Consider the following 57671-nt stretch of genomic DNA (forward strand, 5'->3'; position numbering starts at 1 on the left):
ACCCCAAAAGTGAGCCTTGTCATGCTTGTGGATGACAATGACACCGACAACTTTCTCAGTAAGAAGATAATGGAGCATGTCAATTTTTCCGAAAGTATCCTGATAAAGAATACCGGGAAGAGTGCCCTTGAGTACTTACATCAAAACCAAAACGACCCCCACAAAATCCCGGATATTATTTTCCTTGACATCAACATGCCCATTGTGGATGGTTTCGTGTTCCTCTACGAATACGAAAACTTTCCTCCTCAGCTACACGAAAAAATTAAAGTTGTCGTGTTGTCAAGTTCTAACAACAAACGAGACATCAACCAGTTTCTGAACAACAGGTTTGTTCACCAGTTTATTTCCAAGCCTCTGAGCGAAAAAGCCCTGATGGAACTGTCAGCAGCAGAAGCCTAAAAATCGGTATCTAAATAAAGCTTTTCTTTCAGCTTGAGCAGCAAGGGCTGCTTCTCGGCCAGGTAGTTGAACTTCTCCTTGTCGGTGTAAAGTCTTTGTTTTAGTTCTGCCTCTTTGATGGTTATCCGCAGTGTGACCGTTGGGTTCGAAAGCTCCCTTCTCAAAAACTGAACTAGCTCAGTTTCCTCTACCTTCAAAAATTTACGCTCAATGTCGGTAGACAGCTCTATCTCAACGACCGACTCCTCTCTCTTGAGCAATAGCTTTTTGAAAATCATCTTCAGCGAGTCGGAAATTTTGCCCGCTGATTTCTGCTGCGCAAATTTCTGCCAGGCTTCGGTGAGCTGGTCTTGTGTGTAATCGGACGAAGGAAGCTGACTAACGGCCTCTGCCTCATCGGTGTCATCCGGCTTCGCTTCCTGTACTGCTTCCTTCTTTTCCGCCTTGACGGGAAAAATGCTCGGGGTTTCCTTTTTCTCTGTGCCGCTCTTATAAGTGGTTACAACCGGTCGGGGCGCACTTGTGCCATTTGCTGCACTGGTGTCCTCGGGTTTTTCAGCTATTAGCTCACTTTTTTTTTTGCCCCATTTTCAGGGGCGGGCAAGCTGGCTAAAGAAAACGCTGCGTTCAAATGAGTCAGCTTCATAAGCGCCAGCTCCACGTGAAGGCGTTGATTTTTGCTGGCCTTGTACTGTATGTCGCACTGGCTCAAAATGTTCAACCCGGAGAGAAGGAAAGAAAGAGAGGTTTTTGACGATTGGTCGCTATACTTTGTTTTGATGCTTTGGGCGACCTGCAAGAGCGAAATCGTTTCCTTGTCTTTGCAAACCATCAAATTGCGAAGGTGCTCGCTAAGCCCATTGATGAAGTTGTGGCCGTCGAAGCCGCTTCTGATGATTTCATCAAAAATGAGCAGTACGCCTGACAGGTTTTCTTCCAAAAAGAAATCTATGACCTTAAAATAGTAGTCGTAGTCAAGAATGTGGAGGTTCTTGATGGTGTCCTGATAGGTGATTTTGTTGCCAGACGAAAAGGTAACAATCAGGTCAAAAATAGAAAGCGCATCCCTTAAAGCACCATCGGCTTTCTGCGAAATCAGGTGAAGTGCTTCTTCCTCTGCTTCTATACCCTCGTTGGCAGCTATCTTCTGAAGCTGAGTGGTGATGTCCGAAATCTCGATCCTGTTGAAATCGTAAATCTGACAACGGGAAAGGATAGTGGGGATCACTTTGTGCTTCTCCGTCGTAGCCAAAATGAAAATGGCATAGGAAGGCGGCTCCTCCAGCGTCTTCAAAAAGGCATTGAAGGCCTGGGTGGAGAGCATGTGCACCTCATCGATGATATACACTTTATAGTTGCCCTGCTGGGGTGGGTACCGCACCTGATCGATCAGGTTCCTGATGTCGTCTACTGAGTTATTGGAAGCGGCATCAAGCTCGTAAATATTCAGGTTATTGCCGGTAGCCAGCGGATTGGCGTTATCGAAACCGTTGATCATACGGGCGACAATACGGGCGCAGGTAGTTTTGCCTACTCCTCTGGGCCCGCAAAACAGCAATGCCTGGGCCAGGTGGTTCTGGTCAATGGCATTTTTGAGGGTAGTGGTGATATGCTCCTGACCTACAACCTCATCAAAACCAAGTGGGCGATATTTTCTTGCTGATACTACAAAGCTTTCCATGGGGGCGCTCTCTATCAAGCAGGCAATTTATCCTGAATCGGAAATTAAATGAAATGAAAGAGGAGTTAATATGAGGGAGGAGGAGAAAAGTTATCCACACGCTGCTTTTACTCATGCTGGAGACTTGCTGACATGCTTGTTGAAGCTCCTTTTTTTGAAGGAATCTCTGGAGAAAGAACGTTGATTTGGGTAGGTATAAAGCAGAGTTGTCTGAGCAGCAGTTTGCTCAGAAATTTGTAAGGAACAGATTTATCAGTATTTGTCTGGGAAACAGGAGTCAACGGCTTAAACTTTACTTTACAGCTTAAGGAGGCTTTAGAGAATGATCCTGGAAGCTTCTGGTATTTGAATTGAATAAAAGAGCCTGTTAGAAATGATAGGCTCTTTTCCCTGAACCTTCACATTGACGGATATAGAAGAAAGTCTCTACAATGGGGAGATTCAGGTGACTTTATCATAAAGCGGAGTTCTATTGTGAGCCACTTATAGGACTTATTGCCATTAATCTATTGAAGCAAAATATGATTTTTTCAACTTTAAACCCGTAATTTTAACAAAGCAGGAAAATTTGCATGACTCAAAGAAAGGAAATGTTAGAGAAAACTAGTTATAGAAGCGAAAACGAAAAAATTTTGGCTGAAGGCTTTATTGATCTAGGAACTGCCTTAGTATTAGCGCCCGTCAAAAAGCTATTAACGGAGCTTTCTGAATATAAAAACCAAGACCTTCTGGAAGACACAAAAAAATTCGACAGACTTATAAGAGATATTACGACAAAACTTCCTGAGGAGTATGCCGCCAAGATAAGATTATTGACCTTCTATTCGAGGATACCCTCCTTAGATGATGACATAGATGACTTGCCATTTTGAATTTGACAGATAGCAAATGAACTTTCAAATTGATAAGGAGGCAGTATCTCAAGGCGTCGCAATTATCCAAGATTACATTTTTAAGCGTGAGGCAAAAAAATCAGATCCCACCGACCTCAAACTTCTCAAGTTACTTCAGTGTCGAGAGAGTAATCCTGACTTTGAAATTGAACTAGCAGAGTTAATCTGTGGAGAGGAAGGCAATTCGTTCCCATATAGGACTTCCTATCAGTTAGATGCCTTTTTTAGTAGGTTAAACCTAAACTTCAAACATGACGGAAGTACAAGAAGATATTGGGTTGAGAATGTTTTGAAGCAATTGGATATTAAACAGATAGGAAATGTCATAACCAGAGGGCTTTTCTACAAAAAGGATTTTAAAAGACTGGCCAAGGATGATAGTAACTTCGAAGAGAGCTACCAGAGAGCCCTAACGGAGTTCCAGTCCTTTATAAGAGAATCTATTGACGCCGGAAAAGAATTGGATTTGGGACATGTCCTTGATATGAATGTCAATACTGATCTCCTTTTCAATCAAGAAGCTACTACAAATGACTCAGAGCTTAATGCGTTAATTAATGAAGCAAAAAGTCGTTTTCTAAAGCCTGGAGATAAACAGGTAGCGCTTGAAAAAATCTGGGACGCTTTTGAAAGAATAAAGACCTACTATGGTCAAAATAAAAAGGAATCCTCGACTAAACTAATATCAAAAATTGCTTCAAACCTGGGAGAGGAGGAGTTTAACAATGAATTTGTGACATTGACAAAAATTGGCAATAATTTCAGAATAAGGCACCATGAAACAGATAAAATTGAGTTGACAGATATAAGTCAAATAGACTACCTTTTTTTTAGAGTCTTATCACTTATTGACCTATGCCTATCCAAAATTGCTGAAGACAGTAATAATTACCCTTCAGATAAAGTTGTGTCTCAATAAGGGTATATAGCCGATGAAAAAAGGAACCATTAAAATTAGTAACTACAGAAGCATACCCTATGACAATCCTATTTCTTTTGAGATCGGTGAGGGAATCACATTCATTTTAGGTGTCAACAATATTGGAAAGTCCAACTTACTGAAATTCTTTTATGAATTTCACTCAATAGTGGTCAATGAAAACAACCTTGCAGGGAACAACCTATTAATAAGAGATAGTATACCTCTATCTTCTGTTGTAAATCAAAGTTCGCCTCGAGCCGATATCAAATTGGAATTTGAAACTGAAGATCAGAAGCTAAATATTTTAATCAAGCCGAGATCGCGTAATAATTTAGATTCCGCAGAATTCATTTTTAATGTTAATGCAGAGGGTAAGACCGGCCTTCCACCTGAACCAGGCCACCTTAAGGTTTTCTTTGAAATTTTTAGGCGATCAACTTATATAGGCTCATTTAGGACTCCATCTTGGCAATCTAACGGAACTTACTACGACATCTCCATTGGTGAGTCATTTATTCACGATTGGGATCAATGGGCAAATGGTACAAGTCTTAGCAAGAGAACTGATATTTTAAATCTAGAAGAAGAACTGCGAGAGCTTTTTCAGTTTAAAAGATTTAAGATTTCTGTTACACCAGACAAGAAGAATTTATTAGTAGTCACTGATGATGGATCATTTCTATTGAATGACCTTGGTGGCGGAATTGGTCACTTTATTTTAGTTTTAGGGAATGCTCTAATTCGAAAACCAGGATTTATCCTAATAGACGAACCAGAGAATGCTCTACACCCTAGACTTCAAGAGACATTTATCAGAACACTAGCTTCAAAAGCGAAGTACGGACTCATTGCAACATCCCACTCAATTGGATTGGCACGTAGTACCGCAGATAAGATCTATTACCTTGGGAAGAACAATGAAGGTAAACTGAAACTGTCCGATTTTGGAGAAAGCTATAATCCCTCTCTTTCAAATACCATAAGTGAACTTGGGTTCAGTCAGTTTGTTGAACTCGGCGGAAATAATATCCTACTGGTAGAAGGACGGACTGACATCAAGTGCTTCAAGGAAATTCTTCGAAAATATAAGATCGAGCACCACTTCATTATAATGGACTTAGGGGGTGCGGGCTTTATCAATGAAAATAGCTTAGAAGAGTTAAGTGAATTGAAAAGGTTGAATGCAAAATCTTATTCAGTAATTTTTGATAGTGAAGCCGAAAATGAAGGAGCGGAACTCAAAGAAAATTTCAAAGGATTTGTTAAGAATTGCGAAAGTCTTGGTTTCAATGTTTTTGTCACAGACTATCATTCCACTGAAAACTACCTATCTCAAAGGGTAATAAGCTTGGAGCTTGGAGAAACGTATACTGCTTTGTCAAAGTATGAAAACTTCAGTGCAAGACCCAAGGAAAAAAAATGGGGTAAAACTTTAAATTGGAAAATGTTTAGGGCTATGGAGATTTCTGAACTTGAGGGGACAGGACTTGATTCATTTATTAAGGAAACTTTGAAGCCTCTAACTCAACACTGAAATTTTAATCTTTCTATCTTTAGTAAATAAATGTTTAACCAAGGTAAAGCCACCGCATTGCCACCAGGTTAAAATCCTAAAAAAGAAAAACCCTGTAAATGAAACACTTACAGGGTTAATTCTCTTAGTGAAGTGGAGCCGGAGGGAGTCGAACCCTCGTCCAGATAAGGGAAAAATGTACCGTCTACATGCATAGTTACCGATTGAATTTTCGACTGCTTGCCGGTAGGCAACATACCAACGCACAGCTTAGCCACTTAATTTCGCAGGTGCTTAGTAGCCTCGCACCCACTAGTTCAACCATGTCGACACCCAAAATCAGCACCGGAAGAACGAGGCACTGGTGGATGTGGCTGGGGAATCTCGCTAGAGACTCAACCCTTTAAGCCTTCACCTCAACGTTAAGTTAAGATTAAGCAGCCATGGCGTAATTAGATTCGCCAATTGTTGTTTGAGTGAATTGCTCACGGATGTACACTCATCACCCGGCACGCAAGCACAAAATCCGTCCTTACTGTCAAAACCAGTCGGCCCCGGAGTCTACGATTTGCAAATAAGGGTACAAATATAGCGTATTAAAAGTTCGCTATACGCCAGCGCCTCTAATTGTTTTTGATAACGAAACACAATTGCTTTTCGCCAATTTAAATGGCCTGGGCGTTGTCTCCCACTCCTGCGTGCCGCACACCTGTCATCCCTTTTTGCTTGATACTGAACAAATATTTGCTCACTATTCTCAGGGAAATACAAACAACACCATGCCACATAAATCCATCAACCGCAGAAATTTTCTTCAGCAGGGCGCTATTATCACCGGAGGCGTAGCTCTTACCCCACTTGTTGGCTACGCCACCCCTAAATCCGTTTCAACAAAAAGCGCCCTGGCTGATGAGCCCATGTGGTACCAAAAGCCTCTTCGAATGCTTCAAACGGTACTCCGGGAGCCTGATGCCACCAACTACAATGCGCAGGCAGTGGTGGACTATATGCTCAAAACTGACTGCAACACCCTGGTGGTAAACGCCGGTGGCATCGTCGATTTCTTCCAGAACCCACTGCCCGCCGCCAACATTAACACATTCATGGCTAAGAACGACATCCTGAAAGACATCACAAATGCCTGCCACAGCGTCGGAATCAAAGTAATAGGTCGTGTTGACTTTCGTGGAGTAGAAGAAAAGATATTCCGGCAATTTCCCGACTGGTTCAGCTATGACGAAACAGGCAAACCTATACAGCTTGGCTACACAAGGCCGCAGCTTTATGCCTCCTGCTACACCAGCTACCACCGGAACGAACATGCCGAAGAATTTATCCAATACATCATCAGAGAATATGATATTGACGGCATTTGGCACAACAGCATTGGCGTGGGTGGCATCTGCCATTGCTCCCGCTGCAAGGCGTCGTACAAAACAAAAATGGGAGATGATTTACCTGTTTACGCTACCGCCACTGACGAGACACTGAAACAGTATATGGTTTGGAAGTCGGACGTGGCTGACCAGCATATGCGGCGGATGAAGGACACAGTGAAGGCTTTTGGAGCCGATAAAGCATATTCAGCGGAGGTATTTAGCATGTTTGAGTCGGGTGGCAAGGTCGACTCCGGCATTGACCTTTACAATGCCAGGGAGCATTTTGACTACCTGGTAAGTGTGGCCTTTCTTACAGAAAATTCAGAGCACATTCACTACGAAGACCTGAACTATGCCAATACGATTGTCAGGTTCCTCAAATCGATGGCGCCGGAAAAAGAAGCTGTGATTCTATACGGTGGCAATGGCACTGCCCACCGCTATGTGATGGATCCGCCGCAGGATCTGAAAATTTGGCTTTGGGAGGGATTGTCAGCAGGGGGCAGGTTTTGGAACTGCAGTTTCACGGGTCAGTACCCTGACGCCACGCACGACAGAAGGAATGCTTATAACCACCAGGATACTTACAGCTTCATAAAAAAGTACGAACACTTGCTCGCACACCATGTGCCTGTTGCCAATGTGGGCATCTACTACTCCAGGCCGACCAGGCTTTTCTACAGAAACAAGCCCACTGAAGGGGACAGTTTTGATGAAGCCATCAAAGGGGTAGAACGAGTGCTCGCCGAAAACCACATCCCCTATCACTTCATTCCTGACGACCAGGTAAGCACGAACCGACTCAATAAATACCAGGTCATTATATTACCCGACGTCAAATGTCTTTCTGAAAGAGAAATCGAACTGCTTCGAAATTTTGTTGGCGAGGGAGGGAAGCTACTCGCCACCTACGAAACCAGCCTTTACGATGAGGACGGACTACCAAAGCAAAACTTTGGTCTGGCTAACGTTTTTGGGTGCCGCTTTACCGGCGATAAAGTGAACACCCGAAAAGACTGCTATCAATTCATCAACGACCCCGCACACCCGCTCGTTAGACCCGATAGTGCGAAAACCGAACTATTTATCAACGCTGGGTTTACACTACTGTGCGAAGCGGCACCCGAAGCCAGGATGGTTTGTACATACAGTCCGCTAGTCCATAACCAACCTCCCGAGAAGGCCTGGATCGATCAATGGGGGAAAAAGCACCCCACCGTGCTGGAGCACAGTTATGGCAAGGGAAGGGTCATCTATTTTGCCAATCAGCCAGACAAGGTCACCTACACCATGGGGCATCCCGACATGAGCAACCTTATACTGAGGGGCATTCAATACCTTGCCGGAGAAGCGAACCTGCCAGTGAGCACAAATGCCCCTGAGAGTGTTCATCTGGGGCTCACAAAGTCGACAAAAACGGAAGGTGAGTATATACTCTCGCTAGTAAACACTACTTCCGGCCAGGGTAGGCCGGTCAGGCGACTGGTGGCTGTAAATGAAATTAAAGTTGTTCTCAACCTCCCCGGAAGCTCTTTGAAAAAATTCGAGGTGATGAAATCGCAGGGAGAATGCAAAGTGGAAGTAAGGAATGGCAAAGTGGAAGTGGCCGTTGAAAAACTGGAGGATTATTTCAGCCTATTTGTGAAAATGGGTATATGATGCAATTTGTTTTAGCATATTTATTTTAGTTAGCGGAATTTTATTGGCCTATATTTATCCTCCATTAATTAAATTGGGAGTAAAACTTAACAACGCCTGCTTTGTACCAAGTAAAAGGAATAATTCTGGTTTTATATTTACTGGTGAATTTCCTCATTTCATCAGCTCAAAGCATTTCGGGAGCGGTGACAGACAACGCTACAGGAGAACCCCTCCCCTTTGCGAATGTATTTGTCGACAACACTACCATAGGAACAGTAACCGACGCCGACGGCAAGTACGTTTTGAAAGGAGTCAGTCCAGGCAAAATGATTTTGGCTGCTTCCTTCGTTGGCTATATTACAAAGTCGGTATCGATTGACCTTAAAGAAGGGGAGCCACTGCAAAAAGACTTCTCTCTGGCTCCTCAGGAAAAACAGCTTGATGAGGTGGAGCTTACATCGAGAAGGGACAGAAAGTGGGAAAAACAGCTCGAAAGATTTGAAGAGGTTTTTATTGGCAGCAGATATGACCCATTGGTGAATAAAACCAAAATTCTCAATCCATGGGCCATCGACTTTGAGGAAGGGAAGACCAGCAATGGGATGCGCTATTTTTCTGCCACCTTTAACCAGCCTTTGGAAATTGAAAACATGGCGCTCGGTTACAAGCTGATTTATCATTTGAATGTGTTTAGCCAAACCCGAAATGGCACCTTGTATCAAGGCCCGGTGCAGTTTATTGAAATGGACACCCTTTTTGAAGATGTGTCCAAAAAATGGATGGAAAACAGGCAAAAAGCCTATCAGTCTTCATTGCGGCATCTCTTCAAGTCGATGATCAGAGGAGACTTAGCGGCTCAGCATTTCGAGGTTTTTCAGTCGAAAAGCTTCCAACTTAACCATATCAGAACCAATAGCTTCTATTATGAAAAAGACAACTCTATAGAACCTTTCTCTTTGGACAGGGCCGTCAGGCCTGGGCAACAAATTGGTGATTTTAAGGTCGTTTCCTCCAAACGACTGGAGGTGCACTACTCTGGCATGTCGTGGCCAAACACCTATTATCACGACGTTTACCATCCCATTAGCTGGATTAGCCTTAAAGGAGGCTCCACTGAAGTGACGAGCAAAGGCGTGCCTCTCGATCCCTCAGATATTGTCATCTCGGGGCACATGGCCAGGGCCAGGGTGGCGCATCTGCTTCCTCACAACTACACCCCGGGCGACACGGTGTCGGCTTTCAGTTCGACGGAGGAAATCATGATCGCCCAGCAACAATATAAACAGAACAGCCTTCGGGAGAAACCGCATTTGATTACAGACAAGCCCTACTATTACCCGGGAGAGACCATTTGGTTCAGTGGCCAAATGCTGTACCAGAACCCCCTGATGGCCGACACTCTGAGCCGGGTGCTTTATGTTGATGTGATCAACCCATTCCGCCAGATAGTAAAAACAGAAGTATTTCCGATTAAAAATGGTAAAATCACCGGACAATTAACTCTTCCGACATATTTACAAGCCGGCGATTACAATCTCAGGGCCTACACACAATGGATGCAGAACTTCCTTTCAAACGACATCACTTACCAACCTTTGCCAATCATTAATCTGTACGAGAAGGTAGTGAACACAACAGTGACCAGCGACAATGTGACCGACCCTGATTTACTGATCACGATTAACACTGAAAAGGAACATTACCAACCCCGCGACAAAGTGCAAGTGTCCCTGAGCGTAATGGATGCAGACGGAGGAGCCATTTCCTCCAATCTGACTGTGTCAGTTACCGACACCCTTCGGGTAGCCTCGGTTCCAACAAGCCCAACACTACAGCAAGCCTATAACTGGGTGCTCAACGGAAAACCTAGCCCCTACTTCACCCAGCCGCAACATCAAATCGAATACGGCATTAGTGTGAGCGGACAGTTTCTGAACAAAAAAGGAGAGCCAGAAGCTGCCAACATTACGATAGTGCAGGGCGAGTATGAAGACTATGGGGTGGTAGCAGCCGACTCGACCGGTAAGTTTTGGGCAAGTGGTTTACAGTTCAACGACAGCTCGGCCATTGCTATGGCTGCAATCAATGAAAAAGGGAAACCATACGGATCGGTGCAGTTGGCAAAGCAAACTGCACCTGAAGTAAAAGCAAAGCTTACCAACCTGAACCTAAATATAAAAGAACAAGAGTTACCGCAGCCCATCTTTTCTCTTCCCAGTGATATCGATTATACCTTGCTCAATGAAGTGGTGGTGGAAAGCTCCAAGATTGAACCCTTGTCAGAAAGGAACTATGGCTTTGGCCCTGCGGATAAGACATTCAGTCAGGAAGATATTCAGAGATCCTCGGGTCAGAGCGTAATGGAAGTTATAAAAAGGGGTATGCCAGGCTTTAATGAGCGTGGAATGTACCGAAAAAATTGGGGGCTTAGCTCAGGTATCGACCCCACCACAAGATACATTCCCACTCCACTGGTTATAGTAGACGGCCAGAAGTTTATAGAGAGTTCTCCGCCAACTCCCGGAGCAACAGGCGTCGATTACCTAGCTACGCTCAATCCGGCTGATATAAAAAGTATTTCCGTTTACACCTACAACGCCGGAGTTTTTGGACTGCAGGGATTTGACGGTGTTATTATGGTAGAAACGAACCTTGGCGGAGAAAGACAAGCAGACGAAAAACCCACCATTTTCAATAAAGACGGCTTTAGCCTTTACACGGTCAAAGGTTACACCCCAGCCCAGGAATTCAGAACACCCAATTATTCTCAGCGAAAGGAAAGCCATAGCGAGCCCGACACCCGCACGACCATTTACTGGAATCCTTCACTCATCACCGATAGCGAAACAGGTAAAGCTGAGTTTTCTTTCTATGCTGCCGACGCTCCCACGGTTTACAGGATAGTGGTGGAGGGAATGACGGAGGACAATACGCCGGTGAGGGAGGTGAGGTATGTACAAGTCAGCAAATAGTGGCATAAAATATGCTCCGAAGCAGTAATTAATGGTACCCTCATCACTTTTGAAAACCCTATCAAAATTAGCTCCGCTTCTGCTTTTCGGGCTTGCTCTGTCATTAAATTCTGTAGCCCAGAGCTTCGTCTTATACGGCACTGTGTATGACAAATCCACCAATAAACCCCTTCCTTTTGCCAATGTGTTTATCAACAACACCACAAGTGGTGCTGTCAGTAACGGCGAAGGGAAGTTTAGCATCCCCATTCCTGGCCCGGGATACATTGAAGTAGTTGCTTCCTTTGTCGGCTATGTCACCAGTTACGAGAAGGTAATGGTTAGCGGCAATCAACATGTAAAAATATCCTTTGCGCTTGAGCCGCTTGAAAAACAACTCAATGAAGTAGAACTCAAGTCAAAAAGAGACAAGAAGTGGGAGAGGCAGTTAAAAAGGTTCGAAGAGGTCTTCATTGGCTCCTACAACGACCCTTTGTCTTCGCAAACAAAAATACTAAATCCATGGGTGCTGGATTTTGATGAGGGTAAACTGAAAGGCGGGCAAAGATACCTCGCCGCTACCTGCTATCTACCCCTCGAAATTGAAAACACTGGCCTGGGCTACAAAATCATCTATCACCTGGAAGGTTTTCAGCAAACAAGAAGCGGTTTTAACTATGAGGGGCCGATACAGTTTATAGAAATGGATTCCACTGAAGCTATGTCAAAGACATGGGATACGAACAGGCAAGAGGTGTACCTCGGTTCGGTGAGGCATATGTTCAAAGCACTTATAAACGACCGGCTGAAGCATGAAGGCTTCGAGGTTTACACAGTGAAACCCGAGGGCAAGCATCATGTGAGAACAAAGCGGCTGGAAGTTGATAAGGAGTTTATGCTCGACACCATTTCGAGGTCCAAAATGCTTAAGCCCGGTGACCGGATAGGAGACTATAAGGTTCGGTCACAAGCCCCTCTGGAAGTTCATTATTTCAAAAAAATATGGCCCAACCTTGTCTATGCCGATGCCTACTATCCGGTAAGCTGGCTCACTTTCAAAGACTCTACGGTTGCAGTAAGCATCAAAGGTGTGCCGTATGACCCGAGTGAGTTGATAATTGCGGGCTATATGGCCAGAGACCGGGTGGCCCGAATGTTGCCTTACAATTTCACCCCCGATAAAAGTTATACGTCATTCGACCCCGAGCCTTCTGAGATTGCCGTCAGGGGGATTAAATACAATGCGCTAAGGGAACGCCCATATGTTCAAACTGATAAACCTTACTACTATCCGGGGGAAACCATCTGGTTCAAAACCCAGATGCTTTTTCAAAACCCTCTTATGACCGACACTTTGAGCAGAGTCGTTTACGTCGACCTGTTGAACTCAGACAAAGCCATTATTCAAAGCAGTGCCCTGCCGATCAAGGATGGGGTTAGTCATGGACAACTACAACTCCCCGGTAATCTGACTCCCGGCCAGTACACCCTTCGATCCTACACGAACTGGATGCGAAATTTTGATGACAAGGACATTTTTTATCGATCAATCCCTGTGCTCAACCTTTATGAACAGGTGCAAAACACTGAAGCAAGGCCTTCAAGAATAAAGAACCCTGATCTAATGGTTTCTTTAAAACTGGAGAAGGAGGTTTACAAACCAAGAGAAAAAATCGATGTACAAGTTGTTGTCGCCAACTCTGATGGAGTCCCATTGATGGCGAATTTGTCTGTTGCCGTAACTGACACCTTGCACGTGGCTTCAGTGCCGTCCTCCACTACCCTGGAAGACGCATATGAATGGACCTATCAGGTCTCCAGTGCTCAGCTAAAAAGCCCACCCGGCTATCAAATAGAATATGGCATTAGTGTAAGCGGAGAATTCAGAAACAAAAAGAAACTACCAGAGCAGGCATCGGTTACCATTGTGCAGGGAGAGTATGAGGACTATGGCATTGTTGAAACAGACAGCGCCGGTAGGTTTTGGGCCAGCGGGCTGCAGTTTGAAGATAGCGCTCAGGTTGCCTTCGGGGTAATAGATGCCAAGGGACGTCCTTTCGGCTCGGTAACAATCGATGAAAAAGTCCCGCTTGAGGCACCAGACTCTCTGCCTGTGCTACACCTGAACATAAAAGAAACTGCGATGCCTCAACGCATTTTCGTTTTGCAAGACGAAGATGAGTACACGCTGTTGCAGGAGATAGTGGTAGAGGATACACCTATTGAACCGCTGTCAGAAAGTCAATACGGCTACGGCGCTGGCGACAAGACTTTTACGGAAAAAGATTTTGAAAAAAATCCCCAACTCACCGTATTTGAATTCCTTGGAAGAAATGGCACTGGGCGAACTAGCTTCCAACGGCACAATTGGGGCATCAAGGCAGCACCGCCTCTTATTATCATTGATGGGTCGAGATATGGTGGAATCTACGGGGAAACGCCATGGCAATACCTGGAGTCGCTAACAGTTGACATGATCAAAAGCATCAATGTGTATACTTATGGCGCAACCATTTTTGGTATGACAGGATCAGGCGGCGTGATCATGATTGAAACAAAGCGCACAGAAAGACAGGCAGACGAAAAGCCCACCATTTTCAATAAAGACGGCTTTAGTCTTTACACGATAAAAGGTTACACCCCGGCACAGGAATTCAGAGCACCCAATTATTCTCAGCGAAAGGAAAGCCATAGCGAGCCCGACACCCGGTCGACCATTTACTGGAATCCTTCACTCATCACCGATAGCGAAACAGGTAAAGCCGGGTTTTCCTTTTATGCCGCAGACTCTCCAACGGTTTACCGAATTGTAGTAGAAGGAATGACAGAGGACAATACGCCGGTGAGGGTGGTGAGGTATATTGAAGTGAGAAAATAGCCTGAAACAGAAAGCCCTTCAGACCAATGTGGATGAAGGGCTTTCGATCAGGTTTAAGTCCCTTTACAGGTTTTCTACTTCTTCCTGCAAGTTGTTCCGCACAAGTAGCCCGGTTGCCAGGCTCGATAATAATAGCCTGTCTCTTTCACTTAACGACGTGTCGAACCACACCCTTCCCTTGTTGAGGGTTTCGACGGCCCCTACCACTTTGTCGCCCTGGAGGAATTCATAGCCAAACACCTGTGTTTGCGGAATTTTTGACCCTTGCAGTTTGGTTATTCCTTTTATGGTAAAGTACTCATCGCCTTTTTCATCCAAAACTACTCCCTGGCATTTGACGGTCAGTTGCTGGTTGTTTGGGTTGAGCAAAAGAAAGTCAAAGCGCTGAAGCTCTGGCTGCGAAAAATAGACGGCACCCGCAAAGACATCCTTTTGCTTGAGCGGAATCTGAAAATAGCCTTTGGCCAGTGAAAGGTGGTTATCCTTCAGGCGGCTGTCTCCCAGAAAGTTTACCCCAGCGCCAGCCTCTTTGTTTACTATGTTAAAAGCAAGGCTTTCCTTTCCGCCGGAAAAGTCAACAAGGAAGGGAACATGATAACTAAAGGTCATGCTGCGGTCAATCTTGCTCGTCTCGTAAGGGCCAAACTTAATGACCTGGTTGACCTGCCAGCCATTTTTGCCCTGAACCTCATACGACTCTGCCTTGGCGGCGAAGTCTTGCTGAAGTGATACCTGAGCAGTTTTGCATGAAACTGCTGCTAAAAAAATAAACGCTAGTCTTTTCATATTGAGTTTTAAAATGAAAAAGACATAGCAACTCCAATGCCAGATTTATCGTTTCCGACCAGCCAAAAACAAAAAAAGGCCGCACCGGGCGACCTTTTGTATTACAAATCAATTTTAGCGATTTACCTCGTCACCACCCCTCCCTTTTCGCTATCTACTTTCACCGTGTACTTGCCGGAGCCGCTCACAATCCAGCGAACGGTTACCGCTTCCATACCCGGTATGTTTTCTACAGCGATTTTGGCAGGAGCTACCTTCTGCTCGGTGGTTTTATTCATGTCCACATCTGTCACCACCATGCCAGCCACCACATTGGCTCCTTCAAGGGAAATATAGTCGGGGCGGATGATTTTGTTCTTGGTGTCGTGACTGGAGTGGGTTGGGATCAGCCTTTTGTTGGCAATGGTAGCTGTTACCTGCTTCAATCCGCCGCCAAGGTCTTTTTCTTCGACCTTTTCAATCACTAGCTTGGGCGTGTGGTAAGCATGGAAGATCAGGAACGCCATGTTCCGGTGGGCATCATTTTCCAGCAGGAAGCCAGGATTGTCTCTGCCAAAATTCTTTCTAAAGCCACCTATCTCGATCTTGCCAAGCTCGGGATGGTCAAATTCCTTCCAGTCGACAAAAGCATCAGTCATCAGCAAGTTCTTCTCAAACTTGTACATGTCCTTCTGCACTTCATCTCCTCTTCTGCCCCCTTTGTAGTCTTTGCCAAACATGAAGTAAGGATGGTACAGCTCGTTGGTGAACGTGAAAATGCCACGGCAGCCATGAAACCAGTCGAGCTCGCCACCAAAGGCTGTGTATAAGTCCTTCCACACCACCATGTAAGTGTAGCCAGGCATGATGCTCTCTCCCAGCTCCCCAATGGCATCGTACACCTTGTCGTCGGTAGCGTTGTAAGTTCCCCGGTCTTCTTCAGCCCCAGGCCCTCTCAGGATCATGCCACCTGAGTTGTGGAAACTTTGGGCGCCGCCAATATTGGGGTGCTTCATCACAAACTCCATCACGTTCCTGTTTTCAGGCACTGAGAACGGATACTTGTGCGCCCCTCTCTGGATGTACTCCGGCTGCCAGTTCCAGCCCCAGTCACGGTTGGGGTCGTAGTAGCCACCCACCCGGTCTTCGTTCACTTCACCGTCTCCATCGTTGTCTTTGCCTTCGTAGCCCAGCATTTCGTATTCACCGGGCTCTCCTGCTTCTACTTCGATCATTTGCCGAGGGTCGGTGGGATCAATGATGTATCGACCATTAGGGTTCTTGCGGCGCATCATGGTCACCTCGCCATCGCCATTCAGGTCGTCGTAGCCATCTTCGTCTACCAGCCCGTCTCTGTCATCATCGATAGGCATCATACCAGACCGTGGGGTATTGGCCGTGTTAACGCCTTTCATATAGTCGTTCCTGGCATCAGGGTTAATGGTCGGAACAATGTAGAAAACTTTGTCGGCCAGCAAATCCTTGATGAAATCGTTGTAGTACCAGCTTTCAGCCAGGTACCAGGCGGTGTACATAGCAAACTCACCACCCTGAATCTCATTGGAGTGAATATTGCCGTCGACGTACATGCCTGGCTTGCGATCCACGTTGCCTTTGGAAAAATCTGTGATGGTCAGGGCAATCATGTCACGCCCTTCATAGGTTTTGCCGATAGTCTCCACCTTTACAAGGTTAGGATGCGCCTCCGACAATTTTTTGGCAATAGCCCACAGCCCTTCGGAGGTATAATACCTGTTCCAGCTAACCTGCACCTTTGGATTTGGCGGGCTACCCGCCGCTTTAAATATCTGATCTGGCGATTGGGCCGAAACACTCAACCCCGCCAAAAGAATGATGAAAGTGTATAGTATTCTCTTCATGACTGTTCTTATTTGAGATTGATTGTTTTCGTATCTATTCCAGTCTGTGCTGAGCCTGCAGAAAGCTTCACACTGCCTGAGCCCTTCACAAGCCACGACATCGTCACTTTGTCGCCCCCTTCAATGGACGAAATAAGCTTCACCTTGTCGCCTGAAATGATCTGCTGACTACCCGATAATACCATTTCAACTTTGGTCATTCGCACCCATCTTGTCTTTTGAGCCAGTTCAGTCATGGTAGCCAGCGTGCCTGCATTGAAAATGTCGGCAGTAATACGTGTCATTCCCTTGCCAACTGTTTCAGTTGTGAGGTTCTCAATTTTTACCTGTGGCTTCATGGTGGCCAGCTTGGCTATGAACTTGTTCTGCTTGGCCGAGATGTCGGCTACCAAACTGAAAGGCGGATTATAGGGAGCAAAGGGCTTCCAGCTTCCTACTTCCACTTTTTTGCCTGGAAAATCAGGGTGGTTCACTGCCTTCCATTCTACAAACAAATCGTGATTGTTGGCTTCAGCCCAACGCAGGTAGTCCACTTCTTTGTTTTTATCTTTGTTGGGCGTGTATTTGGCCTTGGCAGCACTGTCCTCCGGCATTTTGAACTCCGGCCAGCTCCAGGCTGGAGTACCAAACGAATAGCGGGCATAGTGGAAATAACCCCACTCCATAAAGCCACCTCCCTGCACTACCGACTGCGCTCCTTCTTTTTTGCCAACGATGTCAGCATAGCTTTTCGATGCCAATGCATTGGCGTCAGCATCAGTTTTCAGCATGCCTTTAAGTACTCTTTTGGAGGCCTCACCAGCGTTGTATTTTATCGGTGCATTCAAGTTGTCAGAAGAACCAAAAGTAACCAGGGCAAACACATTCCAGCGCTCAAAAAGAAAATCGAGCACTGCACGGTTTTCCTTGTCGGCGACAGGGAAGTCTCCCGCTCCGGGCTGAAAATAAGGGAAATCCCATGTGAGGGAACTATTGAAATTGATGCCACCAGCGCCGTCTTCATTGAAGGCACCGTCTTTATCGTTATCTGTGCCCTCTGCGAAATAGAGGTAGCCACCTGTTTCGCCGTCCGCTGCCTTTACCATGATGCGGTCATCGGCTTCGCTTTTTTTCCATTCCCCGGTAGTATCTTCCACCCGAATCATGGTCACAAGGCCGTCTCCGTTAAGGTCCTCGTAACCATCCTCACCATTTTGGCCGTCACGGTCATCGTCGGTTGCACGGCCGTTGCCAGTTCTGGCGTACTTGAGCGAGGCAAAAAACTGATCCGACGCTTCGGGGTTTACATTGGGCAGCACATAGAAAGTAGTTGTCGCCAGCAGATTCTTCACGGAGTCCGTCTGCGACGAAGCCATCAGCTGCTCGGCAAACCTGAGTGCCAACTCCGTGCTTACAATATATCGCCCGTCAACCCCACCGGCTACTACAATGGCCGGGTGATTGTCGATATCGCCCGATCCAAGTGTCAGCACCCAAATGTCTTTGCCGCCGTCGGTTTTTCCGATGGACTGTAGTTTGGCCACTGAGGCGTACTGCCTTGAGAGTGATTGTAGCTGAGTAGTTATCTGCTGGCTCGACCGGTAGTCGTCCTGGGCCTGCGAAAATCCATAGGCCAGCGTTACCAAAAGTGTTGTTATTAGGAGCCTCGCCCCTGCTTTTTTAGACATAATCGATTGATTTGATCAGGAGTAAAGTAAAGCAGAGTGCATGAGTCGGCACATAACATTTTTATAAGGTGCACTCAGGTCATTTGGGAGGCCATTGGGTTATGTATGGTTATTCCTGTGATGGTTCCATGTTGGTTCCTTTTGCCATTTCAAAAACAACTTTGGTACCCTTGCCCACTTCACTTTCAATGGTGAGTTGGCCATTACACTGACTGGCAAACTGCCTGACAATAAGCAAACCAAGGCCTGACCCCTTTTCTCCTGAGGTTCCTGCGGTGGTGCGTCTGTCATTCCAGTTAAAAAGGGCTTTAATGGCCTCCTGCGACATTCCCTGACCAGTGTCCTCCACAATAATCCTATCCAGGCCTTCACTCTCCTCCAGGGTTACCGAAATAGCGCCTTCTGAAGTAAACTTGTTAGCATTTGCAATCAGGTTTCTAATCACAAACCTAATGATGTCCCGATCAGCGGTTATTACGGAACCTTTCTTTACTTTATTCAACAAGCTATTCCCCTTGTCAACAGCACTCCTCTTAATTCTGTGAAGTTGTTCCTCAGCAATATCGTGCAAGTCAAACTTGTCTGAATGTAAAGATGCATCGTTGAGCTGGCTCGTAGCCCAGCTAAGCAGGTTTCCGAGCAAATCGGAGGTGCTTTCCAGGCGCTCATTCAAATCAGCTCCCAGGTTGTCTATCTCTTCTTTAGAAAGTCTGCCATCTACGAAAAGATTGAAAAGCTGCTTCAAGTTCTCAACTGGCCCCTTTAAGTCGTGGCCAATAATCGACAACAGCCTGGTGAGTGTCTTATTGTGGGAGGAAAGCTCTTCTTTTTGTTTGTCAACGGTTTTGAGTGCTTCAGTCAGGTGACGGTTATTCTTCCGAAGCTCGAAATAGGTGACCACCTGCTTAGCCAATATCTTTAGCGCCCGTTGCTGAACCTCGGTAAGGGTGGTCGGCTCGGTTCCAATAACGCACAAAGTTCCGAGGCTATATCCCTTTGCCGACTTGAGAGGAACACCGGCGTAGAACCTTATGTGAGGGGCCCCTTCCACAAGCGGGTTGTCGTGAAACCGCTCGTCTTGTTTGGCATCCGGCACCATCATTAGATCATCGCCATGGATGGCATGGGCGCAGAAAGCGAAATCCCGCTCTCCTTCTCTGCCGTCAATTCCCTTTCTGGCTTTGTGCCATTGCCTTTTCTCGTCAATCAAGGTAATTGTTGAGATGGGCTTATTGCAGATTTCGGAAGCTAACTGCACAATTTCATCGAGCTCCTCTTCTTCAGGTGTGTCTAAAATGTTGTAGGAAAGTAAATCGGCCAAACGAGCCTTCTCATCCTTCGAAATCGGGGGTGTTACCATTTTTTATTTATTACTCGATAAATACTTAACAGGTTAACGGCGGTAACATGTCTCTACAACATACGAAAGCCTGGTATAGTTTGGATTTAAAATACACAATAGGAAGCAAACAGCAAGATGCGACGCCTGCTCTCTTTAATGGCGACAAAACAAAAAAGGGGCTGGTTGGCCCCTTTTTATTCAATTTTGAGAAAGCTTATTCTTGCTTCAGTGCGTTAACAGGGTTGCCAGTAGCTGTTTTCAGCGACTGATAAATAACCGTGAGCCAGGCTAACAGCGTAATGGATAAAACAGGTATAAGAAACACTAAAACGCCCAATTCCATTCGGTAGGCAAACTCTTGCAGCCATTGCTCCATCACATAGAACGCAAAAGGCACGGCTATCGCAGAGCCTAAGAGAATAAGCTTCGTGAAGTCAGACAACACCAGCGTAGTAATGGAAAATACGCTGGCCCCCAGCACCTTCCTGATAGCAATCTCCTTGAACCTTTTTTCAAGCGTGTAAGCTGCCATGGCAAACAGTCCCAAACAAGCGATAAGAATAGCCAGGGCAGAGAAAACAGTAAATATCTTTCCAAACTTGGCCTCCGACTCGTAGAGCTTCGCAAAGGCCTGATCCACAAAGTCGTAGTCGAACGGCTCCTCGGGAGCAGTGGTGCCCCAAAGCTCGTTCACGTAGTTGACAGTCTCCTGGTAGTTGCCATTAACCCTCGCCAGGTAAAAGGCAGAGCCCCAGTTGGTCTTGTGAATTTCAGGGTCGTACCTGATCGCCAGGCCTCCTATTTTTCTTTTAAGAGAGGAAAAATTAAAGTCCTTCACCACACCAATTACCGTCCATACCCCCTCCGATCTTTCCAGCCGCTGACCGATCGGGTCGTCCCAGCCCAGTTCTCTTACCGCAGCCTCATTCAGCACAATTGAGGCAGTGTCGCTCGCCAGCTCTTTTGAAAAGAACCTACCCTGAGCCAGCTCCACTCCCATGGTTTCCAAATAGTAGCTATCAGCAAACATCGTGTAAAGACTATAGTTGTCCTTCACATCGCCCACGGTGCTATAACCCCAGTCGCCAATAAACTGTGATGGGTAGGTAGTGCTTGTAGCCACGCTCTCGATGTTTGGACTTTCAAGGAGCTTCGATCTGAAAAACGGGCCGCTGTCTTTTAATGCTGACCCGGCCTTGATCACCATTGTGTTGCTCGAATTGAAGCCCAACTTCTGATCGGTCATATGGTTGATCTGCTGGTACACGATTGAGGTGGCAATCACCAGAAAAATGGATATCGCAAACTGGAAACTCACTAAGGCCTTTCTCAAAAACGACCCGGATTTACCCGCCTTGAGCTCCCCTTTTAATGCAGCCACTGGCTTAAATGAAGAAAGGTACAATGCAGGATAGCTACCAGCAATGATGCCAACGGCAGTAAGTAGCAGCGTCAACCATAGCATATTTTCAACGGTGATAAGATCTGTTGACAGGAACTGCTTTCCCGAAAGGTCGTTGAAATATGGCAGCGCTACGAGCGAGAGCAAAATAGCCAAACCGAGCGAAAAAATGCTGATGAGAAATGACTCTACCATGAACTGCCGGATCAACTCACCCCTCACCGATCCAAGTACCTTTCGTATGCCCACTTCCTTCGATCTACTGCCTGATCGGGCCGTACTCAGGTTGATAAAATTGATGCAGGCGATAAGTAAAATAAAGAAGGCTACCGCCGAAAAAATATAAACGTTGTCCATGGAGCCAGCGCTTTCGGCCAGCGTTAACCTGGGATAGTTCAGGTGGATTCTTTGGATGGGCACCAATGTAAATCTATAGGAATCATCTGATGCGAGATAGTCATCAAAGTTCTCATAGTGGTAGGTTTCCATCAGGTCTTTAGCCATATGCTTGCGCATAAAATCAAGCATCTTAGCCTCAAAGGCCTCTTCCGAAGCACCTTCCACCAACTTTACATAAGTAAAAAAATTGTTGCCAGTCCACCAGCCAGTTGTGGCCCAATACTCATGGGGCATGGCCACCAGGTATTTGAACGGCATGTGGCTATTGATCGGCGGATCTTCCACCACAGCAGTAATTTTCACTGCGTCACCTGACGACTTGATTATCTTTCCAACAGCAGTTTCATGGGGAAAATACTTATCGGCTACACTTTTCGTCAAAACGACTGTGTTCGGTTCGGAGAGTGCTCCCTGCGGCGTTCCCTCAATGAACTTGACATCAAACACCTCAAACACTGTGGAGTCGGCCAGGCTGCCTCCCGGCTCCGAGAAGACATTATCCCCAATCGCAAACGAAAAATCATAAAGGCCATTGAGCCTCGTGTATGACTCTACCTCTGGATAGTCGCTTTTCAGCAATGCACCCAGCCGTGTGGGTGTGTAAGGCCCACGATCATTGATCGCAATTCTGTAAATACGGTCACAGTCCTTCCAAAACCTATCATAGCTCAGGTCGTGCTTGATGTAAATGATGATAAGCAAGCAACATGCTATGCCAACCGAAAGGCCCATTATATTGATGGAGGAGTAAAACTTTTGTCTCCAAAGGCTCCTTAGTGAGATTTTAAAGTAGTTTTTCCACATGTCGAATTGATTTAGTCGTTTTGAGTTTTCCAGTCCTTTTATGTATTTCCACCTGAAGAACCTTAGCACATCCCAGGCGAACCCTCGTCTTGCAGCTTTCTCGCCTGCACTTTGGCAACGCAGGTCAAAAAGCTCGTAGAGGTCGCCTTCGATAGCTTCCAGGCACCTTGGTTTGCAGTACCAATGCAATAATTTCAAAGCCCAGCCGGGTGGCTCCGGTAAGTGCTGTTCGGTCATACAAAATTTAGATCCAACGTTACCTTCGGAATTTGATTGTAGAGCGTGTTGCGCATTTCCTTCACGTCCGAAAGCGCTTTTGCTCCGCTTGCCGTCACAGAAAAAAGCCTTTTTCTCCGCCCACCTCTTTCGTTCGTAGCACCGCCCAGGTATGATTTCAGGTACCCCTTTTGTTCAAGCCTGTCGAGTGCCGAATGTACTGCACTAATATTGATCTGCCGCCCGGTTTGAGCTTCTATTTCCTGTAGCACACTAATGCCATAGGCGTTGTCGTGCAGCACTGCCGTTATCAGCAATACAAGCTCTTCAAACTCGCCGAGGTTGATTCTTTGCATACTTATTGAGGTTCAGGGTTGTCTGCAAATAATTTGATTTACTAACGTGAAAGTAATACCTATGTTTCACAATTGTAAACTAAATAGACTGATATAAAATAAAAGGGTTGCACTAAGCCATAAGCAATGCTACAAGATGACTGATGGTTAAGTTTTACGTAGGGAAATTAAAAAGAAGGTCGTCGAATCAGTTTAAGGAGTCGACGGTAAGGTTTATTATTAGCGGTTAAAATTTGAAGTCGACGGTAAAAAGGGTTACTTTCGAAGTTAAAATTGTATTCAATTGTGAATTCTTTATGGAAAAGTGCCAGCAATGATGTTGTTTCAATTTTTGGTACATACCTAATTTATACCTCAAGTGTCTTATATCTGTAGAGCTTTTTTTATTTTTTTCTTGCTTGCGTTTTCAACAGAAGTCTTTTCCCAGACTGAAGGGTTTGGCTATGGCAAGCGAATTACTATCGATGCATCTGAAGTAATGGGTGCAAGCCCATTAACTGACTTCCCCGTCATGATCAGGTTCATGGGAGCCACCGCCGATTTGGATTTAAGATCGGTAGGCAACGGAGGACACGTTGAAGATGCTACTGGCTACGACATCATTTTTGGCGCTGACCAGGCAGGTGCAACCCTGCTGGATCACCAAATTGAGTCGTATGATCCTGCGACAGGCGAATATGTGGCATGGGTGAGAATCCCCACGCTGAGCAATACAGTTGATACAGATATCTACATGTTCTATGGAAATTGTTCAGTGTCAGCAGACCCCTCTGTTACCAGTGTATGGAACTCAGATTTTGACGCTGTGTATTTTCTCAACGACGACTTCAGTGATGCTACTGGCGGAACTGCGGGAACAAATACAGGAAGCACCGACACATCGCCAGCTTTAATTGCTGATGGGCAAAATTTTGGTGTAAATGACTATGTTCAAATCCCCTCATCTTCTATTGCTACTGGGCAGGGCACGATTTCAATTTGGGCCTATACATCGACTTTCACAGGAACAGAACAGTATATGTATGGCCATACTTCCAACCCGTCAGGCTTTGCAGATAGGATCCAGCTATATACCGACGATGGAGCGGGTGGCCTGGATCTGGGGTTTGGCAATAATCACAACCTGGAGCAGGGGATTGTCACTTTAGCGGTCGATGTATGGAATTATGTAGCCCTTACCTGGAATGGCACCACGTGTTCTGTGTATGTTAATGGTCAATTGGAGCACACCGAGGCCTATGGTGGATTAGGTACACTGGAAAGCTACCTTGACATTGGCAACGATGGTAGAGCAAATGCAGCCCGGAACGAGGGTTGGAATGGCGACCTTGATCACGCCCGGCTGTCGAATGAGGTATTCAGCGCCAGCTGGATCGAAACTGAGTACAACAATCAACGTGAAAACGCAACATTTTACAGCACTAGTGGGGAGTTCAATGCGTCACGCACATTCTATTCTTTTGCTTCCGGAGCATGGGAATCCAATTCCAGCTGGTCGTTTACTCCCGATGGGTCAAGCGGTGCTGTGGGAGCGGGCGTGTTTCCGAAAAGAACCGACAACGCAGTTATCCAAAATGGCCACACTATTACTATTGACAATGTTGACGACAATGGTGGGTGTTCTCAATCTCCGGCCAACCTGGCCAGAGCTAATGTTGGTGCATTTACCGGCTCTACCGATCAAATGTTTTATCATACAGGAGATATTGTCGTTGCCAACGGAGGAACGCTCACCTCAAGTGAAGAGGTAATGGTTGAAGGCTATACACTGGTTGAAAACGGGGGCACTTTAACAGTAACAGAAGATATCGTTAACCTGGGTTACTTCGAATTAGCTGCAACTGCCAATTTCACCAATACAGACGACTTGATCCTCTCCGGAAATAGTGTTACCATCATCGATAATACTTCCTTTGGTGCAGATGATATTTACATCGACTGGACAGATGCTACACTTTGTGGCAGCGGTATCGTAAACCTTGGCAACGGGGGTGCTGACCCCACCATTCAATTCTTTAATGGTGGGAGCCTTGATCAGGTATGTGCCGATTTTAGTTTCACATGCTCCAGTAATTGCGGTGCCTTCCCTATTACACCAACGGGAAGTTTTATCACGGGAAATGCCGGGCCTGGTGGAGTTGGCAATCAAAACAATAACCAATTGTGGCTCAGAGCAAATGATTTGAGCCTGTCTGATGGTGTGGCGGTCACAAGTTGGCCCGATGTGTCGGGAAACGGCCTGACCGCAGTGTCAAGCGGTGTGGGAACAGAGGAACCGACATTTAATGCCAATGCAGTAAACACCTCGCTCCCATCGGTAAGTTTCGATGGTGGAGACTTTTTAAACCTTGGCACCCCAGCCGGCCTCAACCTGATTCCTGGCACGGATAGCTGGTCTTTTTTTGCAGTTTACAATGTCCCCTCGGGCAATAACGGCACTATTTTTTCTAAGGCAACGGCGACTGCCGGCACCAGACAGTATCAATATACAATGGATGCCAACACCTTTACCTCTTTCATCGGTGGCAACTATGGGCTCGGCACAATCAATACCGCCGATTCCTGGGCTATCGGAGCTCACATCAACAATACGACAGCAAAAAACTCCTGGTCTGATGAAGCTGTCAACGTATCAGGGGGCGGAGTTGGCACAGGAACCGTAACCACCACTGACGTGCTCCTTGGCGCCCGGCGGGGAACAGCCACAACAACTGGATTTCTCCTGACCGGAGACATTGCCGAAATAGCGATGTACGACGGCGAGGTAAATACTGCACAAAGAATAATTATCGACAATTACTTATCCGCAAAATATGATATTGATATTTCTGCTTCCGGAAATGATGTATACACCATGGATGATCCGGGAAATGGAGACTACGACTTTGAGGTAGCCGGCATTGGAAGGGCAGCCGACGGTTCAGTACACACAGATGCCCGTGGATCAGGCATACTTCGTGTGTGGAACCCCAGTGACCTGGATGACGGAGAATTCATGTTTTGGGGCCACGATAATGCCTCCATTAGCTCAACAACCAAAACAGTTGGCACTGACGTTGACGGAACCGTTATCGAAGAAAAGCTGTCAAGAAACTGGATAGTGGCTAAAACAGGTGACGTAGGTACCGTTTCCATCTCCTTCGACTTCAGCGGAGTAGGCGGAAGTCCGCTCGGCTCTAATTTAAGATTACTTGTTGACAGAGACGGGGATTTTTCTACAAATGACGTAACACCGCTAGCGGGAACCGTCTCTAATAAAATCGCCGTTTTTTCCGGCGTGTCGCTTCAAGATGGGGACAGGTTCAGCTTAGGCAACACCGATGTTTCGGTGCCGCTGCCCGTTGAGTTGCTAAGCTTTTCCGCAACAGCAGCAAATAGCCAGGTTACTTTAGAGTGGGCCACCGGATCTGAGCTAAATAATGACTTCTTTTCGGTCGAAAGCTCAATTGATGCCCAAATTTGGCAGGAGATCCTTCAGGTAAAGGGAGCTGGAACTACTTCTGAAAAGCAAACCTACCGGACTGTTGATCATCAACCCTACCCGGGAAAATCGTTCTACAGACTAAAGCAAACTGACTTTGACGGTACAGTTTCATATTCCCAGGTTGAAAAGGTTGACTTTACGCTATCCAGCGGCCTGACAATCTACCCCAACCCCTCAGACAAGAGTTTCAGGTTAAAAGGTTCGCACGATTTCGATCCCTCGCATGTGAAAATTTACAACACCGCCGGACAGGAGATAAATCCAAAGATAACTGTTGCTTCGGGTGAGCTCATGATTGACCTGGTTTCGTATCCTTCAGGGGTATACATCCTGCACTTCCCTACAAATGGCTCTCTACAGTCTTTCAGGCTGGTTAAGTTATGAACACCCGTCGGCACTACGGAAAACTTCATTAATTGTCGTATTTCGCCAGATGCGGCTGTGTCTCTGACAAATAGGTTGTGGCTGCCTCTGTAATTTCTCCCAACTCGGCGGAGCTCACACAACAAGTTCAACTGCAATGCCAGATTCAAAACGAGAATAATTGATCACATCAACCGGCGACATCAGGCAACTATAAAGCCTGAACATCAATCTCTGGCGGCCCCGGCAAGCAATTTTTATAAGATTTCGAAGAATAGTTATATAACCAACTTTTCAAACGATTGCTTTGATAAAATTTCAGAAAAAGAGTTGTGAAAATGAAAAAATCTCAGTTAAATTGGAGCAAATAAAAAGCACCTTGGGCCAAAAGCCGAAGGTGCTCAGAACACATACCTACTTAAACTACACTCTTTATTAATGAGAGGATTCTACTATCAGGGGCAAAGTTAGCCCCTTTTTTTATGTGCAGAATCAAGAGCTCATTAGCATATTGTTAATTTCTTGATTTCTCCTGTTTCAATACAGACGTAAATTTATTGAAAAAAGTTTAACGGAACGCTCGATTTGTTGAAAAAAATTACCGCAAACCTTTGCGATACTTAAAAACCCATATCAAATAGCCCAATGCTGGTAATATTAGCACAACACCAACCGCCAACATCGTGCCTAAAATTGATATCACCAGCTCCGGAGCTGCCGCTGCCTCAAGAGTTATCACCGTCCCATCAATAAAAACAATCAGGTTAGGGTACTGAAGTGCCAGCCAGCCCAGCACAATTAAGCTTCCCTGTAGTCCCGCCAGCAGTCTCGAAAGCTGATCCCACTTCTTCCTCAACGTAACAGCCAGTACCAAAAGGCCTACCGTGGCAAAAATGACACTGACAAGACCAAAAGGGTGGGAAAAGAATAATCGGGGAAAGTCAATTTTTTCAACCAGCCCTGCCACAAACACTAGCCCCCCCGTTACTACTACCAAAATATTGGTTAGCAAAGCATTCTTACGAAAAAGCTCTTTGGTGCTCCGATCTTCAATTTCAGGTATGAGAAACGTGGCCGCCAAAAAAGCAAAGAGTGATGAAGTAAAAATCCCAACTGCGACTGTGAACCAGTTGAGCCATGGTGCCACGAACGCCTGATGGAAGTTGTCAACCTCAACGGGCATTCTGCCCAGCACTATGGCGCCAGCAATAATCCCCAGAAAAAACGGCGTGATCAGGCTTGACCAGGCAAACATCCTGGAATAAACCTTTTGAGAGCTGCCCTGAACTGCATCATAATGCCGGAACACAAAGGCCGTTCCTCTGACAATGATGCCAACCAGCATCAACAAAAGCGGGATATGCAGGTAGATGGAAATGACTTTGAAGGCGGAAGGAAAGCCATTGAATAAAATAACAATGATGATAATAAGCCACACGTGATTAGCTTCCCATACCGGCCCAATGGCCTGGTAAGTAGTGGCTTTCAGTTCATCAAACTTTTCCTTTGGTGAGAATAATTCCAATATCCCTGCACCAAAATCAGCGCCCCCTAAAAGAACATACAACAGAAGAGCTATGACCAACACCAGAACGACCCACTCAAACATGAGCTACCTCCCTTTCTTCATTGAAAACGGTGATTTGCCGCCCCATTAACCAAAAAACCAAAATGGCTAGTACCAAATAAATACATGTGGTCAGATAAAATGAGTATGCTATCCCTGGCATGGGCGTTACGGCATCGGCTGTTTTCATGATTCCATAGATAATCCACGGCTGCCTTCCCACCTCAGTCACCACCCAGCCAGCCTCCACAGCCAAAAAGCCTAATGGAGTGGCGAAAGCCAACAGCTTGAGAAACCAGGAGCTTCGAACCAGCAGCGGTTTCTTCCATTGGCCGAAAAGAAAAATCACCCCAATTAACATAAGCAACACCCCTATCGCTATCATAGTCTGAAACGCAAAATGCACTATGGCTACAGGCGGCCATTCGTCTCTCGGAAATGCATCAAGCCCTTTTACTTCAGCCATCGGATCAGTGAATGCCAGTATGCTCAGCAGGTAAGGAATCTTGATCGCATAGTTCACTTCTCCTTTTTCTTCATCGGGAATCCCTCCAATCACAAATGAAGCACCTTTCTCTGTTTCAAAATGGCTCTCCATTGCTGCCAGCTTCACCGGCTGCCTGTGTGCCACATCATCCGCTGAAAGATGGCCGCTAAACGGCTGCAAAAAAGCGGCCACCGCTCCGAATGCGAGTGCTATTTTGAGTGCCCGGAGGTGGAGCAATTTGCTTCTGTCTTTTAAATATTGCCAGGCATGCACCCCAGCCACGCCAAATCCCGTGGCCACAAAAGCCGCCAACGTCATATGCAAAGCCTGAGTGAACCAGGCCTCGTTTAGCATAGCAGCTATAGGATCCACGTTCAACGCCTGCCCGTTTACCCAGTCGAAACCGGATGGGCTATTCATCCAGCCATTGGCCGCAACCACCAGAATGCCAGATGCCACCCCGGAAATGCCAACGAAAACTCCTGACGTAAAATGCACCCAGGGCTTTAGCACCTTTTCACCATATAGAAACAAGCCAAGTGCAACCGCCTCCAGAAAGAACGCTGCTCCTTCCAGCGAAAAAGGCATACCAATGATAGGCCCCGCATGTTCCATAAAACCCGGCCAAAGCAGCCCCAGCTCGAAACTGAGCACAGTACCCGACACTGCCCCTACCGCAAAAAAGATAGCCACACCTCGAGCCCAGGCCTTCATTAAACGGTGGTAGTCCTCCTGACCTGTCTTGAGCCATTTGTAGTTGGCAAATGCCATGAGAAATGGCATGACCATTCCAATACAGGAGAATATGATGTGAAAACCCAGTGACACTGCCATTTGTGAGCGGGCAGCCAGAAGATCGGTCATAAAACAGGAGATTTAGCTAATTCGAAGAACGTAATAGTTGAGCAAGGGATTCCTTTAATTTTCTATTTTTTTGGAATTTTTACAACCCCTTGAACTAACCAGCCGCATCGATCACGTGTACTCAGTCGAGTGCAACTGCAATGACTCTATTTAAATAAGCTGATCATCGTCAAGTACTTTCCGGCATCTTCCGCACTCTCCCTTCATCATCCCGGTGTCACATTTCATATCTTTTGTTTCATTCCGGCGTGGGCGGATGTTTTTCTTTTTCCTCCGCAAGAAGCAGCGTTAAACGACAACCAGCTTCCTGTGTATATCTGAAAAGTGTAATTAATAGTTTAATTTACATTCAAATTCTCCATCTATGAAAAGGCTGCTGTTTATCATCCTGGTTTTTTTTACATCTGTTGCTCCCGCATTTGCTCAAAATAGTCCTTTGCTAACCTTTGAAGAGCTTTTGGAAACCTTTAAGAGAGGATATGACGTGAAAGGCACTTTCTACTATGCCAAATGCGATTTTTATGTAGATGAAAAGAAAGTCGAAAATGCACCCGACATAGTGGGAGGAATGAACATAGACTTTTTTGAGTACTTCGGCAGGAATGCTGCGAGGAATAGCAAAGCGTTCATCACTTTTTCTGAGAACAAAATGATTGACAATCCAGTTGGCAGCGGCTATTTATACAACTACTTGAAGGTTAGAATTTATGAAGATGGAAATGTTTCCATCGATGTCAGGCATGTAGATCCACGAACGCTCGAAAACAAAAAACAGGAACGGTTTGAAACAAAGCTCTATGACGGAAACTTAAAAACAGCCGGAGCCTATTTTTTCGTCTCTCACTAAAACGGCACATCGAGTAGCTGATCACGCAGCCATCCGGTTAGGCTTTTTCTTTCTTTTGCTGTGGGCAACACTTCGTGTTCCAGTAAATCACTTCTGAAACAAACCATTCTGCCTGCCACTGGCAGCACGTCTATTGCCTGCTCATCGGCTCCGACAGGTTTGTACATCCGCAATTGTCCGCCGTCCGCCTCACTCCAATCGAAGTTTAGATAACAAATGACGCTCAGCTTCCGGTGGTCGTCCTGCTTGAACTGATCCAAATGCCGTTTGTAAAAAGTGCCAACCGGGTAAAGCGTGTAATGAAACTCAAAATCTTTCAGACTTAGAAAACACGTTCTGTTGATAAACTGCATCAGTTCTCGCATCCTATCCAAATACACCTGGGTGGGGTCCTTCGCTTTCTCAGGCTCTATCCACCGGATCAAGTCTCCCCGCTGCGACCTGTCAACCTGATGATTTTCAGCCTGCCCTATGCCAGCTCTCTTTAAATCACCAGCTTCCTGATAGCGATCCAAAACGCTCAAGATGTCCTTTACCTCCTCATCGCTGAGAAAGGACTCGATGATGCCGTATCCATTTTCAGAAAGATCATCGGCAAGTTGATTGAAGCGGGTCTCGATGTTTTGTGTCGTCATGTCAAAATCAGGTGCGCAAAAGTAACTCAATAAGCAATAATTCCGCAATCCGACCCTTTACGGCTTGCGTATTATTTGAAAGTTTCTGGTTCAGGTAATAAAAGGTGGAAATAAATGAGCAAAAAAAATAAGTCATGTCGCCTTTTTCCAGCAGTTGAGGGCTTTCTACATGCTCCGGGGGATCACAAATGATGTAATGCTTTGAACGTAAAGTTGTCGTTTTCGCAAAATCCTGAATACTGGTTTTTCAATGCCACATGCGTTTTTATGCTTCGAAATGAGTGGACTTTTAAAATGAAAATCCCCCCGGTACATTTGATCATGGTTAACGGAAATATCTATCTGGTTGTCAACGAATCGCAGCCCAAAAATGGCTCCTTTGTGATGACACTGTCTAAGAGCTTCCTACACCGTTGCATTTTCACGACTACTATAAATAACATTATAACACAACCACTTCCATGAAAAAAGTACTGATTATCATTTGTGTCGTTGCCTTCGGTGGCAACCTGCTTGCTCAAAAGTTGTCTTCTGAAGACCCACGTACATTGGTTAAGGAACCTTGTTATCTCATTACGCTTTTCGAAAAAAGAAGCACCCTTCTAAAAAATGGTGAAAGTACGAGAGCAATTGATATTGAGCTGGCCAAGCATGGGGTACATTTCCCTGCGAAATTGGACTTAGACGTCGCCGGAAACAAAACGAACGTCACCTTCGCTTTGATTGAAAGCACTGATGATCCCCGGATCGAGCAAAAGCTTTCAATGATCAAAGCCAAGATACCAGAACTGGAAGCTATTCGGGTCGATAGCTATTACTGTTTTGCGACGTTCAAGAAAGGAGCTACAAAAAAGATGCTCAATGAACTATTAGCAGAATTTCTTTATGACGGCTATTACATAAGTGTTAAAGCTAACTCAAGAGCACAGGCAGCACTCTGAAATGATACCGTATCCATTTTCAGAAAGATCATCGGCAAGTTGATTGAAGCGGGTCTCGATGTTTTGTGTCGTCATGTCAAAATCAGGTGCACAAAAGTAACTCAATAAGCAATAATTCCGCAATCCGGCCCTTTACGGCTTGCGTATTATTTGAAAGTTTCTGGTTCAGGTAATAAAAGGTGGAAATAAATGAGCAAAAACAAATCATACCCCTCGTTTGAAGCAGCTAAAGCAGTTTTATGCGCTCCATGGGGTCACAAATGATGTAATGTTTTCAGTGTAAAGTTGTCGTTTTCGCAAAATCCTGAATACTGGTTTTCAATGCCACATGCATTTTTGTGCTTCGAAATGAGCGGATTTTAAAAATGGAAATCCGCCTGGTACATTTGATCATGGTTAACGAAAAAAACTATCTGGTCATCAACGAATCGCAGCCCAAAAATGGCTCGCCGATGATGAACCTGTTTAAGAGCTTCATACGCCATTGCATTTTCACGACTACAATAAATAACATTATAACACAACCGCTATGAAAAAAGTATTGATAATCATTTGCCTTGTTGCCTTCAATGGCATTCTTATGGCCCAAAGCACTGTAGGTGACCACTCTAAGGTTGATGCTCTTTTCGAAAAAAGAACTGCCCTTTTGGAAAACGGCGAAAGCACAAGAGTGATAGACCATGAGCTAGCCAAACTTGGCGTACGTTTCCCAGCCAAATTGAATGTGAGCTACTCTGGCGACAAAGTCAATATAGCCTTCCCCTTGCTTGAAAACTCCAATGCTGCCTACATGGAGCAAAAGATTGTGCGGATAAAAGCAAAAATGCCAGAACTGGAAGTACTGGGGATAGAGGCTTCCTACTGTTTTGCCACATTCAAGAAAGATGCTTCAGAAAAACAATTAACAGAGCTTTTGTCGGAATTTCTTTACGACGGATACTATGTAAGCGCCCACTCAAGAGTTCAGGTTGGCGTTTTGATGGACTAATTGACAATTATAACTACCAGCTATCGAAACCGGGGTTTACGCTCCGGTTTTTCTTGTTTATCCCCCACACTTTCATCCTCCTTTCTCTGGCAAAATTGCCACGAGTCAGAATATTGATCGCAGCGTTTTTAATACATTTCCGCATGTGCTACTTTTGCAGTTCAAGCAATTAACCTGTAATAAGATATAAGATGGGAAAAGTACTCATTATTGGTGCCGGCGGAGTCGGTCGAGTGGTGGCTTACAAATGCGCCAAAAATTCAAGTGTGTTTACTGAAATCATGCTCGCCAGCAGAACCAAGTCCAAGTGTGATGACATTGCCGCTGACATAAAAAAAGACGTGGGTATAAGCATACAAACTGCTAAAGTAGATGCTGACGTGGTGCCTGAGCTGGTGAAGCTGATCAATAGTTTCGGCCCTGACATTGTCATCAATGTGGCACTTCCTTATCAGGATCTTACTATCATGGATGCTTGTTTGGAGACCAAAGTAAACTACCTCGACACAGCGAACTACGAGCCCAAAGAAGAAGCCAAGTTTGAGTACAGCTGGCAGTGGGCATATCAGGAAAAATTCAAAGCTGCCGGCCTAACAGCCGTACTAGGTTGCGGTTTCGACCCAGGCGCTACAGGTGTTTTCACTTCCTACGCCGCCAAGCATTATTTTGATGAAATTCACTACCTCGATATTGTTGATTGTAACGCCGGAGACCACGGAAAGGCTTTTGCTACCAACTTCAATCCTGAAATAAACATTCGGGAAGTAACGCAGGAAGGAAAATTCTTTGAAGATGGCAAGTGGAAAATAACAAAACCACATGAAATAGGTAAGGATATCAACTATCCGAACATCGGGCCGATGAAGTCTTACCTGATTTACCATGAGGAGCTCGAGTCGCTGGTGAAAAACTTCCCCACGATGAAAAGAGCCCGCTTCTGGATGACCTTCAGCGACAACTACCTGACTCACCTCAGAGTGATTCTGAACATAGGCATGGGCAGCATTGAGCCAATCAACTACAACGGAATGGAAATCGTGCCCCTTCAGTTTCTAAAAGCTGTATTGCCTGACCCGGGAGATCTTGGAGAAAACTACAAAGGTGAAACCTCGATTGGTTGCAGGGTGCGTGGCATAAAAAATGGTGCTGAAAAGACCTATTACGTGTACAATAACTGCAAACACCCCGATGCCTACCGTGAAACCAAGGCACAGGGCGTTTCCTTCACCACCGGCGTACCGGCTATGATTGGAGCCAAGCTTGTGCTTGAAGGCAAGTGGGGCGGCGCTGGTGTGTTCAACGTGGAGCAGTTCAACCCTGATCCCTTCATGGAAGAAATGAACAAGCAGGGCTTACCATGGCATGAGCTACATGATGTGGATCTTGAAATGGACTAAGCTTTGGCTTTATTAAAAGATAAAAGGGGCAAGGCACAAGGCTTGCCCTTTACTGTTTTACACGACCAAGTGACCATGATTGACTACTCAAAAATACCTTCACCCTGCTATCTGCTCGAAGAGTCGCTGCTCCGCAGAAACCTTGAGCTAATGAACGACGTGCAGGAGCGGGCCGGTATCAGCATCATTCTGGCGTTCAAGGGCTTTGCCATGTGGAGTGCTTTTCCTCTGGTGAGGCAATACCTGAAAGGAGCCACGGCAAGTTCGCTCTCTGAGGCCAGGCTTTGCTTTGAGGAGATGAAGACAAAGTCGCACACATATGCTGTAGCCTACCGTGATCAGGAATTTGACGAAATCATGAAGATGAGTAGTCACATTACTTTCAATTCGCTGAGCCAGTATGAGCGATTCAAAGACAAAGTTGTAGCCTATCCTGAAAAGATTTCATGCGGGATTCGGGTCAACCCAGAGTACTCAGAGGTGGCAACCGACTTGTACAATCCATCATCGCCTACTTCCCGCCTGGGCATGACCGCTGCGCACTTTGGCGACAAGCTGCCAGAAGGCATTGAGGGGCTACATTTCCATGTCTTGTGCGAATCCACCTCGTTCACGCTTGAAAATACACTTGCGGCATTTGAAGAGAAATTTGGGCACCTGATTCCACAGGTAAAATGGGTGAACATGGGAGGCGGGCACCTGATGACCAAAAAAGGATATGATACTGCCCACCTCGTTTCTATTCTGAAAGCATTCAGAGAAAAATGGGGAGTAGAAGTCATCCTGGAGCCTGGCAGTGCAGTGGCCTGGGAAACTGGCGACCTGGTATCTACTGTTCTCGATGTAGTAGAAAACTCCGGTGTAAAAACAGCCATCCTGGACGCTTCTTTTACCTGCCACATGCCCGATTGCCTGGAAATGCCCTACAAGCCCAGAATCAGAGGAGCCAAAATGGATCCGGAAAAAGGCAAACCCACCTACCGCATGGGGGGCATGAGTTGCCTGGCCGGAGACTACATGAGCGAATACTCTTTCGATAAAGAGCTCGAGCCTGGCGACTTGATCGTGTTTGAAGACATGATCCACTACACGATGGTGAAAACCACGACCTTCAACGGCGTACCCCACCCATCTATTGGTATTTGGAAAGAAGACAACTCTTTCCAACTGGTAAGGGAGTTTGGCTATGAGGACTACAAGAATCGCCTATCTTGATTCAATCCTCATTTCGTCATGAATACCCACTTCAGCCAACACAATCAGCAGCGCTCTTTTGATTCCCAGCACGCCGTCCTTGTTGATGAAATATTCATCAAGGGAGTGAGCATTTCTACCCATGCCTCCGCCGCCAATCGTGATGGCAGGTATTCCTTTTGAAATCGGAATATTAGAGTCGGTACTGCCTCTCCTTAAGGTCGGCCTGCCACCAACAAACTGTGTGGCAGCTATGCCCCTTTGGACAATGGCTATGCTTTCGGGGTGCTCTCCAGAAGGGCGGTCGCCAATCATCTCCACTTTGACCGTCAAATCTGGGCCATGCCTTTTAAGTTTATTTTGATCTGCCAATGCTTTTCGAACCGCCTGCTGAAGAATAGTATCTACCTTAACAAGGCTTTCAGGGCTCTCGGAACGCATGTCCACCTCCATAATAGATTCAAAGGGGATAGAATTAACCGAGGTGCCACCGGAAATTACACCTACGTTATAGTTTGTCTTTGGCCCGCCACGAGTAAACTTGTCCGCTTCATCGGTAAAGTAAGTAATGGCTCTACCCAGCGCATGATGAGGGTTGCCCAAACCAAAGGCGCCCCATGAATGCCCGCCAGGCCCCTCAAATGTGATCCGGTACCTGTGCGACCCAAGTGCCTGGTTGGTTACCGACTCATGGCCACTGCCGTCGACTGAGATAAAGGCGTCAATCTTAGGCCCGTTAGGCCCAAAAAGATACTTGGCTCCACGCAAATCGCCCTGCCCCTCTTCTCCTACATTGCCAATAAACAAAATATCATTTTCTGGCTGAATGCCTGCTTTACGGATGGCCTTCATTATGGTGATGAGAATGGCTAACCCCCTGGTGTCATCTGAAATACCTGGGGCTTTCAGCGTATCGCCTGATTGTTGCACCCGGGTATCGGTGCCTTCCGGGAAAACCGTGTCGAGGTGAGCACAAAACGCCAGCACCTTCCCTCTTTTTGTTCCTTTTACCAAGCCGATTGCATTCCACACTTCATCCTGCCAAACTGAATCGGCACCCGCTTCTTTCAGCAGCGACAAATATTTATCGCTTCGGTTCTTTTCTTTGTATGGAGGCGCTTCAATCTCGGTAAGAGTGATAAGTGTTTTGATGGTTTGCTCGTCATAGTCTTCAATGAACTGGAAGGCCTCCTTTACCTGCGGGTGTGCCGAAAGCGCATCAATTTCGGCTTTGAAAGTATCTTCAAGCTTCGGAGCCGTCATGGCTACTGGTGTTCTGCCAGCCATTGTGCTGTCTTGTTTATTTTCGCTAGTATCTGTTGTTTTGTCGCCGCAACCGGCCAGCAAGGCAAGTGAAAAAGCAGAAAATATAAGTCTGGAGGGAAATTTTATAGTCATATTCACGGTTGAGTGTATGGGCTAATGACGGAGAATTTGGAAATAGAGCCAATACAAATGTGATTGAAGGCGATTTTATTTGATCAATGATGGAGAACAACACCGATACTAATAACCATAACGAAAAGAAGTTTTTAGAGGGGCCCGGTACCAGATGGAGGGAATTTAAATACATCATAAAAGTAGCTCTCGAATTTATTCGTGGATTCAGGGCATTGCACTTTACAGGGCCATGTATTACCGTCTTTGGTTCTGCAAGGTTTCAGGAGGATCACCCATCATACAAGGCTGCGCAGGCACTCGGCCAGCAATTGGCCCTGGCAGGATTCACGGTAATGACTGGCGGTGGCCCGGGCATTATGGAGGCTGCGCCCAGGGGAGCTAAAGAAGTTGGTGGTAAAACGATTGGCTGCAATATTGTGCTCCCACACGAGCAGCACGCCAATCCGTACCTGGACATTGTAGTCAACTTCAACTACTTCTTTGTGCGAAAGGTGCTTTTGCTAAAGTACTCCTACGGGTTTGTGGTGATGCCTGGCGGGGCAGGCACCATGGATGAGCTTTTTGAAACGTTGACGCTAATACAAACCGGAAAAATTAAGGGATTTCCGCTGGTGTTGTTTGGCAAAGACTATTGGAGCCACCTCGTTAGTCAGTTGGACCACATGGTGAAGGAAAAGACCGTATCACCCGAAGACCTGGATCTCTTTCTGGTGACCGATTCGGTGGAAGAAGCTGTTGAATACATCGAAAGAGTATCAGTCAAGAAGTTTGGACTCAAGCGGGTCATGCTCAAGCCCAGTTGGGTATTTGGAGAAAAGGTAAGTTCATAGCAGGGTCACTCCACTACATATTTTTCAATGTAGTCGGAGTTGAGCACGCCCAGCACACCCATGTACTTCATCTGAAAAGTCACTATGTCTCCCACCTGATAATTCCGGTCGGAATTCCCCAAATCAAGCACCAGCATGTCCGAACTTGCTCCTATCACGGTAACGCCCTTTTCTTCTGGTATCATAAAATCGGGCGCAATCTCCAACAGGCCAATATCAACTATCGCCCTGTAAGACGTCTTACCTATGTCTTCCTTCCTAATTTCAAAAACTTCGCCCGATGGGTTCTCTGCCAGCTCGCCCTCAGGGGTTTTTGGCTTTTGTGTGAGTTCTATAATCTGTGTGTAGAGCTTGAAAACGTCAGTTTGCATGCCTTCCACTGTACCGCCTGTGAACAAATCGGCTCCGAAATACAGCGTCTCACCAATTCTAAAGTGGTTAACTCCTTTAGGTAGCAGATTTCGTTGCAGCAGGGGAAAAGTAACAGAAGTTCCCCCTGACACCCACGGAATCTTCTTGTTGAACTTGGTTTCTACCAGCTCTTTGTACAAGCTTAGCTGAACCAGCTTGTCAGGAGACGGCATCACACCGTTCAGGCAATTGAGGTTGGTGCCCAGTCCGACAATTTCAAGGTTAGGCAATTCAAATACCTGCTCATAAAACTCCAGCAGGTGATCGCCCACAACGCCCTCTCTCAGGTCACCCATCTCAATCATAATAATCACCTTGTGCACTTTACCCTGCCTCATTGCCTCTTTTGACAATAGCTGCATGGTGGCGTACTCAGTATTGAAGCTAACGTCAGCATATTTGACAATCTTCAATATGTTTTTTTTTGCTGGGGGTTTTATATAAACAGTTTGGACATCGGGATTAATGGATTTCACCACCTTCAGGTTACCTATTCTGGAGTCGTGAATCTCCCTCGTACCCAGCTTAATCAGTTCTTCTATGAAAGTTTTGTTGCCGCAGAGCAACTTGGATACAACTCCCCACTCAATATCGTTCTGTTCAAACTTCGCATTGAGGAAGTCGTAATTGTGTTTGAGCTTGGTTCTGTTGAGCGTAATATAAGCCATCTTAAAATGATAAATCCACTGAGTATAACTCAGCAGACGGGTTGGTGTTGTTCAAATTTAACTAAAAAAGGAGGTTCAGCTTTTCACCAACCTCATTTCCAGGTATTTATTGGTAAAGCCTAGCTTCCTGTACAAGTGTACGGCAGGATTTTCCGGTTCTACATGTAAGGCAATGTTTCCGTCAGCGGAATCAATGGCCTTCTGCATGAGCTGCTTACCAATGCCTTGCCCACGGTAATCTTTGTGCATGGCAATGTATACAAGGATGTTCTCGGGTATGTAACCTTCCATGCCGGTTCGGTTTACCACCACAGTCCCGACAATCGTATCTTTCTCCTTGTCGTGAGCTACCAGCACAAATCCGCCTGGCTTCAGGTTATCGTCAAGCGCATAGTCAATGCATTTCAGAATATCCTCTTTTTCATCTCCAAATTCATCCAGGTGCTTGTGCAGAAATGCCGCAATTAGCATGCGTTGGTTCATGCCAACAGTGAGGCCAGGTGTGAGAAGTTCATAGCTTATCATGAGCGTAGGTTTTTTTAGTAGTAACTGAATTTAATATGACAAAAATGGCTGCTGAAGCCGAAATGCCGAACACATTCGGATCTAGCTGAAGAGGAAGATCAATAGGCGCAATGCTTAAACCGACCGTAGTAGCGCCACCAACCAGCATCGACCAAAAGGCTGCCGTGCTGGAAACTTTGGCACCAAATAGTGCTGCCACCAGCGGAACCAACAGTCCTGAAACTAAAAACGCATAAGAGTAAAGCATAAGTTCAAGCACGTTTTCCATAGTGCTGGCAAGTATGAGCGCTGCAACACCCACGCCCAGCGTTATCAACTGCGACATCCGCAGTGTTGACTTCGAAGTAGCCTCTGAGGTCGATTTAACTCCCAGGATATCGGTAACAATATTTCCCGAGGCAGCCATCAAACAACTGTCGGCCGTTGACAGAATCGCCGAGAAATAGGCTGACATCATCAAGCCAAGCAGGCCAACCGGCAGAATGTCTCTTAGGAGTAAAGGCAACCCAATTTCTTCGTCCATGGTTCCTGCGCCTGCATAACCTAAGGCATCAAACATCCCTTGCTCCGCCGCCACTCTGGCAAAAAGGCCCAAAACAACGCCCATGATTGCCATAATTGGCCACTCGAAAAGGCCCGCAATAAACCAGGCCTTTTGGGCTTCCTTCGGCCCTTTGCAGGCGTAGATCCTTTGGTACAAAGTCATCCCAACAAACCAAATGGGGATGATGGTCACAGCCCAGTTCACCAGCATTTGCCAGGTAAGGTTATCCCAGCGCAGGAACTCGGGCGGAAGCGTTTGAACAATAGCGTCATATCCTCCAATGGCGTGATAACCCATCGGAATACCGATGAAGATCAAACCGGCCATGAGAATAATCCATTGAACAGTATCGGTATAGATTACTGCTTTCAAGCCTCCCATGACAGTGTATACTACAGCTATCACCCCCATAACGAACAGGGCGGTCATGAGATCCAGATTCACAAAGGTTGCGGAAGCAAGCTTGGCGCCAGCCAGCATCTGAGAACTCGTAAAACCGAGATACCCTATGGCAGAAATGATGCCTGCCAGCAAAGCAACCTTTTTGTTGTAGAAAAGTCCGAAAATCTGGGGGAAGGTGTAAAGCCCCTCAAGCTTCGACATCTTGCTTACCTTGGGAATAAGCACCACAGCCGAAAGCCATGCTCCGATCAGGCCCGTGAACAGCATCCACGATCCTGAAATTCCCATTGTGAACCCAAGACCGCCGAGCCCAATAGAAAAGCCACCGCCAACGTCGGTAGCCACAACACTAAGGCCCACGTGCATGCTGCCCATGGACCGCCCTCCTACGTAATAGTCGTCGTCACTTTTGTTTTGCCTGAGGAAGAAGAAACCTATCCCCAGCATGATTACCATGTAAATAAAGAAAATGAGTATGTCCAGCCAATGCATTAAGTAGAATCCCTCGCTTTGTTTAATTCATCGAAACATTAACAGCCAAAACGGCTGGTGACGGCGCTTTCACAACATCTTCGGTGATGCTCCCAAATAAAAAGCGTTCAAGGCCAGTCTTATCGTAGGTCTTCATCATGATGAGATCGGCATCTACCTGCTCGCTAAATTCAACAATGGCTTCGACTTCCTTATCATGGTGTGTGGCATTGACAAAGAACTTCTCAAACCCAAGTTCAAGCGCTACTTTTTGCATTTTTGACTTTATTTCCTCCTCATCTATTAAATCTGTGTGCACTACGTTGAGCAAGTGAACAGTGGAGTTAAATGAGTCAACCCAGTGACTGATGAAGTCGGCCTCAGTAGGAAGAAATCGGCTGACATCTGTGGGTAGCACAATATTTTTGAACGATTCGGGAAGCACAGAACCCTCCAGCGCCAGCACTGGCACATTGGTATGCCTGATAATTCGCTGAACGACTGAGCCCGTCAAAGGATTACTTCCTTTGAAAGCCTCTTTATGTATCACCAACAACGACGGATCATAGTCGTGCATGAATTCTTTGATTCCTACCTCGGGCGACTCCTCAATCTGATGAAAATGAATATCTCTGTGCAAGGCATTCATCTCTTCCAATACCCTCAAAAATTCATCCATTCCTTCAAATTTCAGCTCCGTTTTCACCACCTGAGGAAATGCCGCTCCATACCCTGCCATCAAGCCCACGTTCGGCAGAAAGGCAGCGCTTTCAATCGGTTTGAATTGTATCACTTCTATTCGCATCCCCAATGTTTTACCGATCCTGAGGGCGGCTTTCAATGCCATTTTTGATTCAGCCTGAAAATCAAACGGCACCATTATATAATTTTCTTTCCTTTGCATGGATTGTTTTTTACGTTACAGATTACTCTTTACTGACGGTGAAAACAGCTGATCAATTGCCTCCAGATCCCCATAGTCCCCGATGTATTTGACACGTTCAGAAGTCACCACAATTGGCGTCTTGAGTAATTCCGGATTCTTGTTGATCAACTTTAAAGTACCTTCCGTGTCAGAAATTTTGTACCCCTCAATAATCCTGGGGTCGATAAGGTCGCAAACATCCACCGTCATATCAGAGGCAAGGCTCGCAAAATGAGTCGACGTGAGTTTTTCCGCATCAATGTCTATTTTTTTTAGCTTGACATTAAGCGCCTCTGCCCTTGCCAGTAGCTTCCTGTCTCGCACCTTTGCACGGCTGTAAATGAAAATAGCTACCCTTGAGTGAGTTTGTAAGCTACTCATTTAACCTCCCATTTTTCGTTCAACCATGCACTAAGCATCCAGTGGTGCTTTTCCAACCCCTGAATATAGCTAGTGAGCATATCCTCCGTTCCGGTGTCATCACTTTCCTGAGCGGTGTGCACAACACCGTGCATGTCGGAAAGCAGGATTCTTATGTCGAGCAAAACTTCCATTACCATTTCCCTGGCCGGAAGCTCCTTCCTGATTTCTTTGATTTCGGCATTTTCGATATACTCACCCATCGTACTCATGGGCATTTGACCAAAAACCCGTATCCGCTCGGCAATGTCGTCAATGTGCCCTCTTGCCTCATCGTACAACTCTTCAAACTTCTCATGCAGCCGAAAGAAATCGTTTCCTTTCACATTCCAATGGAAGTTCCTTAGCTTCTGGTAATGCACTGAGTAATTGGCCAATAGCTGGTTAAGACCTTGAGTGATTTCTATGGTGTCGAGAGCAGAAAACCCTAGCTTCCTAAAGTCCTTCTTTTTCGAATTAGTATTCCTGGTTTTCTCTGTAGTAGTCATGTCGTCTTCTTTTAAGTCAGAAAATAATTTCAATTACCTTGCCGGTTGATTCATGTAGCATGCCCGACACGGCGCTCTTGACCGACTATGTCGCTAAGGAAAAAATTGACTAGAAGAAGTGTTAATAGGATTGATATATCGATTAATTTGATGTTTTGTAAAATTCATAACACTAATATTAACGACCGTTAATAGAAAATGTTTAATTTTTTTACATAAATTTACCCAAAAGTACACAATTGTTGTGAAAAACAACGAGGCCATTGATCTAAATGTGAATATTTTTTACAAAAATGAAGTTTTTCGCTGACAACCTGAAATTTTTACGAAAGAAAGCTGGGCTGAGCCAGGAGCAGCTCGGTGAAAGGATTGCCCTCAACAGGGGTAATATTGCCAGTTACGAAAAAGGAACCGCAGAGCCCCGACTTGAGAACGTCCTGAAAATTGTAAAATTATTTAACATTGAGCTGTCTGATCTCCTGGAAAAAGACCTGTCGAATTCAGCGGCGATACAGGAGGAGTTAGAAAAAATGGGCTTACCCAACGAAGCTGCACCCATTCCGGCGGAGGAAGCAACAGCTCACCTGAAAGCAGAACTCATCGACAACAGGGCGAGGCTGGAGCGTTTTATGAGCCAGTCCGATGACATGCAGAAAATACTTGAGGGGTTCAGGCAGTTTCACAAATTCAAAATGTCGAAATCAAGTGACATCTCCCGTGACGTTAAAAACATTGCCGACGATTATGAAAACTTGCTGGAGGTAATGGATGCACTGCTACTATCACATAAAGAGCTGATCAAATTTCTCGACGAGTCAAAATAATGTACGGGCTGTTTCATTTTGAAACAGGCCTGCATGTCGCAATAATACACAATCAATTGACTTGCAGTCATTTATAAAAATGGCATTCCCTTGGCCTTACAACTTGACAAAGAAATGCTATGATCAGGAATTACCTTTTGATTGCTTACCGCAACCTTGTCAGGAATAAAACTTTCTCGCTGCTAAACATTATTGGACTGGCTGTTGGCATCACAGCCGCCATCACCATTGGGGCATTTATTATTGGTGAGCTCAAAGTTGATGCGTTTCAGCAGGAGGCCAGCAATACCTATTTGTTGTATTGGAATGAGGATTTGAAGGGTGAAGGCAGCAGAAACGTGGGCCTGACCACCAGACAAGACGCTGAATTACTCAAAGGCCAACTTGCTTCGGTTAGCGATGTCATCAATGTCCGCAACATCCGGTCTTCAGTCCAAATCGGCGACCAAAAGTACTCCAGCGATGTGCTTATGGCAGAAAAGCACTTCTTTCAGTTTTTTGATTTTGAGCTCCTCAAAGGCGACCCCAACACAGCGCTCAGCGATCCATCGTCTGTCATTCTAACAGAAACGCTTGCAAGCAAATATTTCGGCAGCACTGACCCCATTGGCCAAACCCTCCGCCTTACCGGTGACTTTGAAGTACCACTGAAGGTTACTGGCGTCATTAAAAATTACCCTGACAGCCACATGAAAATCAGTGCGATAGTGCCCTGGGAAATCAAAACCACCGACGGTCAACTCATTTCACAATGGTACAAGCTGTCAGTGTATACCTATATCAAAAGTGCCTTACCCGTCGACACAAGAACGCTGGAAAAGCAAATTGAAGCTGTATACGCCAAGGCCGACTATGAGCTCGTAAAAGATCACCCAAGAGTAATCTCTGTAGCCGACATTTATCTCCAGGCGGGCAATTTCGATTTCATGGATGGCTTCCAGTTTGGCAGCCCATCCACTATAAAAACACTTGGTGTAATTGGCCTTCTGACCCTTCTAATGGCCTGCATCAATTTTATCAACGCCTCCACAGCACAATCGATGAAAAGAGCCAAAGAAGTTGGCGTCAGAAAAAGTATGGGTGCTTCATCGGCCCAGCTAAGGTGGCAGTTCTTGTTTGAGGCAGTCATTATCGTCGCACTGGCATGGGGCGTGGGTGCCACCCTTTCCGACATTGGCAAGCCTCTTTTTGCAGAACTAACCGGTAGAAGCATCTACATCAGCATTTGGCAGGAACAAAGTGGCATTATCCTGCTAGTCTCAGTGTTTGTCTTTACAGCCCTGTTCTCGGGCTTGTACCCGTCGCTGGTGATGTCAGTGTGGAGTCCGGTGGAGTCGCTAAAAGGCAAGCTGTTGAAAGGTAAAGGAAGTCGAACCTTCAGAGAGCTGCTTATTTCTTTCCAGTTTGTAGTTACGGTTTGCCTCATTGCAGGCTCACTTCTTATTTACAGGCAAAACCAGTTCATGCTCAGCAAAGACCTTGGCTTTGACAAGGAGCAGGTGGTGGTGATGAGGGTGAGTCAAAACTCAGCGATATTCAAACAACAGCAAGCATTTCTGCAGGAGCTGGTCACTGTGCCCAATGTAGTAATAGCCTCAGCCGGCATGGACGCCCTTGGCAATGGCTACACCAATAACTCCTACTATGCGGTGCCTGAAGGTGGCACGGTCAACGAAAGCGGTGTAATGTCCACCTACTTTACGGTTGACGATAAATTCAGCGACGTGTACAATATCGGCGTTACATCGGGAAGGTTTCTTGACACAAAATTCGCCTCCGACAGCACTGGTGTGGTGATCAACGAAACCCTCGCAGAAGGCCTCGGCTACGACGACCCCGTGGGCCGCACTATTAAGATATGGGGCGACGACAGCCAGCCGCTCCACATTGTTGGTGTGTTAAAAGACTTTCATTTTCAGTCGCTTCATAAGCAAGTGCAACCTGCACTATGTATTCTCAACCGCATGAACGGCTGGAACATTGCCGTACGACTCAGCGGAAACGACTACTCCACGACGCTTGACGCTATCAGGGGAAAGTGGGAAAACATGGAATCAGAAGCGGCATTTAATTACACCTTTCTTGACGATGAATTTGCCCGCTTTTACAACGACGAGAAGCGCCTCCTTAGTGCCATCAATTTCTTTTCCATACTGAGCATTCTGGTGGCGTGCATTGGCTTGTATGGACTTACCAGCTTCATGGTTCAACAACGCACCAAGGAAATTGGCATCCGTAAGGTGCTTGGTGCTTCCATTTCCGGCATCCTCGTTTTGCTCAACAGAAGGCTGCTGGTGATACTTGGGTTGTCGGTTCTTGTTGCCACACCTATCACTTTTGCTGCCATCGATGCCTGGCTGTCAGCATTCGCTTACAAGGCCGGTATCAGTTGGTGGTCGTTTGGGGCAGCCGGGCTTCTGGTCGCAAGTGTCATTGTGCTGACCGTTTCTGTCATTAGCTTAAACGCAGCAAGGCGGAATCCCGTTAGAGTGCTCAGGTACGAGTAGCACATCCTGGCACCGTTGTGTACTATCTTGACGTCAGGCATATCCAAAAGCCAAAGAAACTTTTGAAAAAGTGCCTGAAAAGTGCCTGATTATTTGGATTGGGTAAAATTTATGACGCAATCTTTGGATTTATAAAATCCCAACTTTAGCATTGTATAAAATTTCAAAGTTAGTGATTTCGACTGCTACCCAATTTTTGATTAATGAGAAAGAGTTCGCCTCAAACAGGTGTGCTTGCTGGTTCTGGTGTTGTCCGGAAGCGGAAAGGCATTTAATTAGTGTGGTAGCAAATCGAAACAACGAGTAATAGCGCCATCCAAAACATAAATGAAAGCCTTTCCAGCTACCAAAGCGGAAAGGCTTTTTGTTTTTTATCCCAAGAAAATTCAGCCATGCAAAGTTTCAGAAGTGAGTTAGAAGACATCAACAATCCGGTCATTGAGAAAGACATCATTGACCTGGCAGACAAAATTTCAAAATTCAGGAACCTGCAAATCGATGACGACAAGTTCCGCAGCGTGCGCCTTGCCCGGGGCGTGTATGGCCAACGACAGCAAGGTGTGCAAATGGTCAGGATCAAGCTGCCCTACGGCAGAATCACCACCAAGCAATTGGTGCACATAGCTAACTTGTCGGATGAGTTCGCCAGCAGCACCCTGCACGCCACTACCCGCCAGGATATCCAGATTCACTACGTGAGCCTCGACAGGACGCCGGAGCTGTGGGCCAAGCTGGAAAAGGCAAAGATTACCCTTAGGGAAGCCTGCGGCAACACGGTAAGAAATGTAACAGGTTCGGCCAAGGCGGGCATCGACCCCAACGAGCCATTTGATATCACGCCGTATGCTCAGGCCACATTCGAGTATTTTCTGCGCAATCCTATCTGTCAGGAAATGGGCAGAAAGTTTAAGATTTCCTTCTCCTCTTCAGATGAGGATTCCGCCTTCTCTTTCATCCACGACATTGGGTTCATTGCCAAATTGAAGCAGGTAAATGGAAAAGAGGTTAGAGGTTTTAAAGTGGTTGTCGGAGGTGGTCTTGGTGCACAGCCCATGCTGGCTCAGGTGGCATATGAGTTTATGGAAGAAGATCAAATCATTCCATTTGCCGAGTCGCTCTTGCGGGTTTTTGACAGGTATGGTGAAAGGGCTCGCCGTCAAAAGGCACGCATGAAGTTTTTGATGGCTGAAATTGGGTTGCAGGGTTTACTCGATCTCGCTAAAGCGGAGTGTCCGGCACTTAAACACAAGACGTACAAAATCGACACAAATTCGGTACAGCAGCCCGAACCACAACCGGAGGGAAAGGTGTATCAGGAAGTAAGCATCGACAATGAGGCACGGTACCAACTATGGCTGCAGACCAATGTGTTCCCGCAAAAACAAAAAGGTTTTTTCGCCATTGGGCTTAAAACCCAGCTGGGCAACCTGAGTTCCGACAAAGCGAGGGCGCTGGCCGAAGTAGTGCGTGAATTTGCAGCTGATGAATTAAGGATCACCGTTACGCAAGGCTTTATCCTAAAATTCGTGAGGGAAGAAGCACTTCGGGGTCTTTACGTGGCATTAGACAAGCTGGGGCTGGCCAATCCCGGTTTCGAATCGACTGCTGACGTGGCTGCCTGCCCAGGCACCGACACTTGTAACCTGGGAATTTCCAGCAGCTATGGCATCGCTGTAGAGTTGGAAAGAGTGATGACGGAAGAATTTCCCGACCTGGTTAAAAACAGTGACATCAGCATTAAAATCAGCGGCTGCCCCAACTCTTGCGGACAACATGGCATTGCTGGCATAGGCTTCCACGGCAGCTCTCAGAAAAAAGACGGGCTGGTACTCCCTGCTCTGCAAGTGCTCCTCGGTGGTGGAGTTGACGCCGACGGCAATGGCCGTATTGCTAACAAAGTGATCAAGATCCCTAGCAAAAGAGGCCCCGAAGCGCTAAGGGTCTTGCTCGCTGACTATGACGAGCATGGCAACGATGGCGAGTACTACAAAGACTATTTTGCCAGACAGGGCGACAGGTATTTCTATACCTTGCTGAAGCCTCTTACTTCTCTGGACGATCTCTCAGACTCTGATTTTGTGGACTGGGGTGAAGAACAGAATTTCAAGGTGGAAACAGCCGTGGGTGAATGTGCCGGGGTGATCATTGACCTGGTGGCGACGTTGTTCTATGATTCTGAGGAAAAGCTCGACTGGGCGAATGAAGCGTTTGCGGAGGGCCGTTGGGCCGACTCGCTTTATCATAGCTACAATGTGTTTGTCACTTCAGCCAAGGCGCTGTTGCTTTCCGAAGATGTGAAAAACAACACGCAGATAGCGATCATCAGAGATTTTGACAGAATTTTTGTTGAAAAAGGTGAGTTCTCCTTCCCGGAAGGCAGCTTCGAAGCACACATCACCAAAATAAGCAGTAACGAACCGACGGAAGCGTTCGCCAGCACATTTAAAGAGGAGGCAGCTGCGTTTATCGAAAAGGTGAAAGCCGTCCGTACCAGGCAGCTTATTACCTCCAACTAATTATTCAATCAGCGCCCGACAATGAATACACAAGTAAAAAACTTACCTAAAGTCTCGCTGGTTGGCGCCGGACCGGGCGATCCTGACCTAATTACGCTGAAAGCAGTAAAGGCCTTGCAATCGGCTGACGCAGTGCTTTACGACGCCCTGGTTAACGAAGACCTGCTCGACTATGCCCCTGCGTCGGCGGTCAGACTTTTTGTGGGCAAAAGAGCTGGCAGACATAGCTACAAGCAGGAGGAAATCAATAAGCTGATTGTGGAGCATGCCTATAACTACGGGCATGTGGTACGCCTGAAAGGCGGCGATCCTTTCATTTTTGGTCGTGGGCAGGAAGAAATGGATTACGTGAAAAGTTTTGGGATTGATGTGGAAGTAATTCCTGGCATCAGCAGTTCGCATTCAGTGCCGGCTATCAACAATATACCACTGACGGCCCGTGGCATGAGCGACAGCTTTTGGGTGATTACTGGCACTACCAGTGGGGGAAAAGTATCTGACGATCTCTATTACGCTGCTCAGTCGAATGCCACTGTGATCGTGCTCATGGGTATGAACAAACTGAAGGAGATTATGAGGATCTTTTCCCGGTTTCAAAAAGACGAAACGCCTGTCGCTATTATCCAGAATGGCAGCCTGCCCAATCAAAAAATGGGGATTGGCACTGTGTCGAACATCACCTCTATTGCCCGGGAAAAAAGACTCGGCAGCCCAGCCATTATCGTTATTGGTGAAGTGGTAAAAGTTGCGCAGAAAGAAGAATTCATGGCAACGATACTTGAACAACTGGAAAAGAAGGCATGAGCCAAAATACGCTCTTCCCGGTTTTTCTGAAGCTCGAGAACTTCAACACGCTGCTTGTGGGTGGCGGCAATGTGGGGCTCGAAAAGCTTACTGCATTGCTGGTCAACAACCCATTGGCCAATGTAACGGTTGTTGCCGATCGCTATTTAGAGGAAACTGAAAAGCTGGCAAAAAGCTCCCCTAATGTAGTCCTCACTTACAGAAAATTTGAGTTTGGCGACCTCGCCAACAAGCAACTGGTGATACTTGCCACCGACAATTTTGAGCTCCACAAAGAAGTCAAGCTCAAAACAACTGAGCTGGGCATTCTAACGAACGTAGCCGACACTCCCGCACTATGCGATTTCTACCTGGGCTCCATTGTCCGCAAAGGCGATCTGAAAATTGCCATATCCACGAACGGTAAGTCCCCCACCCTGGCCAAGCGCATGCGCCAGTACCTTGAGGAAGCCATCCCCGACAGCATGCAGTCGTTATTGGATAATATGAAAACCTTCAGGGACAAACTAAAAGGAGATTTCTCAACTAAACTGGAGGTGCTCAACGACCTCACCTCTTCCATGATAGAAAAAGAGAAGAAAGATAATTAAGAACCCTTCACGCTTAACACACCTCTTCATAGTTGGAAGGGAGGAATAGGTAAAGAAAAAGGACTCCCTGCTGTGAGTCCTTTTCTTTTAATGGCTTCTGTTTTGGCTTTGCGTGGCCTTACAAAATAGTCAAGCAAGGCGCAGGTCTGAAAATCAGACCGCAAAGTCCATTGTCCTGATTCTTTACACCTTTGTGTGAAATCAGTCTATTCCGTTCGCAGCGACCCAGCCGGATTTCTTATCGCCGCTTTGATTGACTGGTAGCTCACCGTTAAAACCGAAATGAGAATAGCCGCACCTGCTGCTGTGGCAAAAAACCACCACTGCAGTTCAATGCGGTAGGCGAAACCTTCCAGCCAGCCGTCCATGGAGTACCACGCAATGGGCACTGCAATGAGGCAGGCTACAACCACCAGCCTGAGAAATTCCTGAGAAAGCAAAAACACTATGCCCTGCACAGAGGCTCCCAACACTTTGCGGATACCAATCTCTTTTACTTTTTGCTCTGCGGTAAAAGTAGACAAACCGAACAATCCCAGACATGCAATGAAAATCGACAGCCAGGTAAAGTTTTGGATCAAGCCTGCAAACTCTTCGTCGCTTTCGTACTGGCGCCCGAATTCTTCGTCGAAGAATGTATATTCATAAGGGTGGGCTGGCAACATCGTTTTCCATGTGCTTTCCATGGCCGCCAGTACTTCTTTTGTCTGAGAAGCATCAATCTTCACAGAAAGCGTTGAGGTCGCATTAGGGTTGTAGGGAATGATGATGGGTTCAATCTTGTGACGCATGCTGGCAAAGTGGAAGTTCTTCACCACGCCCACGACCGTTCTTTCAGCCGGCCCATACCCAATCTTTTTTCCAACCGGCTCATCCCAGCCCAAAGCAGCGGCGGCAGCTTCGTTGATAATCAGGCTTTGCTGTTCGTCAGCAGGAAAGTCCTTCGAGTAATTCCTCCCTTTTACTATTTCCATACCCATGAGCGGAAAATAGTCTTCATTGACCGACATCACGCTTACGATCCACACATCATCAGGGTCGCTTCCCTCGGGCCGGATACCTCTGCGTCCAAAGCCTCGCCCGGGCATACTGGAGGAGTAGGCAGCCGCCAAAACGCCTCTTTGCTGTAGCAACTCATTTTTCATCGCCTCAGCCTTCTGCTGAACGGTCTGATCGCTTAGACTAAGCGTAATGACCTGTTCCTCCGAAAAGCCCTTATCGATGCTTTTGATGTAGTTAAGCTGCCTTCCTACCACCACTGTGCCGATGATCATAGTTACAGAAGCTGTGAACTGAATGATCACCAGTGACCTGCGAAGCCAAACACCACTTTTCCCTGTTTTAAAGTTGCCACGGAGTACCTTGAGAGCCTGGAAGCCAGACAAGAAAAAGGCCGGGTAAAAACCTGCAAGTACCCCAATACCCAATGTAATGGCGACAATGCCGACCACAGTGGTAACGTCGGAAAGCAGGTAAACCAACAGATTGCCTTGGATACCAAAATTGAGGTAGCTGGACAAGAGGCCAACTGCCAGCAGCGAAACTAGCGTGGCGATCGTACACAACAGAATGGCTTCGCTTAGAAACTGAACGACCAGTTGTGGCTTGTAGGCCCCCAATACTTTGCGCATGCCCACTTCTTTAGCCCGATTGGCCGAGCGGGCCGTACTGAGGTTCATAAAGTTGAAAGTGGCAATCAGAATGACAAACAATCCCACCATCAGCAGTGTGTACACATAGTTGAGATCCGTTTTCTCAAAGTTGAAGTTGTCAAACAATATTCCTGTAGAACTCAGGTGTACGTCATTGAGCGGTTGTAAAGTGACCGAAAAATTCTCACCCACATCATTTTTTCTGATCAGCGCTTCCATGTCGGCTTCCGTAGTTTCCTCGCTGGCACCCGGCTCAAGTACTGCGTAAGTGGTAATAGCTATAGACCGCCAGGTGCTGAGAAACTGCCGGGTAGAGCTGTCCGCTTCGGTGGGCACAAGCGATGCCATGAGATCAAACCTCAAATGGGTATTAGAAGGCAGGTCTTTCATAATACCTACAACCTGCATATTGGTTGAGTTATCGATTTCAAAGGTTTTGCCCATCGGATCTTCAATACCAAATACTTTTTTGGCAAAGCTCTCTGTCAAAACCGCAGTGTTGGGACTGAGCAACACTGTTTCTTTGTTGCCAGCCAGCAGTTCCATGTCAAACACGTTGAAAATGGAATTTTCTACATAAGCGCAGTTCTCGGTGTAAAGTGGTACATCGTTGTACTCCACCAGGTTGCGACCGCTGTAGCTGACCCGGGTGGTTTCTTTCACCTGGCTAAGTTCGGTTTTCATGGCCGGGCCAATCGCAGGCATAGTGATGCCTACCAGGTTGCTGCTAACTCCCAGGGCTTCGTCGATGGTAAGTACCCTATAGATGTTGTCCTTTTGGCTGTTCCAGTCATCAAAACTGAGCTGGTTTTTGGCAAAAAGAAAGATAAGAAGCGCACATGTGAAGCCTACAATGAGGCCTCCGAGATTAATAACCGAGGTTTCCCTGCTTTTCAGGAGGTGCCTGAAAGCGAGTTTGAGGTAGTTTCCAATAAGCATAATTAGTCCTTTTTTGAGTTGTCCTTTTGTATTCTACTGAATTTTAGAATGTTCAGCTCTTCAATATAACAGTATTCGTTGTTGCAGTAAGGGATTTAACGATTTTTAACGCATGGGTTGCTAAAAGTTGCGGATCGGCAAATTACGAAATGGTTACAGAGAATTCGGACGTTGGTTAGGGTGAAAAAGGTAGGGATTTTTTTGAGCCCGTAAAGACGAAGAGAACAACCGCCGACTTTGCCACTTAGTTAGAAATAGTTCGTGCAACACGCTCAAAAGAAAACTGCTTCATCATCTCCTCCAAACTCCCGCACGCTTCCGGTGGCAATGCCAGCCAGCTCCCAAGCTTCTGGAGCAGGCGTGGTTTGTCCTGCGAAAACTCATCCAACACAGCTGACGACCGCTGGGACTTCGAAAGCTTCACTCCACCGCCCATGATCAGAGGGTGATGAAAAAATTCAGCCTCAGAAAAAGCAGTCAAGCCCAGCTTTTCAGCCAAGTACAACTGTGCAACAGAGCTCTCAAAAAGGTCTTCTCCTCTCACAATCGTGTTCACCCCAAAATGCACATCGTCGACAACAGAGGCCAAATGATAGGCAGGCACGCCGTCTCTTCTTCTGACAACAAAATGAGACTGAGAATAGGGTAACTCCTCCGCAATCAGCCCCTGTTTGTAACGCTTCATCTTTACCACAGCCATGCCATCGGTCTTCAACCGCCAGCTAATATCATGTCCATGAAGTTCAAGCCCCTTATGCTGGCATATTCCCTCGTAATTATGCTCTTCAATGAGTTTTTTCACCAGCTTTCTGGAACAATCGCAACCGAAAACTGCCCCCGCCCTCTCCAGCGTTTGAAAAGCAGCTTCGTACAACTCCATCCGCCGTAGCTGGGAGTATTCCTTCTCAAACTGTTGAACAGAAAAAGGCCCCAAATCCCAGTCCAGCCCGAGCCATTCCAACGTCCGAAAAATGTTTTCGACGTACTCCGGCTTTACCCTTTCCTGATCGAGGTCATCAATCCTAAGTAAAATTTGCCCATTGTTTTTTCGGGCCAGCAGCCAAGTGAAAAGGAAAGAATAAATGTTGCCGATGTGTAAAAAACCACTTGGAGTGGGTGCAAATCGGGTAATAGGCGCAGGTAGCTGTAACTTTTGCAAACGGTTCACAAACGTTGTTTTTTCCGTTCGTCTAAGTTCGGCTGGTAAAAACGAAAAAGCCAGATTACTTCAATGAATATTTGACAATCAAAATCTAATAAATGAACGTCACTTCGAACCGCCACCAGGCGGGAGAAGTCTCCTCAAGGTGACTCTGATCTCCACGGGTAGACTTCCCTCTTAGGACTTCTCACACTAAACCGTTTACTATGAAAAGGATTCTTACTGTTTGTTTTATGCTGGCATGCGCCCCTGCACTGTTGATGGGCCAGTCCAAAAAGTACAGTGCCAAACAAATTGAAGCGCTAAAGAAAGAGGCGGCCGCCAAGGTGGAGGCCAACGCCAAGGTGGCCCAGGTGATGGTCGATAAGGTATTCAGCTTTTCAGAGCTGGGGTTCCAGGAAGTGGAAACGTCTAAATACCTGACCGGTATTTTGGAGGAAAATGGCTTTACCATTGAACAGGGCATTTCCGGTATTCCAACCGCCTGGTTTGCCAGGTGGGGCAGCGGCAAACCAGTCATTGCCATCGGCTCTGACCTTGACTGCATCCCTAAGGCCTCGCAAAAGCCTGGCGTAGCCTATCACGATCCGATTGTGGAAGGCGCTCCCGGCCATGGCGAAGGACACAACTCAGGCACGCCGCTCAACATTGCCGCCGTGTTGGCAGTGAAGGAAATCATGGAGCGGGAAAAAATGTCGGGCACGCTGATCGTCTGGCCTGGCGTGGCTGAAGAGCTGGTAGGCACCAAAGCGTTCTACACCCGTGACGGCTATTTCGACGATGTAGACATTTCGATCTTTACGCACGTAGGCAATAACTTTGGCGTTTCCTACGGGCAAGCCTCCGGTACCGGCCTGATTTCGGTGGAGTACTCTTTTGAGGGTGAGGCCGCCCATGCTGCTGGCGCCCCCTGGAGAGGCAAAAGTGCGCTGGATGCCGTAGAGCTTACGTCCATCGGCTGGCAATACCAACGGGAGCACCTCGATCCCCTGCAGCGTTCTCACCATGTGATCAAAGACGGTGGCGACCAGCCCAATGTGGTGCCATCCAAGGCTTCCATTTGGTTTTACTACCGCAATGTGACCTACCCCAAAATCATGGAGATGTACGAAAAGGGCAACCGCATTGCCGATGGCGCCGCCATGATGACGGGCACCACAGTAACCCGGAGAGTGTTGGGCAGCGCCTGGCCCCGCCACTTCAACAAGGTGATTGCAGAAACGATGTACGAAAACATCAAAAAGGTAGGTCTGCCCACCTGGAGCGACGACGACCAAACCCTTGCAAAGGCCTTGCAAAAAGAACTTGGCAATCCCAAACAGGAGGGCCTTCCCACAGCACTCGATACACTAAAACCACCGACCCGCAGTTTTGTAAGCGGTGGCTCTGACGACATCGGTGATATTAGCTGGAAGCTGCCTACTGTCACCATGCGTTTTCCTTCCAACATCCCCGGGCTGCCAGGTCACCATTGGGCCAATGCCGTAGCCATGGCGACACCTATTGCTCACAAAGGCGTGGTGGCTGGTGCAAAAGCCGAAGCCATGACGTTGGTGGACTTTCTGTTGAAGCCGGAGCTGGTAACGCAGGCCTGGGACTACTACCGCAACGTGCAGATGATGGACACCGAGTACAAACCGATGATTGCTGACGATGAGAAGCCAGCCACTCATTTGAATACCGAAATTCAGGATGAATTCCGTCCTCAGCTAAAGCCGTTTTACTACGACGAAAGCAAGTATGGCACCTACCTGGAGCAGTTGGGTATTAAGTACCCGACAGTGAAAAGTGAGCAGTAAAATCTATCGAACATGAAATAAAAAAGGGCTGCTGAATAGTGGCCCTTTTCATTGCTTTATGGGTAAAATGCCTTTCTCCTTGCCGCCACCTCCACAAAAAGACATTATTCGTTATATTTGAGAAAACCACGGTGTATGAAGGCATTTGAATTCACAACCAAGATTAAAAAGAATAAGATCGATATTCCCTCGAAGCTTCAGGAAGAAATTGCTCAGTCTGAAGATGGAGCTGCGAGAGTGATTATCTTACTGGAAGAGTCGCCCATTCGTGATGAAGGTGCGCTGGGGCAGATTGTGGTTGAAAAGTTTCTTCAGGGTTACGATGAGGCTGATGCCATTTACGATACGTACAAAATAGATGAGTAGGCTAAGTTTTGGTGATGTTGTCCTCCTGAAATTTCCCTTCACCGATAATTCTGCATCAAAAAGAAGGCCTGCACTAGTCATCAACGATTTTGAAGACGGCGACATTATCGTTTGCCGAATCACCAGCAGGTTATACCAAAGCTCTTTCGATATTGTCTTAACCAACTGGGAAAATGCAGGTCTAAAACTCCCGTCTATAGCACGGATCCATAAAATAGCTACGCTGACCAAAGACATGGTCGAATTGAAAATGGGGGAAATTCATAGTACGGACAAAGACAAGGCAAGAGAGCTAATAGGTAAGTTGTCTGTGAGTAACGCTCACTAGAAAAGTAATCACTTGGGCAGGTCATAGAAAAGCACTTGTTCAAATTCCGCAGGCTGGCTACATTGTGTTTTGAACCAAAGCCAATCCATGAAAAAATTAATCCTACTCAGCCTCGCCATTCTATCTGCAACAGGCTTCGCTCTTGCCCAGGATCAGTACATTTTCCCTTTTGGCGGTGGGCAGAACAAACTGTTCATCAAAGAAATCATTAAGCTAACCGGGAAAGAACGGCCGAAGATCTGCTACCTGCCTACTGCCTCTGGCGACAGCCAGCAGGGGATTATCCGCTTTTATGAACTGGTTCATGACCTGTCAGTAGAGCCGTCGGTGCAACGAGTATGGATCAGCTCCTACAATCAGAAGCAGACGTTTGAAGAGGTGCTGCTCAATGTAGATGCTATCTATGTAGGCGGTGGCAATACCCTCAACATGATGGCCATCTGGAAAGCACAGGGCATTGACGTAGTGTTGAAAAAAGCCCTGGAGAAAGGCATCATCCTGGCTGGCGGCAGTGCCGGATCACTTTGCTGGTTCGACAACGGCACCACCGACTCCCGCCCTATTGAGCTAAGTGTGGTCGAAGGGCTTGGGTTCCTTCCTTACAGCCACAGTCCACACTACGACGCCGAAGAATTTCGCCGGCCCTTGTACATGAAGAATATCGAAACAGGCATTTTCAAGGCCGGTTACGCCATGGACAACTACTCAGGTATCATCTTCAAAAATGGTAAACCATTCAAAGTTGTGGCCACAAAGCCTGAAGCGAATTGCTACTTCGTGTCGATAAAAGATGGGAAAGTGGTGGAGGAAAAGCTGGAGAAGGTGATTTTGGAGTAAGCTGGCCAGACTCTTCTTGTAAAAATCAATTGCTGAACCCCATTCCTACTTGAAACTTCGTCAATATCAGATGCGCACTTTGTTATAAAAAGTCAACCTATAACCTGACATGCAGCCCAATTTCGTCAGGTTATAACTTGACTAGTAACTACCTTAGACAGTCTCCAATACAATCAAGCGACGCATGCGGCCAACAATAATTGTAACTATTCTTTGTTCTATGCTGCTCTCGTGCGCTGCCAACAACGAGCGTTACCTGTTTTTTCTGCACAACAAGTGGATAGAAGATCATGAGCTTAATGAAGGTCATCCCAAATACGGCAAAGCCGAATACCGGGAAATTGTGAACGCTTTCAAGAAAGAGGGGTTTACGGTGATCAGCGAAAAAAGAAAGACCAATACCG

General features: G+C 46.4%; 44 protein-coding genes and 1 other RNA gene (1 of these 45 running past the window's edge). 24 read left to right on the forward strand and 21 right to left on the reverse strand.

What is annotated here, in order from left to right; genetic code table 11:
- Positions 1-402, forward strand: a 402-nt coding sequence (locus RIG68_RS03725; RefSeq protein ID WP_502880609.1) for a response regulator, incomplete at its 5' end; no start/stop codon positions are given.
- On the opposite strand, the gene RIG68_RS28895 is transcribed toward RIG68_RS03725, so the two are convergent.
- Positions 399-965 carry a DUF8439 domain-containing protein gene (locus tag RIG68_RS28895; RefSeq protein ID WP_502880617.1) on the reverse strand — a complete coding sequence of 189 codons (567 nt, stop codon included), beginning with the start codon at positions 963-965 and terminating at the stop codon, positions 399-401. The two genes, RIG68_RS03725 and RIG68_RS28895, sit on opposite strands and share 4 nt — an antisense overlap.
- Positions 965-2083, reverse strand: coding sequence for a DNA polymerase III subunit gamma/tau (gene dnaX / locus RIG68_RS03735; RefSeq protein WP_350076261.1), 1119 nt, complete (start codon positions 2081-2083; stop codon positions 965-967). The genes RIG68_RS28895 and dnaX overlap by 1 nt, the downstream gene beginning before the upstream one ends.
- A 572-nt stretch (positions 2084-2655) precedes the next feature.
- On the opposite strand from dnaX, the gene RIG68_RS03740 reads away from it, so the two are divergent.
- From RIG68_RS03740 to RIG68_RS03750, 3 genes are read left to right on the forward strand one after another with little or no spacing between them, the layout of a single operon-like run.
- On the forward strand, positions 2656-2955 hold the full coding sequence (locus tag RIG68_RS03740; protein ID WP_350118739.1) for a hypothetical protein: 300 nt from the start codon (positions 2656-2658) through the stop codon (positions 2953-2955).
- 16 nt (positions 2956-2971) lie between these two features.
- The gene (locus RIG68_RS03745; protein WP_350118742.1) at positions 2972-3895 is read left to right on the forward strand and encodes a hypothetical protein; all 924 of its coding nucleotides are present in this window, start codon (positions 2972-2974) and stop codon (positions 3893-3895) included.
- A 13-nt stretch (positions 3896-3908) separates the two neighbouring features.
- On the forward strand, positions 3909-5432 hold the full coding sequence (locus RIG68_RS03750; RefSeq protein ID WP_350118745.1) for an ATP-dependent nuclease: 1524 nt from the start codon (positions 3909-3911) through the stop codon (positions 5430-5432).
- A 130-nt stretch (positions 5433-5562) separates the two neighbouring features.
- Here the strand turns inward: RIG68_RS03750 and ssrA are convergent.
- Positions 5563-5967, reverse strand: a transfer-messenger RNA (tmRNA) gene (gene ssrA, locus RIG68_RS03755).
- Between the two features lie 223 nt (positions 5968-6190).
- On the opposite strand from ssrA, the gene RIG68_RS03760 reads away from it, so the two are divergent.
- The 3 genes from RIG68_RS03760 to RIG68_RS03770 all read left to right on the forward strand — a co-directional run bounded on the left by RIG68_RS03760 (position 6191) and on the right by RIG68_RS03770 (position 14260).
- Positions 6191-8449, forward strand: a complete 2259-nt coding sequence (locus RIG68_RS03760; RefSeq protein ID WP_350118748.1) for a beta-galactosidase trimerization domain-containing protein — start codon at positions 6191-6193, stop codon at positions 8447-8449.
- Positions 8450-8550: 101 nt separating this feature from the next.
- The gene (locus tag RIG68_RS03765) at positions 8551-11403 is read left to right on the forward strand and encodes a carboxypeptidase-like regulatory domain-containing protein (RefSeq protein ID WP_350118751.1); all 2853 of its coding nucleotides are present in this window, start codon (positions 8551-8553) and stop codon (positions 11401-11403) included.
- Between the two features lie 49 nt (positions 11404-11452).
- Positions 11453-14260 carry a carboxypeptidase-like regulatory domain-containing protein gene (locus tag RIG68_RS03770; protein WP_350118754.1) on the forward strand — a complete coding sequence of 936 codons (2808 nt, stop codon included), beginning with the start codon at positions 11453-11455 and terminating at the stop codon, positions 14258-14260.
- A 63-nt stretch (positions 14261-14323) separates the two neighbouring features.
- Here the strand turns inward: RIG68_RS03770 and RIG68_RS03775 are convergent, their stop codons facing one another.
- The 6 genes from RIG68_RS03775 to RIG68_RS03800 form a co-directional block, all read right to left on the reverse strand.
- On the reverse strand, positions 14324-15046 hold the full coding sequence (locus RIG68_RS03775; RefSeq protein ID WP_350118757.1) for a hypothetical protein: 723 nt from the start codon (positions 15044-15046) through the stop codon (positions 14324-14326).
- A 122-nt stretch (positions 15047-15168) separates the two neighbouring features.
- The gene (locus RIG68_RS03780) at positions 15169-16905 is read right to left on the reverse strand and encodes a M14 family metallopeptidase (protein ID WP_350118760.1); all 1737 of its coding nucleotides are present in this window, start codon (positions 16903-16905) and stop codon (positions 15169-15171) included.
- A gap of 8 nt (positions 16906-16913) precedes the next feature.
- Positions 16914-18572, reverse strand: coding sequence for a M14 family metallopeptidase (locus RIG68_RS03785; RefSeq protein WP_350118763.1), 1659 nt, complete (start codon positions 18570-18572; stop codon positions 16914-16916).
- Between the two features lie 109 nt (positions 18573-18681).
- Positions 18682-19932, reverse strand: coding sequence for a GAF domain-containing sensor histidine kinase (locus RIG68_RS03790; protein WP_350118766.1), 1251 nt, complete (start codon positions 19930-19932; stop codon positions 18682-18684).
- 196 nt (positions 19933-20128) lie between these two features.
- On the reverse strand, positions 20129-22756 hold the full coding sequence (locus RIG68_RS03795; protein WP_350118769.1) for an ABC transporter permease: 2628 nt from the start codon (positions 22754-22756) through the stop codon (positions 20129-20131).
- Positions 22753-23091, reverse strand: coding sequence for a PadR family transcriptional regulator (locus tag RIG68_RS03800; RefSeq protein ID WP_350118773.1), 339 nt, complete (start codon positions 23089-23091; stop codon positions 22753-22755). Before RIG68_RS03800 ends, RIG68_RS03795 begins: the two co-directional genes overlap by 4 nt.
- 394 nt (positions 23092-23485) lie before the next feature.
- Between RIG68_RS03800 and RIG68_RS03805 the strand changes: the two genes are divergently transcribed.
- Positions 23486-26959, forward strand: a complete 3474-nt coding sequence (locus RIG68_RS03805; protein WP_350118776.1) for a DUF2341 domain-containing protein — start codon at positions 23486-23488, stop codon at positions 26957-26959.
- A gap of 577 nt (positions 26960-27536) precedes the next feature.
- Here RIG68_RS03805 and RIG68_RS03810 read toward each other — a convergent pair.
- Both RIG68_RS03810 and RIG68_RS03815 read right to left on the reverse strand, forming a co-directional pair.
- Entirely contained in the window at positions 27537-28547 is a 1011-nt protein-coding gene (locus RIG68_RS03810; RefSeq protein ID WP_350118779.1) for a cytochrome d ubiquinol oxidase subunit II, read from the reverse strand.
- Positions 28540-29856 (reverse strand): cytochrome ubiquinol oxidase subunit I, encoded by a 1317-nt coding sequence (locus tag RIG68_RS03815; protein WP_350118781.1) that lies wholly within the window; start codon positions 29854-29856, stop codon positions 28540-28542. Before RIG68_RS03815 ends, RIG68_RS03810 begins: the two co-directional genes overlap by 8 nt.
- Before the next feature lie 364 nt (positions 29857-30220).
- Here RIG68_RS03815 and RIG68_RS03820 point away from each other — a divergent pair, with 364 nt between their 5' ends.
- Positions 30221-30703: a VirK family protein gene (locus tag RIG68_RS03820; RefSeq protein WP_350118784.1), complete on the forward strand. Its 483-nt coding sequence runs from the start codon at positions 30221-30223 to the stop codon at positions 30701-30703.
- Here the strand turns inward: RIG68_RS03820 and RIG68_RS03825 are convergent.
- On the reverse strand, positions 30700-31338 hold the full coding sequence (locus tag RIG68_RS03825; protein WP_350118787.1) for a 2OG-Fe(II) oxygenase: 639 nt from the start codon (positions 31336-31338) through the stop codon (positions 30700-30702). The genes RIG68_RS03820 and RIG68_RS03825 overlap by 4 nt on opposite strands.
- Positions 31339-31799: 461 nt before the next feature.
- Here RIG68_RS03825 and RIG68_RS03830 point away from each other — a divergent pair, with 461 nt between their 5' ends.
- The 4 genes from RIG68_RS03830 (at position 31800) to nspC (ending at position 35879) form a co-directional block, all read left to right on the forward strand.
- Positions 31800-32279, forward strand: coding sequence for a hypothetical protein (locus RIG68_RS03830; RefSeq protein WP_350118790.1), 480 nt, complete (start codon positions 31800-31802; stop codon positions 32277-32279).
- Positions 32280-32808: 529 nt separating this feature from the next.
- Positions 32809-33267 carry a hypothetical protein gene (locus RIG68_RS03835; RefSeq protein WP_350118793.1) on the forward strand — a complete coding sequence of 153 codons (459 nt, stop codon included), beginning with the start codon at positions 32809-32811 and terminating at the stop codon, positions 33265-33267.
- 191 nt (positions 33268-33458) lie between these two features.
- A complete protein-coding gene (locus tag RIG68_RS03840) occupies positions 33459-34664 on the forward strand; it encodes a saccharopine dehydrogenase family protein (protein ID WP_151998220.1) in 1206 nt (401 codons plus the stop codon).
- A 75-nt stretch (positions 34665-34739) separates the two neighbouring features.
- On the forward strand, positions 34740-35879 hold the full coding sequence (gene nspC, locus RIG68_RS03845; protein WP_350118796.1) for a carboxynorspermidine decarboxylase: 1140 nt from the start codon (positions 34740-34742) through the stop codon (positions 35877-35879).
- On the opposite strand, the gene RIG68_RS03850 is transcribed toward nspC, so the two are convergent.
- A complete protein-coding gene (locus tag RIG68_RS03850; protein ID WP_350118799.1) occupies positions 35871-37256 on the reverse strand; it encodes a M20/M25/M40 family metallo-hydrolase in 1386 nt (461 codons plus the stop codon). The genes nspC and RIG68_RS03850 overlap by 9 nt on opposite strands.
- Before the next feature lie 86 nt (positions 37257-37342).
- Here RIG68_RS03850 and RIG68_RS03855 point away from each other — a divergent pair, with 86 nt between their 5' ends.
- A complete protein-coding gene (locus RIG68_RS03855) occupies positions 37343-38089 on the forward strand; it encodes an LOG family protein (protein WP_350118802.1) in 747 nt (248 codons plus the stop codon).
- Between the two features lie 5 nt (positions 38090-38094).
- Here RIG68_RS03855 and RIG68_RS03860 read toward each other — a convergent pair whose 3' ends face one another.
- The 6 genes from RIG68_RS03860 to RIG68_RS03885 all read right to left on the reverse strand — a co-directional run bounded on the left by RIG68_RS03860 (position 38095) and on the right by RIG68_RS03885 (position 42976).
- Complete coding sequence (locus RIG68_RS03860; RefSeq protein ID WP_350076221.1) at positions 38095-39168, reverse strand: alanine racemase; 1074 nt, start codon at positions 39166-39168, stop codon at positions 38095-38097.
- Between the two features lie 75 nt (positions 39169-39243).
- Complete coding sequence (locus RIG68_RS03865; protein WP_350118806.1) at positions 39244-39693, reverse strand: GNAT family N-acetyltransferase; 450 nt, start codon at positions 39691-39693, stop codon at positions 39244-39246.
- Positions 39680-41131 (reverse strand): sodium:solute symporter family protein, encoded by a 1452-nt coding sequence (locus tag RIG68_RS03870; protein WP_350118809.1) that lies wholly within the window; start codon positions 41129-41131, stop codon positions 39680-39682. Before RIG68_RS03870 ends, RIG68_RS03865 begins: the two co-directional genes overlap by 14 nt.
- Before the next feature lie 22 nt (positions 41132-41153).
- Entirely contained in the window at positions 41154-42014 is an 861-nt protein-coding gene (locus RIG68_RS03875) for a universal stress protein (RefSeq protein WP_350118812.1), read from the reverse strand.
- 15 nt (positions 42015-42029) lie between these two features.
- Complete coding sequence (locus RIG68_RS03880; protein WP_151998213.1) at positions 42030-42416, reverse strand: arsenate reductase family protein; 387 nt, start codon at positions 42414-42416, stop codon at positions 42030-42032.
- The gene (locus RIG68_RS03885) at positions 42413-42976 is read right to left on the reverse strand and encodes a Dps family protein (RefSeq protein WP_350118815.1); all 564 of its coding nucleotides are present in this window, start codon (positions 42974-42976) and stop codon (positions 42413-42415) included. Before RIG68_RS03885 ends, RIG68_RS03880 begins: the two co-directional genes overlap by 4 nt.
- A 260-nt stretch (positions 42977-43236) precedes the next feature.
- Between RIG68_RS03885 and RIG68_RS03890 the strand changes: the two genes are divergently transcribed.
- The 5 genes from RIG68_RS03890 (at position 43237) to RIG68_RS03910 (ending at position 50184) form a co-directional block, all read left to right on the forward strand.
- Entirely contained in the window at positions 43237-43767 is a 531-nt protein-coding gene (locus tag RIG68_RS03890) for a helix-turn-helix transcriptional regulator (protein ID WP_151998212.1), read from the forward strand.
- 119 nt (positions 43768-43886) lie between these two features.
- The gene (locus RIG68_RS03895) at positions 43887-46274 is read left to right on the forward strand and encodes an ABC transporter permease (RefSeq protein WP_350118818.1); all 2388 of its coding nucleotides are present in this window, start codon (positions 43887-43889) and stop codon (positions 46272-46274) included.
- Positions 46275-46666: 392 nt separating this feature from the next.
- A complete protein-coding gene (locus tag RIG68_RS03900) occupies positions 46667-48790 on the forward strand; it encodes a ferredoxin-like domain-containing protein (RefSeq protein WP_350118821.1) in 2124 nt (707 codons plus the stop codon).
- Positions 48791-48811: 21 nt separating this feature from the next.
- Positions 48812-49594, forward strand: coding sequence for a uroporphyrinogen-III C-methyltransferase (cobA, locus tag RIG68_RS03905; RefSeq protein WP_350118824.1), 783 nt, complete (start codon positions 48812-48814; stop codon positions 49592-49594).
- The gene (locus RIG68_RS03910; protein ID WP_350118827.1) at positions 49591-50184 is read left to right on the forward strand and encodes a precorrin-2 dehydrogenase/sirohydrochlorin ferrochelatase family protein; all 594 of its coding nucleotides are present in this window, start codon (positions 49591-49593) and stop codon (positions 50182-50184) included. The genes cobA and RIG68_RS03910 overlap by 4 nt, the downstream gene beginning before the upstream one ends.
- Positions 50185-50390: 206 nt before the next feature.
- On the opposite strand, the gene RIG68_RS03915 is transcribed toward RIG68_RS03910, so the two are convergent.
- Complete coding sequence (locus RIG68_RS03915; RefSeq protein ID WP_350118830.1) at positions 50391-52775, reverse strand: ABC transporter permease; 2385 nt, start codon at positions 52773-52775, stop codon at positions 50391-50393.
- Positions 52776-53019: 244 nt separating this feature from the next.
- A complete protein-coding gene (locus tag RIG68_RS03920; RefSeq protein WP_350118833.1) occupies positions 53020-53943 on the reverse strand; it encodes a glutamate--tRNA ligase family protein in 924 nt (307 codons plus the stop codon).
- A 200-nt stretch (positions 53944-54143) separates the two neighbouring features.
- Here RIG68_RS03920 and RIG68_RS03925 point away from each other — a divergent pair, with 200 nt between their 5' ends.
- From RIG68_RS03925 to RIG68_RS03945, 5 genes are all read left to right on the forward strand, one after another.
- Positions 54144-55736, forward strand: coding sequence for an amidohydrolase (locus tag RIG68_RS03925; protein ID WP_502880612.1), 1593 nt, complete (start codon positions 54144-54146; stop codon positions 55734-55736).
- Between the two features lie 135 nt (positions 55737-55871).
- Positions 55872-56102, forward strand: coding sequence for a hypothetical protein (locus RIG68_RS03930; protein ID WP_350076197.1), 231 nt, complete (start codon positions 55872-55874; stop codon positions 56100-56102).
- Positions 56095-56430: a type II toxin-antitoxin system PemK/MazF family toxin gene (locus RIG68_RS03935; RefSeq protein WP_350118837.1), complete on the forward strand. Its 336-nt coding sequence runs from the start codon at positions 56095-56097 to the stop codon at positions 56428-56430. Before RIG68_RS03930 ends, RIG68_RS03935 begins: the two co-directional genes overlap by 8 nt.
- Before the next feature lie 87 nt (positions 56431-56517).
- Positions 56518-57267 (forward strand): Type 1 glutamine amidotransferase-like domain-containing protein, encoded by a 750-nt coding sequence (locus tag RIG68_RS03940; protein ID WP_350118840.1) that lies wholly within the window; start codon positions 56518-56520, stop codon positions 57265-57267.
- 184 nt (positions 57268-57451) lie between these two features.
- Positions 57452-57671, forward strand: partial view of a lipase family protein gene (locus RIG68_RS03945; protein ID WP_350118843.1) — the start only. The gene runs 413 nt beyond the window's last position; 220 of the gene's 633 nt are visible here — the first part of the coding sequence; the start codon lies at positions 57452-57454; the stop codon falls past the right edge of the window.

The organism is Imperialibacter sp. (genome assembly GCF_040222385.1).
Taxonomy (GTDB): domain Bacteria; phylum Bacteroidota; class Bacteroidia; order Cytophagales; family Cyclobacteriaceae; genus Imperialibacter.

Coding starts and splice junctions, on each gene's coding strand:
- dnaX (WP_350076261.1), bottom strand. CDS start 2,083: ATGGAAAGCTTTGTAGTATCAGCAAGAAAATATCGCCCACTTGGTTTT.
- RIG68_RS03740 (WP_350118739.1), top strand. CDS start 2,656: ATGACTCAAAGAAAGGAAATGTTAGAGAAAACTAGTTATAGAAGCGAA.
- RIG68_RS03745 (WP_350118742.1), top strand. CDS start 2,972: ATGAACTTTCAAATTGATAAGGAGGCAGTATCTCAAGGCGTCGCAATT.
- RIG68_RS03750 (WP_350118745.1), top strand. CDS start 3,909: ATGAAAAAAGGAACCATTAAAATTAGTAACTACAGAAGCATACCCTAT.
- RIG68_RS03760 (WP_350118748.1), top strand. CDS start 6,191: ATGCCACATAAATCCATCAACCGCAGAAATTTTCTTCAGCAGGGCGCT.
- RIG68_RS03775 (WP_350118757.1), bottom strand. CDS start 15,046: ATGAAAAGACTAGCGTTTATTTTTTTAGCAGCAGTTTCATGCAAAACT.
- RIG68_RS03780 (WP_350118760.1), bottom strand. CDS start 16,905: ATGAAGAGAATACTATACACTTTCATCATTCTTTTGGCGGGGTTGAGT.
- RIG68_RS03785 (WP_350118763.1), bottom strand. CDS start 18,572: ATGTCTAAAAAAGCAGGGGCGAGGCTCCTAATAACAACACTTTTGGTA.
- RIG68_RS03790 (WP_350118766.1), bottom strand. CDS start 19,932: ATGGTAACACCCCCGATTTCGAAGGATGAGAAGGCTCGTTTGGCCGAT.
- RIG68_RS03795 (WP_350118769.1), bottom strand. CDS start 22,756: ATGACCGAACAGCACTTACCGGAGCCACCCGGCTGGGCTTTGAAATTA.
- RIG68_RS03800 (WP_350118773.1), bottom strand. CDS start 23,091: ATGCAAAGAATCAACCTCGGCGAGTTTGAAGAGCTTGTATTGCTGATA.
- RIG68_RS03810 (WP_350118779.1), bottom strand. CDS start 28,547: ATGTTTGAGTGGGTCGTTCTGGTGTTGGTCATAGCTCTTCTGTTGTAT.
- RIG68_RS03815 (WP_350118781.1), bottom strand. CDS start 29,856: ATGACCGATCTTCTGGCTGCCCGCTCACAAATGGCAGTGTCACTGGGT.
- RIG68_RS03820 (WP_350118784.1), top strand. CDS start 30,221: ATGAAAAGGCTGCTGTTTATCATCCTGGTTTTTTTTACATCTGTTGCT.
- RIG68_RS03825 (WP_350118787.1), bottom strand. CDS start 31,338: ATGACGACACAAAACATCGAGACCCGCTTCAATCAACTTGCCGATGAT.
- RIG68_RS03830 (WP_350118790.1), top strand. CDS start 31,800: ATGAAAAAAGTACTGATTATCATTTGTGTCGTTGCCTTCGGTGGCAAC.
- RIG68_RS03835 (WP_350118793.1), top strand. CDS start 32,809: ATGAAAAAAGTATTGATAATCATTTGCCTTGTTGCCTTCAATGGCATT.
- RIG68_RS03840 (WP_151998220.1), top strand. CDS start 33,459: ATGGGAAAAGTACTCATTATTGGTGCCGGCGGAGTCGGTCGAGTGGTG.
- nspC (WP_350118796.1), top strand. CDS start 34,740: ATGATTGACTACTCAAAAATACCTTCACCCTGCTATCTGCTCGAAGAG.
- RIG68_RS03850 (WP_350118799.1), bottom strand. CDS start 37,256: ATGACTATAAAATTTCCCTCCAGACTTATATTTTCTGCTTTTTCACTT.
- RIG68_RS03855 (WP_350118802.1), top strand. CDS start 37,343: ATGATGGAGAACAACACCGATACTAATAACCATAACGAAAAGAAGTTT.
- RIG68_RS03860 (WP_350076221.1), bottom strand. CDS start 39,168: ATGGCTTATATTACGCTCAACAGAACCAAGCTCAAACACAATTACGAC.
- RIG68_RS03865 (WP_350118806.1), bottom strand. CDS start 39,693: ATGATAAGCTATGAACTTCTCACACCTGGCCTCACTGTTGGCATGAAC.
- RIG68_RS03870 (WP_350118809.1), bottom strand. CDS start 41,131: ATGCATTGGCTGGACATACTCATTTTCTTTATTTACATGGTAATCATG.
- RIG68_RS03875 (WP_350118812.1), bottom strand. CDS start 42,014: ATGCAAAGGAAAGAAAATTATATAATGGTGCCGTTTGATTTTCAGGCT.
- RIG68_RS03880 (WP_151998213.1), bottom strand. CDS start 42,416: ATGAGTAGCTTACAAACTCACTCAAGGGTAGCTATTTTCATTTACAGC.
- RIG68_RS03890 (WP_151998212.1), top strand. CDS start 43,237: ATGAAGTTTTTCGCTGACAACCTGAAATTTTTACGAAAGAAAGCTGGG.
- RIG68_RS03895 (WP_350118818.1), top strand. CDS start 43,887: ATGATCAGGAATTACCTTTTGATTGCTTACCGCAACCTTGTCAGGAAT.
- RIG68_RS03900 (WP_350118821.1), top strand. CDS start 46,667: ATGCAAAGTTTCAGAAGTGAGTTAGAAGACATCAACAATCCGGTCATT.
- cobA (WP_350118824.1), top strand. CDS start 48,812: ATGAATACACAAGTAAAAAACTTACCTAAAGTCTCGCTGGTTGGCGCC.
- RIG68_RS03910 (WP_350118827.1), top strand. CDS start 49,591: ATGAGCCAAAATACGCTCTTCCCGGTTTTTCTGAAGCTCGAGAACTTC.
- RIG68_RS03915 (WP_350118830.1), bottom strand. CDS start 52,775: ATGCTTATTGGAAACTACCTCAAACTCGCTTTCAGGCACCTCCTGAAA.
- RIG68_RS03925 (WP_502880612.1), top strand. CDS start 54,144: ATGAAAAGGATTCTTACTGTTTGTTTTATGCTGGCATGCGCCCCTGCA.
- RIG68_RS03930 (WP_350076197.1), top strand. CDS start 55,872: ATGAAGGCATTTGAATTCACAACCAAGATTAAAAAGAATAAGATCGAT.
- RIG68_RS03935 (WP_350118837.1), top strand. CDS start 56,095: ATGAGTAGGCTAAGTTTTGGTGATGTTGTCCTCCTGAAATTTCCCTTC.
- RIG68_RS03940 (WP_350118840.1), top strand. CDS start 56,518: ATGAAAAAATTAATCCTACTCAGCCTCGCCATTCTATCTGCAACAGGC.